Source organism: Prochlorococcus sp. MIT 1304, assembly GCF_047305015.1.
GTDB lineage: Bacteria > Cyanobacteriota > Cyanobacteriia > PCC-6307 > Cyanobiaceae > Prochlorococcus_A > Prochlorococcus_A marinus_E.
On sequence record NZ_CP138974.1, the window covers coordinates 519,045 to 576,715 of the forward strand.

General features: G+C 30.8%; 55 protein-coding genes and 1 tRNA gene (1 of these 56 only partly in view). 27 read left to right on the forward strand and 29 right to left on the reverse strand.

Annotated elements, in window-relative coordinates; translation table 11 throughout:
• The 3 genes in view from dnaJ to rsgA are tightly spaced (each overlapping or abutting the next) and all read left to right on the forward strand, a layout consistent with a single transcriptional unit that may run on beyond the window.
• Positions 1-299, forward strand: the 3' end of a protein-coding gene (gene dnaJ, locus SIB45_RS02825) for a molecular chaperone DnaJ (RefSeq protein ID WP_011862044.1). 826 nt of this gene lie to the left of the window's left edge; 299 of the gene's 1,125 nt are visible here — the last part of the coding sequence; its start codon lies beyond the left edge, outside the window; it ends in the stop codon at positions 297-299.
• Positions 299-529 carry a sulfurtransferase TusA family protein gene (locus SIB45_RS02830; protein WP_011862045.1) on the forward strand — a complete coding sequence of 77 codons (231 nt, stop codon included), beginning with the start codon at positions 299-301 and terminating at the stop codon, positions 527-529. Before dnaJ ends, SIB45_RS02830 begins: the two co-directional genes overlap by 1 nt.
• The gene (gene rsgA / locus SIB45_RS02835) at positions 519-1,436 is read left to right on the forward strand and encodes a ribosome small subunit-dependent GTPase A (protein WP_011862046.1); all 918 of its coding nucleotides are present in this window, start codon (positions 519-521) and stop codon (positions 1,434-1,436) included. Before SIB45_RS02830 ends, rsgA begins: the two co-directional genes overlap by 11 nt.
• Here rsgA and SIB45_RS02840 read toward each other — a convergent pair.
• The 3 genes from SIB45_RS02840 to murC are packed head-to-tail and all read right to left on the reverse strand — an operon-like array spanning position 1,402 to position 4,085.
• Positions 1,402-1,752, reverse strand: a complete 351-nt coding sequence (locus SIB45_RS02840; RefSeq protein WP_011862047.1) for a YbaB/EbfC family nucleoid-associated protein — start codon at positions 1,750-1,752, stop codon at positions 1,402-1,404. The genes rsgA and SIB45_RS02840 overlap by 35 nt on opposite strands.
• A 17-nt stretch (positions 1,753-1,769) precedes the next feature.
• Positions 1,770-2,663: a UDP-N-acetylmuramate dehydrogenase gene (gene murB / locus SIB45_RS02845; RefSeq protein ID WP_011862048.1), complete on the reverse strand. Its 894-nt coding sequence runs from the start codon at positions 2,661-2,663 to the stop codon at positions 1,770-1,772.
• A gap of 15 nt (positions 2,664-2,678) precedes the next feature.
• Positions 2,679-4,085 carry a UDP-N-acetylmuramate--L-alanine ligase gene (gene murC, locus SIB45_RS02850; RefSeq protein WP_041484645.1) on the reverse strand — a complete coding sequence of 469 codons (1,407 nt, stop codon included), beginning with the start codon at positions 4,083-4,085 and terminating at the stop codon, positions 2,679-2,681.
• Between the two features lie 193 nt (positions 4,086-4,278).
• On the opposite strand from murC, the gene gap reads away from it, so the two are divergent.
• Positions 4,279-5,301 carry a type I glyceraldehyde-3-phosphate dehydrogenase gene (gene gap, locus SIB45_RS02855; RefSeq protein ID WP_011862050.1) on the forward strand — a complete coding sequence of 341 codons (1,023 nt, stop codon included), beginning with the start codon at positions 4,279-4,281 and terminating at the stop codon, positions 5,299-5,301.
• On the opposite strand, the gene thiL is transcribed toward gap, so the two are convergent.
• On the reverse strand, positions 5,302-6,288 hold the full coding sequence (thiL, locus tag SIB45_RS02860) for a thiamine-phosphate kinase (RefSeq protein ID WP_011862051.1): 987 nt from the start codon (positions 6,286-6,288) through the stop codon (positions 5,302-5,304).
• The gene (locus tag SIB45_RS02865; protein WP_011862052.1) at positions 6,281-7,372 is read right to left on the reverse strand and encodes a peptidylprolyl isomerase; all 1,092 of its coding nucleotides are present in this window, start codon (positions 7,370-7,372) and stop codon (positions 6,281-6,283) included. Before SIB45_RS02865 ends, thiL begins: the two co-directional genes overlap by 8 nt.
• A gap of 43 nt (positions 7,373-7,415) precedes the next feature.
• Here SIB45_RS02865 and efp point away from each other — a divergent pair, with 43 nt between their 5' ends.
• Together efp and accB are read left to right on the forward strand one after the other, a co-directional pair.
• Positions 7,416-7,976, forward strand: coding sequence for an elongation factor P (gene efp, locus SIB45_RS02870; RefSeq protein WP_011862053.1), 561 nt, complete (start codon positions 7,416-7,418; stop codon positions 7,974-7,976).
• Complete coding sequence (accB, locus tag SIB45_RS02875) at positions 7,976-8,482, forward strand: acetyl-CoA carboxylase biotin carboxyl carrier protein (protein WP_011862054.1); 507 nt, start codon at positions 7,976-7,978, stop codon at positions 8,480-8,482. Before efp ends, accB begins: the two co-directional genes overlap by 1 nt.
• Here accB and pdxA read toward each other — a convergent pair.
• The 5 genes from pdxA to SIB45_RS02900 form a co-directional block, all read right to left on the reverse strand.
• Positions 8,459-9,493, reverse strand: a complete 1,035-nt coding sequence (gene pdxA, locus SIB45_RS02880; RefSeq protein WP_041484646.1) for a 4-hydroxythreonine-4-phosphate dehydrogenase PdxA — start codon at positions 9,491-9,493, stop codon at positions 8,459-8,461. The genes accB and pdxA overlap by 24 nt on opposite strands.
• A gap of 19 nt (positions 9,494-9,512) precedes the next feature.
• Positions 9,513-10,391 carry an NAD-dependent epimerase/dehydratase family protein gene (locus tag SIB45_RS02885; RefSeq protein ID WP_011862056.1) on the reverse strand — a complete coding sequence of 293 codons (879 nt, stop codon included), beginning with the start codon at positions 10,389-10,391 and terminating at the stop codon, positions 9,513-9,515.
• A 263-nt stretch (positions 10,392-10,654) separates the two neighbouring features.
• Entirely contained in the window at positions 10,655-11,056 is a 402-nt protein-coding gene (locus SIB45_RS02890; protein WP_011862058.1) for an HNH endonuclease, read from the reverse strand.
• A gap of 166 nt (positions 11,057-11,222) precedes the next feature.
• On the reverse strand, positions 11,223-11,675 hold the full coding sequence (locus tag SIB45_RS02895; RefSeq protein WP_011862059.1) for a DUF6554 family protein: 453 nt from the start codon (positions 11,673-11,675) through the stop codon (positions 11,223-11,225).
• Between the two features lie 56 nt (positions 11,676-11,731).
• Positions 11,732-12,244, reverse strand: a complete 513-nt coding sequence (locus SIB45_RS02900) for an AbrB family transcriptional regulator (RefSeq protein ID WP_011862060.1) — start codon at positions 12,242-12,244, stop codon at positions 11,732-11,734.
• Between the two features lie 133 nt (positions 12,245-12,377).
• On the opposite strand from SIB45_RS02900, the gene SIB45_RS02905 reads away from it, so the two are divergent.
• Positions 12,378-12,575: a hypothetical protein gene (locus SIB45_RS02905; RefSeq protein WP_011862061.1), complete on the forward strand. Its 198-nt coding sequence runs from the start codon at positions 12,378-12,380 to the stop codon at positions 12,573-12,575.
• A 1-nt stretch (position 12,576) separates the two neighbouring features.
• Here SIB45_RS02905 and SIB45_RS02910 read toward each other — a convergent pair whose 3' ends face one another.
• Positions 12,577-13,713, reverse strand: coding sequence for a pyridoxal-phosphate-dependent aminotransferase family protein (locus SIB45_RS02910; protein ID WP_041484737.1), 1,137 nt, complete (start codon positions 13,711-13,713; stop codon positions 12,577-12,579).
• Positions 13,714-13,800: 87 nt separating this feature from the next.
• On the opposite strand from SIB45_RS02910, the gene cbiD reads away from it, so the two are divergent.
• Together cbiD and guaA are read left to right on the forward strand one after the other, a co-directional pair.
• A complete protein-coding gene (cbiD, locus tag SIB45_RS02915) occupies positions 13,801-14,913 on the forward strand; it encodes a cobalt-precorrin-5B (C(1))-methyltransferase CbiD (protein ID WP_011862063.1) in 1,113 nt (370 codons plus the stop codon).
• A 54-nt stretch (positions 14,914-14,967) separates the two neighbouring features.
• Entirely contained in the window at positions 14,968-16,554 is a 1,587-nt protein-coding gene (guaA, locus tag SIB45_RS02920; protein ID WP_011862064.1) for a glutamine-hydrolyzing GMP synthase, read from the forward strand.
• Between the two features lie 184 nt (positions 16,555-16,738).
• On the opposite strand, the gene SIB45_RS02925 is transcribed toward guaA, so the two are convergent.
• The gene (locus SIB45_RS02925; RefSeq protein ID WP_011862065.1) at positions 16,739-17,056 is read right to left on the reverse strand and encodes a hypothetical protein; all 318 of its coding nucleotides are present in this window, start codon (positions 17,054-17,056) and stop codon (positions 16,739-16,741) included.
• 323 nt (positions 17,057-17,379) lie between these two features.
• Between SIB45_RS02925 and SIB45_RS02930 the strand changes: the two genes are divergently transcribed.
• Positions 17,380-17,562 carry a hypothetical protein gene (locus SIB45_RS02930; protein ID WP_041484647.1) on the forward strand — a complete coding sequence of 61 codons (183 nt, stop codon included), beginning with the start codon at positions 17,380-17,382 and terminating at the stop codon, positions 17,560-17,562.
• 336 nt (positions 17,563-17,898) lie between these two features.
• On the opposite strand, the gene SIB45_RS02935 is transcribed toward SIB45_RS02930, so the two are convergent.
• Together SIB45_RS02935 and SIB45_RS02940 are read right to left on the reverse strand one after the other, a co-directional pair.
• Positions 17,899-19,212 carry a tetratricopeptide repeat protein gene (locus SIB45_RS02935; protein ID WP_011862066.1) on the reverse strand — a complete coding sequence of 438 codons (1,314 nt, stop codon included), beginning with the start codon at positions 19,210-19,212 and terminating at the stop codon, positions 17,899-17,901.
• A 325-nt stretch (positions 19,213-19,537) separates the two neighbouring features.
• On the reverse strand, positions 19,538-21,046 hold the full coding sequence (locus tag SIB45_RS02940; RefSeq protein ID WP_011862067.1) for a tetratricopeptide repeat-containing sulfotransferase family protein: 1,509 nt from the start codon (positions 21,044-21,046) through the stop codon (positions 19,538-19,540).
• A gap of 542 nt (positions 21,047-21,588) precedes the next feature.
• On the opposite strand from SIB45_RS02940, the gene SIB45_RS02945 reads away from it, so the two are divergent.
• The 4 genes from SIB45_RS02945 to mrdA all read left to right on the forward strand — a co-directional run bounded on the left by SIB45_RS02945 (position 21,589) and on the right by mrdA (position 25,044).
• Positions 21,589-22,302 carry a PD-(D/E)XK nuclease family protein gene (locus SIB45_RS02945; protein ID WP_011862068.1) on the forward strand — a complete coding sequence of 238 codons (714 nt, stop codon included), beginning with the start codon at positions 21,589-21,591 and terminating at the stop codon, positions 22,300-22,302.
• A gap of 79 nt (positions 22,303-22,381) precedes the next feature.
• Positions 22,382-22,990, forward strand: coding sequence for a hypothetical protein (locus tag SIB45_RS02950; protein ID WP_011862069.1), 609 nt, complete (start codon positions 22,382-22,384; stop codon positions 22,988-22,990).
• 120 nt (positions 22,991-23,110) lie between these two features.
• Positions 23,111-23,242, forward strand: coding sequence for a hypothetical protein (locus tag SIB45_RS02955; protein ID WP_413682141.1), 132 nt, complete (start codon positions 23,111-23,113; stop codon positions 23,240-23,242).
• A gap of 11 nt (positions 23,243-23,253) precedes the next feature.
• Positions 23,254-25,044, forward strand: a complete 1,791-nt coding sequence (gene mrdA / locus SIB45_RS02960; protein ID WP_071813370.1) for a penicillin-binding protein 2 — start codon at positions 23,254-23,256, stop codon at positions 25,042-25,044.
• Between the two features lie 22 nt (positions 25,045-25,066).
• Here the strand turns inward: mrdA and SIB45_RS02965 are convergent, their stop codons facing one another.
• The 3 genes from SIB45_RS02965 to SIB45_RS02975 are packed head-to-tail and all read right to left on the reverse strand — an operon-like array spanning position 25,067 to position 29,203.
• Positions 25,067-25,591 carry an NAD(P)H-dependent oxidoreductase gene (locus SIB45_RS02965; RefSeq protein WP_011862072.1) on the reverse strand — a complete coding sequence of 175 codons (525 nt, stop codon included), beginning with the start codon at positions 25,589-25,591 and terminating at the stop codon, positions 25,067-25,069.
• Between the two features lie 17 nt (positions 25,592-25,608).
• Positions 25,609-27,411 (reverse strand): diflavin flavoprotein, encoded by a 1,803-nt coding sequence (locus SIB45_RS02970; RefSeq protein ID WP_011862073.1) that lies wholly within the window; start codon positions 27,409-27,411, stop codon positions 25,609-25,611.
• 16 nt (positions 27,412-27,427) lie between these two features.
• On the reverse strand, positions 27,428-29,203 hold the full coding sequence (locus SIB45_RS02975) for a diflavin flavoprotein (RefSeq protein ID WP_011862074.1): 1,776 nt from the start codon (positions 29,201-29,203) through the stop codon (positions 27,428-27,430).
• 119 nt (positions 29,204-29,322) lie between these two features.
• Here SIB45_RS02975 and alaS point away from each other — a divergent pair, with 119 nt between their 5' ends.
• Positions 29,323-31,983 carry an alanine--tRNA ligase gene (gene alaS / locus SIB45_RS02980; protein ID WP_011862075.1) on the forward strand — a complete coding sequence of 887 codons (2,661 nt, stop codon included), beginning with the start codon at positions 29,323-29,325 and terminating at the stop codon, positions 31,981-31,983.
• On the opposite strand, the gene speA is transcribed toward alaS, so the two are convergent.
• Complete coding sequence (gene speA, locus SIB45_RS02985) at positions 31,968-33,914, reverse strand: biosynthetic arginine decarboxylase (RefSeq protein ID WP_011862076.1); 1,947 nt, start codon at positions 33,912-33,914, stop codon at positions 31,968-31,970. The two genes, alaS and speA, sit on opposite strands and share 16 nt — an antisense overlap.
• A 122-nt stretch (positions 33,915-34,036) precedes the next feature.
• Here speA and ndk point away from each other — a divergent pair, with 122 nt between their 5' ends.
• A complete protein-coding gene (gene ndk, locus SIB45_RS02990) occupies positions 34,037-34,495 on the forward strand; it encodes a nucleoside-diphosphate kinase (protein WP_011862077.1) in 459 nt (152 codons plus the stop codon).
• 3 nt (positions 34,496-34,498) lie between these two features.
• Here ndk and thiO read toward each other — a convergent pair whose 3' ends face one another.
• A complete protein-coding gene (gene thiO, locus SIB45_RS02995) occupies positions 34,499-35,608 on the reverse strand; it encodes a glycine oxidase ThiO (RefSeq protein ID WP_011862078.1) in 1,110 nt (369 codons plus the stop codon).
• Between the two features lie 79 nt (positions 35,609-35,687).
• Between thiO and gatB the strand changes: the two genes are divergently transcribed.
• The gene (gene gatB, locus SIB45_RS03000) at positions 35,688-37,160 is read left to right on the forward strand and encodes an Asp-tRNA(Asn)/Glu-tRNA(Gln) amidotransferase subunit GatB (protein WP_041484739.1); all 1,473 of its coding nucleotides are present in this window, start codon (positions 35,688-35,690) and stop codon (positions 37,158-37,160) included.
• Between the two features lie 3 nt (positions 37,161-37,163).
• Here gatB and coaE read toward each other — a convergent pair whose 3' ends face one another.
• Positions 37,164-37,781, reverse strand: a complete 618-nt coding sequence (gene coaE / locus SIB45_RS03005) for a dephospho-CoA kinase (RefSeq protein ID WP_011862080.1) — start codon at positions 37,779-37,781, stop codon at positions 37,164-37,166.
• A gap of 76 nt (positions 37,782-37,857) precedes the next feature.
• On the opposite strand from coaE, the gene argJ reads away from it, so the two are divergent.
• Positions 37,858-39,096, forward strand: coding sequence for a bifunctional glutamate N-acetyltransferase/amino-acid acetyltransferase ArgJ (argJ, locus tag SIB45_RS03010; RefSeq protein ID WP_011862081.1), 1,239 nt, complete (start codon positions 37,858-37,860; stop codon positions 39,094-39,096).
• Positions 39,097-39,419: 323 nt separating this feature from the next.
• Here argJ and SIB45_RS03015 read toward each other — a convergent pair whose 3' ends face one another.
• Genes SIB45_RS03015 through SIB45_RS03025 form a run of 3 tightly spaced genes read right to left on the reverse strand, consistent with a single transcriptional unit; the run spans position 39,420 to position 43,293 of the window.
• A complete protein-coding gene (locus SIB45_RS03015) occupies positions 39,420-42,185 on the reverse strand; it encodes a DEAD/DEAH box helicase (RefSeq protein ID WP_011862082.1) in 2,766 nt (921 codons plus the stop codon).
• Between the two features lie 9 nt (positions 42,186-42,194).
• Positions 42,195-42,941: a tetratricopeptide repeat protein gene (locus tag SIB45_RS03020; RefSeq protein WP_011862083.1), complete on the reverse strand. Its 747-nt coding sequence runs from the start codon at positions 42,939-42,941 to the stop codon at positions 42,195-42,197.
• A complete protein-coding gene (locus SIB45_RS03025; protein WP_144038808.1) occupies positions 42,928-43,293 on the reverse strand; it encodes a hypothetical protein in 366 nt (121 codons plus the stop codon). The genes SIB45_RS03020 and SIB45_RS03025 overlap by 14 nt, the downstream gene beginning before the upstream one ends.
• A 133-nt stretch (positions 43,294-43,426) precedes the next feature.
• On the opposite strand from SIB45_RS03025, the gene SIB45_RS03030 reads away from it, so the two are divergent.
• Both SIB45_RS03030 and SIB45_RS03035 read left to right on the forward strand, forming a co-directional pair.
• A complete protein-coding gene (locus tag SIB45_RS03030) occupies positions 43,427-43,867 on the forward strand; it encodes a hypothetical protein (RefSeq protein WP_011862085.1) in 441 nt (146 codons plus the stop codon).
• 40 nt (positions 43,868-43,907) lie between these two features.
• Positions 43,908-44,063, forward strand: a complete 156-nt coding sequence (locus tag SIB45_RS03035) for a hypothetical protein (RefSeq protein ID WP_011862086.1) — start codon at positions 43,908-43,910, stop codon at positions 44,061-44,063.
• A 344-nt stretch (positions 44,064-44,407) separates the two neighbouring features.
• Here SIB45_RS03035 and SIB45_RS03040 read toward each other — a convergent pair whose 3' ends face one another.
• A complete protein-coding gene (locus SIB45_RS03040; RefSeq protein ID WP_011862087.1) occupies positions 44,408-45,079 on the reverse strand; it encodes an AAA family ATPase in 672 nt (223 codons plus the stop codon).
• Between the two features lie 149 nt (positions 45,080-45,228).
• On the opposite strand from SIB45_RS03040, the gene SIB45_RS03045 reads away from it, so the two are divergent.
• On the forward strand, positions 45,229-46,191 hold the full coding sequence (locus SIB45_RS03045) for an aldo/keto reductase (protein WP_011862088.1): 963 nt from the start codon (positions 45,229-45,231) through the stop codon (positions 46,189-46,191).
• Between the two features lie 624 nt (positions 46,192-46,815).
• On the forward strand, positions 46,816-47,940 hold the full coding sequence (locus tag SIB45_RS03050) for a THUMP domain-containing class I SAM-dependent RNA methyltransferase (RefSeq protein WP_011862090.1): 1,125 nt from the start codon (positions 46,816-46,818) through the stop codon (positions 47,938-47,940).
• A gap of 1 nt (position 47,941) precedes the next feature.
• On the opposite strand, the gene SIB45_RS03055 is transcribed toward SIB45_RS03050, so the two are convergent.
• Positions 47,942-48,328: a phage holin family protein gene (locus tag SIB45_RS03055; protein ID WP_011862091.1), complete on the reverse strand. Its 387-nt coding sequence runs from the start codon at positions 48,326-48,328 to the stop codon at positions 47,942-47,944.
• Between the two features lies 1 nt (position 48,329).
• On the reverse strand, positions 48,330-48,791 hold the full coding sequence (locus tag SIB45_RS03060; protein ID WP_011862092.1) for a DUF883 C-terminal domain-containing protein: 462 nt from the start codon (positions 48,789-48,791) through the stop codon (positions 48,330-48,332).
• A 188-nt stretch (positions 48,792-48,979) separates the two neighbouring features.
• Here SIB45_RS03060 and SIB45_RS03065 point away from each other — a divergent pair, with 188 nt between their 5' ends.
• The 4 genes from SIB45_RS03065 (at position 48,980) to SIB45_RS03080 (ending at position 54,340) form a co-directional block, all read left to right on the forward strand.
• On the forward strand, positions 48,980-49,117 hold the full coding sequence (locus tag SIB45_RS03065) for a hypothetical protein (RefSeq protein ID WP_002806908.1): 138 nt from the start codon (positions 48,980-48,982) through the stop codon (positions 49,115-49,117).
• A gap of 80 nt (positions 49,118-49,197) precedes the next feature.
• On the forward strand, positions 49,198-49,560 hold the full coding sequence (locus tag SIB45_RS03070) for a hypothetical protein (RefSeq protein WP_011862095.1): 363 nt from the start codon (positions 49,198-49,200) through the stop codon (positions 49,558-49,560).
• A gap of 76 nt (positions 49,561-49,636) precedes the next feature.
• The gene (gene smc, locus SIB45_RS03075) at positions 49,637-53,227 is read left to right on the forward strand and encodes a chromosome segregation protein SMC (protein WP_011862096.1); all 3,591 of its coding nucleotides are present in this window, start codon (positions 49,637-49,639) and stop codon (positions 53,225-53,227) included.
• A 45-nt stretch (positions 53,228-53,272) separates the two neighbouring features.
• On the forward strand, positions 53,273-54,340 hold the full coding sequence (locus SIB45_RS03080) for a PRC-barrel domain-containing protein (protein ID WP_011862097.1): 1,068 nt from the start codon (positions 53,273-53,275) through the stop codon (positions 54,338-54,340).
• 3 nt (positions 54,341-54,343) lie between these two features.
• On the opposite strand, the gene SIB45_RS03085 is transcribed toward SIB45_RS03080, so the two are convergent.
• Positions 54,344-55,630: a hypothetical protein gene (locus SIB45_RS03085; protein ID WP_011862098.1), complete on the reverse strand. Its 1,287-nt coding sequence runs from the start codon at positions 55,628-55,630 to the stop codon at positions 54,344-54,346.
• Positions 55,631-55,634: 4 nt separating this feature from the next.
• Positions 55,635-55,716 (reverse strand) — tRNA-Leu (locus tag SIB45_RS03090).
• A 259-nt stretch (positions 55,717-55,975) separates the two neighbouring features.
• Here SIB45_RS03090 and accC point away from each other — a divergent pair.
• Positions 55,976-57,325, forward strand: coding sequence for an acetyl-CoA carboxylase biotin carboxylase subunit (gene accC / locus SIB45_RS03095; RefSeq protein WP_011862099.1), 1,350 nt, complete (start codon positions 55,976-55,978; stop codon positions 57,323-57,325).
• An 18-nt stretch (positions 57,326-57,343) separates the two neighbouring features.
• On the opposite strand, the gene SIB45_RS03100 is transcribed toward accC, so the two are convergent.
• Positions 57,344-57,649, reverse strand: coding sequence for a YggT family protein (locus SIB45_RS03100; protein ID WP_011862100.1), 306 nt, complete (start codon positions 57,647-57,649; stop codon positions 57,344-57,346).
• Positions 57,650-57,671 lie beyond the last annotated feature (22 nt).

The window sequence follows — 57,671 nt, forward strand, 5'->3', positions numbered from 1 at the left end:
ATTTACAGGCCATTTTAGGTGACACTGTTAAAGTTACTACAGTTGATGGAAATGTTAATTTAAAAATTCCGTGTGGCACCCAGCCAAATACAACTCTTTCACTTGAGAATAAAGGGGTACCTAGACTTGGTAATCCGGTTGCTAGAGGAAATCATGAAGTCTTAGTAAAAGTAAAATTGCCAACTCGTGTAACTGACGAAGAACGAAAGCTTTTGGAGGGTTTAGCTTCGCAATATTCAGACAAAAATATTAATTCCAGTAGTGGACTTTTTAGTAAATTATTTGGTAAAGAATCTTAATGACTTCTTTAAAGCATTTGGATCTTAAATCTGTTCCATGTCCTTTAAATGTTGTCAAAATCAAATTGGCTTTGGAAAAGTTATCTAAAAATGAACAACTTATAGTTGAACTAGATAAAGGTGAGCCAGAAGAAATGGTATTAAATAACTTAAAAGAGATGGGATGTTTCTTTAAGCAAATTAAAGAAAGTAAAAAATTTATAAAAATAAAAATATTGAATGAAAACTAATAGTAAAAATTTAGGTTTAGTTACGAAAAAATTTAATGATTTTTTTTTAGTTGACTTAAAAAATCAAGAAAACTCTGAAAATAGCGACAAATTTTTATGTAAGGTGAGGAAGTCTATAAATTTTAAGGATCAATTAATTTATGTTGGTGACGAAGTAATAATTGAAAATATCGATTTAAAAAGTAAACGCGCAATAATAACAAGTCTTATGAAAAGAAAAAATTTATTAATTAGACCCTCAGTCGCAAATATTTCTAACATATACATCACTTTTTCAGTAGAAGAGCCAGAGTTAAATTTATCTCAAGTTAATAGGTTTTTGATATCAGCAGAATCTATGGGTGTTGAAGTGTCATTAGTTTTGACAAAATGTGATTTAATTTCAGATAAAAGAAGATCTTCATTAATTGATAAATTTGAGAAATGGGGTTACCAAGCAATAACTTTAAATTTTGAAAGATCTGATTACTTTAATAATTTATTAGCTGATTTAAAGCAAAAAAAGTGTTCAATTTTTATGGGCCCATCAGGTGTTGGCAAAACTACTTTGCTTAATATGATAATTCCAGGCCTTCAAAATAGTACTGCTCCAGTTTCCAATAAAATTAAGAGAGGTAAAAACACAACTCGAAATATAGAGTTATTTTCAATATCGAATCAAAGTTACATTGTGGATACTCCTGGTTTTAATATGCAACCTCCAGAGATTGATATTAATTTGTTACCAAATCTTTATGCAGAAATATATAAACAGGTAATTGAAGAAGGAATTAAGTGTAAATTTCGTAACTGCTTACATTTAAAAGACGAGGGTTGTAATTTAAATAAATCCTTTGAAAGATATTCTTTTTATAAAGAAATGATTGAGTCTGCTAAGAGTCATTATTATCAAAACCAGGAAGATTAAGATTTAATCCACCAGTCAAATCATTCATCCTTTCTTTCATAGTTGTAGTTGATAATTCATGAGCTTTTTTAATAGCTTGTAAAATGTTTTGCTCTATTTTTTCTTTATCTGCATTTAAAAAATTTTCTTGTACTTCTACCTTTAAAGGAAGTTGATTTCCACTTATCCAGACTTTTATCATTTCATCATCACTTTTTCCTTCAATCTCCATATTTTCAAGTTCATCTTGTAATTTTTGAGCATCTTGCTGAATTTGTTTAGCTTTTTTAAAAGCTTCTGTAAGTTGTCCAAAGTTTGGAAGTCCAAAACCCGCCATTTTGTAAAAAAGTTTCTTTAATTAGGATAGTCAAAACCAATCATTCTTACTTCCGGTTGCAAATAAATTCCTTTGTTTTGTAGTACTTTTTGTTGAATTACTGTTATTAATTCAAAAATATCTTTTGAACTTGCTGAAGAAGTATTAATTATAAAATTTGAATGTATTGTAGAAATTTCAGCACCGCCAATTTTAAATCCTTTTAAACCCATTTCATCAATTAATTTAGCAGCATAATGATTTTCAGGATTTTTAAAAACACTACCAAAGCTTGGTTGATGATATGGTTGTGTTTCTGTTTTTAATTTAAGGTTATTTTTGGTTGTTTGAATTAGTTGTTCTAGATTTCCATTAGGCTCAAAATGTAGTCTTGCACTAATAATTGTTAAATCATTTTTTTGAAAAGAGCTAAATCTATACTCAAAGTTTATATCTTTTTTTTCAATTTCAAGTTGTTCATGAGTTTTATTATTTATAACTTTTACGGAAATAAGATTTTTTGCTAGTGATAAATTTCCTGTGCCTGCATTCATATAAATTGCTCCTCCTAATGTTCCTGGAATTCCGACAGCCCATTCCCCTCCTTGTAATCCATTTTTAGCAAGAGAATTAGATAATGTTGGGAGCATTACACCTGCTTCAGCTTCAACAATTCCTGAATATGGCTCTATCTTTAATGATTTTAATTTTTTTGTACATAAAACTAAGCCTTTTATGAAAATATTATTTATTAAAAGATTTGAACCTGCGCCAATTATTTGACATCTTTGTTTGTTTAAATTGGCCCATTTTATTAGATATGAAAATTCTTCAATGCTTACTGGCTCAGCAAAATATTCAGCTATTCCTCCCACTTTTATAGTCGTATAATTACTTAAATTACAGCTTTCAGAAAGAATTGTTTTTTTCATAAATTATTTATCCATTTAATTATTTTTATTTAAAATTGACCAGAAATTATGACAATCACCAGCTCCCATATTCAAAATTAAATCCCCTTTTTGAGTTAATTCGTAAAAATTCTTCGTAACTTCATAATAATTATTTATGTAACTAACATTTTTATTTTTTTTATAAATCAGATCAGTGATAATTTTCGAAGTTATTCTATCTTCGTTTCCTTCCCCTGCTCCATAAATACTGGTTACATAAATAACATCTGCTTTTGATAATTCTTCAGCGAATTCTTTCGTAAATTGTTTTACTCGAGAGTATCTATGAGGTTGAAATATAGCTATTAATCTACTTTTTTGACATTCTTTATTATGGTTTTGTTGAATCAATAATCTTCCTAATTTAATCGTTTCTTTTATTTCGTTTGGGTGATGTGCATAATCATCATATAAACTTCTTTCATCTAATTGGCCTCTAAATTCAAATCTTTTTTTTGGCAGTTTTAGATATTTTATATTTTTTTTAATTTCTATAAAATCTACTCCTATCATTCTTGAAGCAGCTATTGCTGCGGTGATATTTGATAGATTGTGTAAACCTGGAATTGGGATATTTAAACTACTAATAAAATTTCCATTTTCATAATATTTCCCAATTGTATACTTTGAATTAATCTCAATCGGAATTATTGCATAAGTAACGTTTTTAGCAGTACTGTTTGACCACTTCCAATTAGAATAAAAATTATTTCTTGACGTTTCACAATCAAAATTAAGTAGTAATTTTTTAGAGTTTTTAGCGAAACTTTTAAAAGTAGAGATTACTTCATTTAAATTAGAAAAGTGATCGCAATGATCAAAATCAATGTTATTAATTATTCCGATATCAGACTTATATTTGTTAATTGTTCCATCAGATTCATCAACTTCAGCTACTAAGTATTTTGTATTATCTAAATGACAATTAGAGTTGTAAATAGGAATTATTCCTCCAGTTATTGAAGACGAATTACGTGTACATAACTCAAGTATTGTTGAAAGAAATGTACTGGTTGATGTTTTTCCGTGGCTGCCTGCTACCGCCAATGCAGTGTAAGTGCGCATTAGCATTGCAAGTATCTCTGAACGATGTTTTATTGATAAATTATTTTCTCTGCAGTACGAAAATTCTTCATTTTCTGGCTTGATCGCGGAGCTTACAACAAAATAAATCAATTTGTTGGTAAATTTTGAAATAATAAATTCAATATTTTGTCGTACTTGAGAATTAAAGATTACTGCACCTAATTTCTCTAATTTATTGGTTTCATCATTTTTAACTAAATCAGATCCTGAAACTGAATAACCTTTTTTAAGTAAACCTATTGCTAATGCTGACATCCCAATACCCCCAATCCCAATAAAATGAAAATGACCTTTCAATAGTAATTCTTTATCCAATGTTTATCTTTTACTTAAATCAAAATAACTTCTAGGTATAATTTTGCTATTTTTTATTAAAAAAAAATGTTTTTTTTTCGTGAATTAATACAAAACTAGACTTATTTGCTTAATAAATCAAAAAAACCTTACGTTATTGCACAAAATTCAGTATGATCAGCAACTTAGGTAAATCTTTTAGAAATTATTAGTTATGACTTTGCGTGTTGCAATTAACGGCTTTGGCAGAATTGGTCGAAACTTTATGCGTTGTTGGCTTAGTAGAGGGGCCTATACCAATATTGAAGTAGTTGGAATTAACGTTACCTCAGATCCTAAGACAAATGCTCATCTATTAAAGTATGATTCAGTCCTTGGTCAACTTGATGGTGTTGATATTCAATATACTGATGATACTTTTGTAATTAATAACAAGACAATTAAGTGTTTCTCTGATAGAAACCCATTAAATCTCCCTTGGAAAGACTGGGGTGTAGATTTGGTTATCGAATCTACTGGCGTTTTTAATACAGACGTAGGAGCAAGTAAGCACTTAGAGGTGGGAGCAAAAAAAGTTATCTTAACTGCTCCAGGTAAAGGCGATGGAGTTGGTACTTATGTAGTTGGAGTTAATGCTGATACATATAAGCATACAGATTATGATATTTTGAGTAATGCCAGTTGTACAACGAACTGTTTAGCTCCAGTAGTTAAAGTTTTAGATCAAACTTTTGGAATTAACAAAGGTTTAATGACTACGATTCATAGTTATACAGGGGATCAAAGAATTTTAGATAATAGTCATAGAGATTTAAGAAGGGCTAGAGCCGCTGCTACAAACATCGTTCCTACTTCTACAGGTGCTGCAAAAGCAGTAGCACTTGTATACCCAGAAATGAAAGGCAAATTAACAGGAATTGCAATGAGAGTTCCAACTCCTAACGTTTCAGCGGTAGATTTTGTTTTTGAATCTTCTAAATCTGTCACAACTGAAGAAGTCAATAATGCTCTCAAGGAAGCATCTCTAAGCTCAATGAAAGGCATTATTAAGTATGGAGATGAACCATTAGTGTCGAGTGATTATGCAGGTACCAATGAATCATCAATTGTAGATAGTGACCTTACTATGTGTATCGGAGATAACCTTGTTAAGGTCCTTGCATGGTATGACAATGAGTGGGGTTATAGTCAGAGAGTTGTAGATTTAGCAGAGATTGTTGCTAAGAATTGGGAGTAACTAAAAGTGTTTGAAAGTCGTATTATTTAATATTTTGTTTTTTTTATTATCATTAAATTCTATTGATGGTTTACCATCAGTAAAAAAACCAATCTCGTTAATATTTTTATCAAGTTTAGATAAATTCTTTGCCCATTTTTTTGGCAATGAGAACACTAATTCATAATCTTCACCCCCAAAAAAATAATATTCATCCCATTTATCTCCATTAGGCCAATCTTTATCTTTAGGTATTTTTTCATAATCTATTATCGCTTTGCAGCTGCTAGCCATTGCTAGATCTTGTAATGCTTGAAATAAACCATCACTGCTATCAGTGCATCCTATTCTCTTAATTTTTTTATTGGAGCGAGTTTTGAGGAGATTATTTAGAAAATTTGGGTAAACTCTAGGTCGACAAAAATGTTCAATGGACTTAATAATTAATCTTTCATTAAGAGAAAATTGATTATCGAAATTAATTTTATTTTGCATCAAAAATCCTAGTTTGCTAAGACCATGAATTCCTGTAGTTAAAATTATCTCTCCTGGTTTGCATGCGTTTCTTCTTAATTCAAGTTCACCTTGTATTCCAAAGGCTGTAATTGAAATGACTTTGTCATCCCCCTTTGAGCAATCTCCCCCTAGAATCATCCCGCCATATTCTTTTAATGCTTTATTAATTCCTTTGTATAATTCTTCAACCCAAATCCACTCAGTTCTAGGAGGTAGAACTAGGCTTATTGTAATTCCAATAGTTTTCTTACTGCCACTAGATAATAAGTCTGAGATGTTGCTTACAACTGCTTTCCACCCAAGGTCCATAGGACAAATATTAATGTCATTGAAATGAACATTTTCTACCAAACAATCAGTATTAACAAGTAAATTTTCATTTTTAGTTTTGATTAAAGCGCAATCATCTGAAATTTGGTTTTTAGGCATAAATTTTCCTAGCCTATTGATTAATTCTTTTTCTCCTATATCTTCTAATGTTTTTTTATGCATTTAATTTGAGGTTTTCAATCCCATCTAAAACATCAATTGAAATGATTGTGTCATCTTTAGTAAGCTCTTCTAATACATCAAATCCATCAACAACGTAACCAAAGGCAGCATTTCTCCCGTCAATTAAATTGCGACCTGCTGGATTTAATTCTGCTTCATATAAAAAGAAGAAAAATTGTGATGAGCCATCATCAACTGCGGTATTTGAATGAGACCATCCTAGCGTTCCAAGTGTGGCAAAAGGTAATGTTGGCGTCTCTGTGTAAAGACCTAAATCTTCAAAAGTTTGATTATAAAAAGTATCTTTTTCGTTAGGAATTCTAATTTCTAAGGGAACGTGACGTTCTACGTTTGTTTCAGGATCTACATAGCCAATTTCTTCACCGATTGGATCACCTGTTTGCAGTACAAAAAATTCTTCTGCTCTATTTATAGGTAAATTTTTGTAGAAGTTTTTTGAAGATAAATCAATAAATGCTCCTGCTGTAAGTGGCGCGTTAAATCCATCTACAATAGCTTGCATATCTCCTTTGGAAGTTTTTATATTGACTTTTGCCCTGCCAAGTAATCTTGGTAAATTATCAAATTCCTGAGGAATAGAGTATGGAAATTCAGTTGGTAGAAAATATTCTTCTAATCCACCTATTTTATCTAAGGCGTCTCTTCGGGTCGCTATAAATGAGTATTTATCCTTTGATTTAGAATAGTCTTGAAGACTATCAAAATTTTCTTTGAGTTCTAAAAATGTTTTTTCAGCAATTTCCTTTTTATCATTTGGTAATTCTTGAATAATTTTACTCTGGTATTTTTTTAGTAAAGATTGACATTTTGTAACAGTTTTTGAAAGGGCGGGCCATCTTCCTCCTCTTACAAGATCACTAGTTTCTTCCAGTTTATGTTGAATTTCTTGCAACTCGACTTGCTTGATAGGAAGTGCATTTCTGAGGATTGCACTAGGGTCTTTTACTGCATTTCCAGTAGGTAAATCAGCTAGTACTTGAATCGGTTTCAAGAGGAAAACCTGTAAAATTACAATTGATATGATTAAGAAAAGTTTGTTCTGATTTGATAAGAATTTTTGCATAGCACTCTTGCAGGTTTATGATCCTTGGGGATGTAATACAGGAATGATTTCCAGTAACGATTTTCGCACAGGTACTACCATCGAATTGGATGGACAAGTTTGGCGTGTTGTAGAATTTCTACATGTCAAGCCTGGTAAGGGTTCTGCTTTCGTGCGAACAAAATTAAAATCAGTTCAAAACGGCAACGTGGTTGAAAAAACTTTTCGAGCCGGAGAATCAGTACAGCAGGCTATCCTTGAGAAGTCTAACCTGCAGCACACTTATGTGGAGTCTGGTGATTATGTTTTTATGGATATGACAAGTTTTGAAGAGACAAGACTTTCCTCTGAACAAATCGGTAAAGGCGCAAAGTATTTGAAAGAAGGAATGGAGGTTAATGTAATTTTCCATAATGGTAAAGTTTTAGAAGTAGAACTTCCAATATCTATCACTTTGAAAGTTACAGAGACTGATCCTGGAGTTAAAGGTGATACTGCTAGTGGGGGCACGAAACCAGCTATTCTAGAAACAGGTGCTCAAGTTATGGTTCCTTTATTTATTTCTGTGGGAGAAATGATTAGAGTTGATACTCGTAATGACAGTTATCTTGGACGTGAAAATTAATGGCTATGAAATTAGATCATGAAGACTTAAATCACTTAATAGATAAGATTTCTACAAGTGACATACAAGAGTTCTCGCTAGAGGGAGAAGATTTTAAACTCGAAATAAAAAGGAATTTACTTGATCACAACCAAGTTTTTAATAATTTAGTTTCTAATACTTCAATTGATAAGCAAACAATTGCTAATCAAAAACCCATCAACGACGCTATTCCTCTAGTTAATGAGCCTGAAGCGCCTCAGGTAGCACCTCCAGGGCGTTCTGACCTAACTGAAATTACATCTCCTATGGTTGGCACATTTTATAGGGCTGCAGCGCCTGGTGAGGAGCCATTCGTCGAAGTAGGAAATAACGTTAAAGTTGGTCAAACTATTTGTATTTTGGAAGCAATGAAATTAATGAATGAAATTGAATCTGAATTTAATGCTGAAATAGTAGAGATTCTCGTTGAAAATGGGACACCAGTAGAATTTGGCCAAGTTTTAATGCGTGTAAAGCAGTCTTGAATTGTTAGTAATTTCTACAGCGGCCTTTATCGCCTCAATCATGCTCTGAGATTGAGCAACTCCTTTGCCAGCAATATCAAATCCTGTTCCATGATCTGGAGATGTTCTTATAAAAGGTAAACCGATTGTGGTGTTTACTGAGTAATTAAGGGCTATCACTTTCATTGGTATTAAACCTTGATCATGATACATAGCAAGAATGCCATCATGTTTTTCAGCATTTTTGTCACTCCAGGCTTTTACGGAAGAATTCCAGCAACTATCTGGTGATAAAGGGCCTAATAATTTAATGTTTCTATTTTTTTTTGACCATGTAATTAATGCATCATTGAGCCAATCTTTTTCTTCATGTCCTAAAATACCTTCCTCGCCGGCATGAGGGTTTAATCCTGCTACTTTTAAAGTCGGTTTATCATTATAGGTATTACAAAAATCTTTAAAAAGATCTAATTTAGAGTGGATTAATTCTGTATTTAATTTTTTGGAAACTTCACAAAGTGCTATGTGGGTTGTTGCTAGTAGAGTATTAAATCTCCAACCTGTAATTGGTGATTTTGCTGTGAATAACATTCCAACGTTTTTTACCCCACATGATTTTGCTAGTACTTCAGTTTGACCCGTGAAGTCATGACCTGCTAAGGACCATGATTTCTTGCAAATTGGTCCAGTTACAAGTGCTGAATCGGGATATTGTTTTACAATTTCTATTGCTTTTTTTAAATATTGGAAACTTGAATCACCGTAACTTGATTTAGAGTTATTATTTGTTGAAGAAACTTCGAGATCATGTATCTTTAAATTTTTGGGATTTGCAAGGCTTTCCAATCCTAAGGATCTAAGGTGTTCATATGTATCATGTAGGTTTTTTTCTGATCCAACTAATTTAAATTCAATATTTTTTGGTATCTCATTTGAACAAAGTGCTTTTAAGATTATTTCGGGTCCAATACCTGACTCATCTCCCACGCTTATTACTACCTTCAATGGTTTATTTGTATTTTGTAAATTCATAAAAATTTAAATTTATTTTTTAACTATTCAGATAGCAATTTTTTAAGCCTACTTTATAGTTTTTATAAATTAGTTTATATCCAAGTGTTTCGCATAAAAGTTTATTCGAAACTCTTCTATTTTCCATCCAAAAAGATTTAGCTATAGGTGATAATTCCTCTTTTGCATCTTCAAATAATATTGGCTTTGGCATTGTTAAGCCAAGTAAATCGTAGCAAAATTGAATTACCTCTATTTGAGAACAGGGTTCATCATCTGCAATATTTATAATTTGGTAAAACTTTAAGGAATTTTTGTTTTGTAATAAGTAGATAATTGCATTTGCAATATCAGCAACATGAATTCTCGAAAATACCTGGTTTTTTTTTGATATCACGCGAATTTTTTTATTTTTTATTGCCTCAAAAGTCGATCTTCCAGGTCCGTAAATACCCGGTAACCTGAAAATTTGTACAGGTAAACCAGATTCAATCCATTCTTTTTCACAATTTAACCTCTTATAACTTCGTTTTTGAAAGGGGTTTGGTTCATTAATTTCAGAAACCCAATCACCTTTGGTATTCCCGTAAACTCCTGTAGTAGATAAATAGCCAACCCATTCAAGGGACATACTTTTTAGTTTATTTTTAAGACTTTTTAATACTGGATCATTCCCATTTTTGTCGGGAGGTATGCAACTAAGAATATGAGTTACTCCATCAAAAATTTTTGCATCAGGAACCACACCGTTTTCGCTGTTGAAAACAAAACTATTTGGATCACCGCTTATAGATCTTGAGCTTGTTAAAACAGTGCAACCGAATTTTTTAATAGTTTTTGCAAAATAACTACCGCTGTAACCACATCCTAAGATTAAAAATTTATTTTTATTTCCAATTAAACTTGCAGTCTTCATCATGCCGGGTTAAAGTAGTACATATGTATTAATTAATGATGAAGACAGCTCTTAAGCCCGATTTAAAATCAAAAACTTTCTTTGTTAGCAAAAGTTATCCTCGTCTTATAGAGAAAGAAGTTAGATTAGTTAATTTTAAATTCTACCAAAAATTATTTGTCTTTCTTCTCGCATTTTCGACAATTTTAATATTTCCAGAATCCCCAAAAGAATTGGAAAGTATATGTGAGAGTTATAACTCTATAAAAATATGTAATGTTTGGTAGTCAAGCTGCTTTATATTCTGATTCATCTTTTTCGTAATCTTTATTTTTTACCTTAAAATTAGGATTAGCCCATTGTAGTAATCTAATAGCTAATCTTAAATCCCCCTCTAACCAAGCTCTTATAGCCATTGCTCTTCGAGGATCATAAAATTTTTGCCTTCTATACCAATACAAAGCATTTTCATCTGATTTATCCCCATTACAGGAAAGACAAGCAGGGACACAGTTTTCTGTTGTGCTTAAGCCTCCTTGGCATCTTGGTATTACATGGTCAATAGATTCAGATGGTCTTCCGCAATATATACAACTTTTTCCTGTAAACCTATGAATAGATTTTCGCCATTGTCTCAATCTGAATTTAGGACATAAATCCTCTAAAAATACCGCATCATTAATATGCATTCAGAATATTTAGTTAAATAAATAATGGCTTGAATATAATAAAAGTCAATAATTACTTACTCTTTTTTAGAGTAAATTTTCTAGTAAAAATATGTTTTAGTGTGTTTAGATACAAAATAGTATTTAGTAAATTTTGAAAAAAATTATTATCTTTTTAAAAACTTAACTAATAACTATATCTATCAAGTGTTTCATCAGAAATTTCTTTATTAGTTTCTTCTAATTCTTTTTCTAATTTCATTCTTTTGTTTTCTCTATCTTGTGCTTCTTTTTCTTTTCTTTTTTCTTCTTTTTCTAAATCTCGTATTAGTTTTCTATTTGGATGAAGATTATCTAAATATTCTACGCAATAAGTAAATTGTTCTTTTTCTCTTATAACTGTTTCAGTAATTTGTGCTGCTGCATTTTTAGGAGAAACTTTGAAAAATCCTCCCTTTTGTTTTTTTATATATGAATAAGCTGCATCCCAACTACTTTCATGATCATTTCCGCCTTCACGCATAGTACAAAAAATTTCTGCCCCAAATGAGCTCGCATTAACTTTTGTATTAGTAAGGATTAGAGGAGTGAAAACTCCCAACGCTAATAATATTAGTTTTTTCTCCTTAAATCTTTGCATTAGTCATTTATCTTCTATTTAAAAATATCTTTTATTGTCAATATGTCTATAGAAATTTAAGATTTAATTACTCCAAATATATTCAAGCATTTCACAACTAAAGGAAGAATTAGAAGTACAGTAATCAACCTTACTGCGTGCAGGGTAGCTACTGCAGCTCCCACCCCATACTCTGACCCTACAAGACTCATACCGCTAATACCTCCTGGTGCGGCACCAAGAATTGTTGTTATCACGTCTATATTAAGTAATCTGCTTGTCCATAATCCAATTGCTAATCCTGTAATAACTAAAGTAAAAGTTATTAAAATAGCTGGCCTCCACAAGGTTTGAAGATCCATTAATGAGTCTTTGGTTAATGATGTACCAATAACTGTTCCAATGCCGATTTCTAAAATTGTTCTCGTGCCGATTGGCCACTCTGCTATATCAACTTTACCGCTGATGCTAAGTATGCTTGCGCCTATCAAAGCACCTGCAAGAGGAGCAGCAGGAATACCCGTTTTTAGGGCTAAAGCTCCAAAAATACTACCTGCAATTAGATAATAAATTAGATTTATGTTTGGCATAATTTTGTAAGATGTTTGAACATAATATTAAAAAAAAAATTTTTTTTTTAGGTTTAAAGTCAAATAATATTTTTTCTTTCCTCTCGTAATGTCCCCTTTTGTTGGCATAATGTTATCTAAAGCATGAATTTTTATGTCTTCACAAATTTCATACAAAGATAATAAAAACCGCATAAGGAAAAAATTATCTTTTTTTGAGGGTGGCCATCAGCTAGAAAAATTAGAGTTTGCTCTAGCAATAGCACAAACCAACGGTGATGAAAAAAAGTCGATTGTTCTTAGAAAAAAGATTTTTGAACTAGGCGGAAATGTTGAAGAGCCTGGAACTTAAATTATTTTTCCTCAAGATATTTAGATACTACAACTAATGCTTCACCAACTTGTTGGGCTGAAATTTTTCGCATTTTGAGAAGTGTATTTCCAATAGCAGAAACCACTGTAATAATATCTCTATCATTAACATAACCTAAATGTCCGACTCTAAATATTTTCCCTTTCAAATGGTCTTGACCACCAGCAAGTAAAATATCAAAATTATTTTTTATTGTTTTTCTAAATTCTTCAGCATCCATCCCTTCGGTTTTTATTGCAGTAATTGAAGGGCTTAAATATTTTTCATCAGCAAATAATTTTAGATTTAAAGCCTTTACGGCATTGCTCATAGCTAGTTTATGTTTATTGTGTCTCCTAAAAATGTTATCTAAGCCTTCTTCTCGCATCATTTTTAAAGCTTCATCTAAAGCAAAAACCAAATTAACTGCTGGAGTATATGGATTACTGTTACTTTGAAGACTTTTTTTGTAGGATTTTAAATTTAAGTAAAATTTTGGTAAATTAGATTTTTCTGCAGCTTCCCATGCTTTTTGGCTCATAGATATAAAACTAAGACCTGGAGGTATCATATATCCCTTTTGTGAACCTGAAGCAACTATATCTAATTTCCATTCATCTACTGGTACATTGCAAGCACCAAGACTTGTAACGCAGTCAACAATTGATAAAGCTGTGTTGTGTTTACGAATATATGAACTTATAGTTTCTAGATCATTAATGACACCTGTTGAGGTTTCAGAATGAGTCAAAATAACTGCCTTTATTTCTTTGTGTTTATCTTCCTCTAATACTTTTCTAAATTCTTCTGGGTCAAGCGGAATTCCCCATTCCGAATCAATTTTTATTACTTCTAGACCAAATTCTTTAGCAACTTTTACCCATCTTTCGCCAAATTTTCCATTTTCTCCACAAATTACTTTATCTCCTCTACTTAAGGTATTTATTATTCCAGCCTCCATTGCGGCTGTCCCACTACCAGTAATTGTTAGAACATCATTTTGAGTTTGATGAAGCCACTGTAAATTTTTAGTAGTACTCTGTACGAGGTCTTGGAATTCTTTGCTGCGATGGCCTATTGGATGCTTACTCAATGCTTGTAAAACTTTTTCTGGAACTGGTGTGGGTCCAGGAATCATCAATGATAATTTTTGTTGTATGGCCACTTTTTGTTATATAGGTCATTCTTAGATTAGTTCTCATTATATATTTTTCAATTACTTGATTTGAAAAAAGGATTTTCTTTACCTTTATGGGTTGCTGGAGCTGCTAGGTCAGCATTAAAAAAACTGGTAGGTTTATCATTTGAAAATTATGAACTAATAAAAATTCCTAATGAAAAAAAAGAAATAAAAATCGAGATTCATTCTGTTGGTTTACTTAAAGATGACTCGCATGCGTTAGGAATTACCTTTGCAAAGTCAGGCTTAGATCTTGACATAACGCAAAACTTAGAAATATGGACAATAGCTTCTTTAGAAAAAATTTCTTTCAATAATCCTGTTCCAACAATTCCGATAAATATTATTGCAGGATCTGGTGTAGGTATAAAAGAAGATACGTCGGAGATATGTATTTCTAATTTTGCAAAAGAAGTGTTACATCAAAATTTATTAGATATCATTCCTGAGGGCTTTAATTTGAAATTAGAAATTATTTTCCCAAAGGGGGCTTTTTTAGCGGAAAGAACTAGTAATAAGTCATTTGGTATCGTTGATGGACTATCTATTATTGGTACTTCGGCTGAGACTTATTCGAGTGCTTCACCTGATCAGTTAGAAAAGGCTAAAGTTAATCTGGCAAAGTTAATTAAAAATGATTTTAAAGGGGAAGTCGTTTTTGTTATTGGTGAAAATGGGTTAAATTTGGCAAAAACTTATAATATTAATTTACCAATTATCAAAATTGGAAATTGGATAGGACCATTATTAGTTGAAGCTGCCATAAATAAAGTTAAAACTGTAATTCTTTTTGGTTATCACGGAAAATTAATTAAATTAGCAGGTGGTATTTTTCATACACATAATCATTTAGCTGATGCAAGAATTGAGATTCTTGTTTATTTAGCTGTTCAAGAAAAGGTACCTCCTGAAAAATTATTTGAATTATCTCAGTTAAATAATCTAGAGGATGCATTACTACTACTTGAAAGATTTAATCAATCTTTAGCTGATAAATTATTCCAGAATTTATCCAATATGATTGAAAAGCGCTCTTTTACTTATGTAAATAGGTATGTAAAAACTGATATGGAAATTGCATCAATCATTTTTGATAGAAAAAGGAAAATTAGATGGGCTGGAATTTACGGTAATAAGTATATTTCTTATTTTCAATAAGATTATTTTGTGATTCATTATGCTTTTGTAAATAAATTGAGCTAACTTTTATACATGAGTCAAAAATCTTTCAAAAAAGAACGAGATCCTTCAATATTAATTTTAGATTTCGGATCTCAATATTCTGAATTGATTGCAAGACGAATTAGAGAAACTAATGTTTTTTCTCTTGTAGTTAGTAATTGTATTTCAATTGAAGACATCAATGATATAAATCCTAAAGGGATTATTTTAAGTGGAGGCCCGAACTCTGTATATGAACAAAATGCTCCGAAATGTGATAAAAAAATTTTTAATTTAGGAATTCCTATTCTTGGCATTTGCTATGGAATGCAATTAATGGTCAAAGAACTTGGAGGGTCAGTTATTTCAGCAACTAAAAAAGCTGAATATGGAAGAGCACCAATAAATATAGATCAAGAATCTGACCTCCTTCGTGATGTAGAAGATAAATCTATAATGTGGATGAGTCATGGCGATTCAATTAATTGTTTGCCTGATGGATTTAATAAAATTGCTCATACTGAGAACACACTCCATGCAGCAATTTCAAATGATATAAAGAAATTATTTGGCGTACAATTTCATCCTGAAGTTGTACATTCAGAGTTTGGGATGAAGATAATTAAAAATTTTGTTTATAACATTTCTTGTTGTGAGGCTGATTGGACAACTGAAACCTACATAGAGGAAACTATTCCTAGGATAAGAGAGCAAGTTGGCAATAAAAAAGTTTTGCTTGCCTTGTCAGGAGGAGTTGATTCCTCGACCCTTGCTTTTCTTCTTAATAAAGCAATTGGAAATCAGCTTACATGCATGTTTATTGACCAAGGTTTCATGAGAAAAGGCGAACCAGAATTTTTAATGAATTTTTTTGATAAGAAATTTCACATTAAAGTTGAATATATTAACGCAAGGGAAAGGTTTATTGCCAAATTAAAAGGGATTACTGATCCAGAACAAAAAAGGAAAATTATTGGTGAAGAATTTATTAGAGTATTTGAAGAAGAAAGTAATAGATTGGGACCTTTTCAGTACTTAGCTCAAGGTACTCTTTATCCTGATGTTATTGAAAGTGCTGGTACTAATATTGATCCCAAGACTGGTGAAAGAATAGCTGTAAAAATAAAGAGTCATCATAACGTGGGTGGATTGCCAAAAGATTTACAATTTAAATTAGTTGAGCCATTAAGAAAACTTTTTAAGGATGAAGTCAGAAAAGTCGGCGGTGCCTTAGGTTTACCGGATGAGATTATAAAAAGGCATCCATTCCCAGGCCCGGGATTAGCTATAAGAATTTTGGGCGAGGTGAATAATGAAAAGCTTGATTGTTTAAGAGATGCAGACTGGATAGTAAGAGATGAAATTAAAAAAGCTGGTCTTTACAACGATATTTGGCAAGCTTTTGCAGTATTGCTACCGGTTAAAACTGTAGGAGTTATGGGAGATAAAAGGACTTATGCATGGCCAATAGTTTTACGTTGCGTATCTAGTGAAGATGGCATGACAGCAGATTGGTCAAAAATTCCTTTTAAGATTTTGGAGAGGATTGCAAATAGAATCGTAAATGAAGTAATTTCAGTAAATAGAGTTGTATATGATATCACGAGCAAACCTCCTGGAACTATTGAATGGGAATGAAAAGTAGGGTATAAACCATGTCATAGTCTAGAAAAATTGGTTTCACACGAGTTTCACATGAGAATCTTTTAACCTATTGGCAAGGGATCTCGATATGGAGGTTTCACATAGGTTTCACATGGAGGTAAAAATCTATCTCTATAGAGAAATCGTAGAGTTTGAAATTTCTCTACACCTTAAATAATTAATTGTTTATTTTTTTAATTTTTTCTAAATTCCATTTATCAAATATTAATTTCATTTCTCTTTCGTAGTGTCTTACTTTCTTCGAGAAAGGTAATGTTTGAATAATTATCCCAAAGGGAAATTTAAAAAAAGAAAAAACATAAACAATATAAAACTCGACAAATGAAGGTTTTGGTGGAAGAGGTAAATTTTTTATATATGCCCAATCAATGCATGCTTTTAGTTGCTTATCACTTGCAGCAATATTTTTTCTACATCTCCAGTAAGAGAATAGGTAAATTCCTATAAAAATCGGTAGTGGAAGAAGTCGCAACATTAAATATCAAGGATAATTTTTCTCCTCATTAATTCATATTAAAGTGATAGTTTATTTTTTATGAAAATTCCTGATAATACCCCAAAGCAATATCTTTCCTTCTTGAAAATAAAATAAGAGGGCATTTGTTTGCCCTCTTCGAGTCTTATGCACCTCACTGTCCACAAAGTCGATGAAGTATTTTTGACTCCTGAATTATTTCTACTCCTATTGAATAGAAAAAGATAGTCGTACAAACCACAAAGCACTTCTACCCGGGTAATAATACTCTATGAATTTCAAGTAAATAGGAGGACAATATAGATATAGATCTAGGAGGTCTTATGAAACTATTCAATCAATTTAATGTCCTTCCAAGATACCTAACTGCATTCAATTATGCAGGGTTAAACTTGAATGAGACTCCACAAGAATTACAAAAATGTACCCCTGAGTTTCAAAACTTTTGGGAGAAAGAATGTAGAGAACATCCAACTAATCAAAATTGTTTAATTTACTGTGACTGAGTAATTAATTTTTAGTTTTTATTAAATAATCTCGATCTAAAAAGTGGTTTCACACGGGTTTCACACGAAATAATATTTAAAATTATGCCTTGAGATGTATTGATATGACTGACTTTTTTTCTTGCTTAAATTTATGGACTATAGAGTGGGAATAAAGTGAATTTGATAACCGAGTTATAACTACAACTTTTAACTCTCAAACAAAAATAATTCAAATATTAGATTATCTGATGCTAATTGTTTTAAAAATCAAGTTTTACTTGAGTTCTACAAAACACTTTTAGTTAACTTTAAGAGAAATCGTATTAAGTTTGTTTGTTCTTCTTTATTTTATATTTATATTTTGTAAAAATTTACTCCAATAATAATTCTATCTTTTTCGCCTTTATAAAATACAGAGTGTTTTCTTTGTGCTGGGAAAATAATTATCAAACCATTAGAAGGAAGAATTTCCTGATTTGGGTTTTCTAATTTTAAAATTCCTGGCTCATCGCAAGTTTGATCACCAACTGATAGATAATAGACAAGAGAAAACTTTTTTTTAGCAATATCTAATCCTTCTATTCTGTCTATTTTATTTAAATGATCGTGACTTACTAAACCACCCCCCGAACGAAATATAGTAAAAAAAGAATCGCTTATAAAGATATTTGACTTCAAACTATTTTTTGCAATTACTATTAATTGTTTTTTAAAACTATCTATACTTACCTCACTCCTCTCGAATAACTTGTAATCTGAACCTATAGCATCGCCGAAAGTTGGGAATTGATATATTTCTTGGTTTCTGGCTTTTATCTTGTATAAGCATTCAACGAGTTTCTTGTCTACTGGCAGATTTAAAGTAATGAGATTTGAATTTGAGTTAGATTTCGTGAAAGAGCTCACCGAACTATTTTTTTCAGAGTCTTTATTATTAACAGTTAGTTCTTGTTGAAAAATACTTAATAATAATTTGTTAGTTCTATTTTTCTTATCAAAGTAATTTGCTTTAACTATACATTTGACAGCTGAATTTATATCTTTTAAAAGATATAAACATATTCCTAAATCCCTGTGAGCCTCAAAAAAATTTGGTTTAAGTTTTATTGCTTTTTTTAGTGATATTGCTGCTTCAGATAACTTCTTTAAGTCTCTTAAAATATTTCCTAAATTATAATATGCATTTGCGTATTCAGGATTAAGTTCTATAGCTTTACGAGTAGATAATTCTGCTTCCTTCAATTTTCCAAGAGAATTTAATATTCCTCCAAGATTCGAATGTAATTCTGCTTCTTTAGGATTAAGTTCAATAGCTTTACGAATAAATAATTCTGCTTCCTTCAATTTTCCAAGAGAGTTTAATATGCCTCCAAGATTTGAATATCCCAATGCATAGTGGGGATTAAGTTCTATAGCTTTACGAGTAGATAATTCTGCTTCCTTCAATTTTCCAAGTCCCTTTAGTATTAATCCATAATTAGAAAAAACCCTATGATCTTCCACACCTTGAATTATTAGATATTGATAATATTTTGCTGCTTCTGCAATATTTCCTTGTGAATGAAATTGAAATGCTTTACCTAATACTTGTTCTTTAGAACGGTTAATTTTTTTGTTGTTTCTATTTAGTTTTTTATGAAATTGATCCTCATTTTCAAAAACTTTCATTCTCTAGTAATAATGTTCAATTAAGTTTTGATTATAATTGTATAATTTTTTAGCAACTATCGAATATTGTTTTTTAAATGTCAAAATTTTGATTTCACTAACTAATTTTCTACAGTTAATTCAAAAACTTAGTTGTATTTACATAATGTTGGAATAAGTCGTTTTGTCATAGGTTTGTCACGCAAAAACCCATCTCTGCTGTAATGTGGGATTAGATTAATGGAACTATTGAGTGGGAGTAGTTCCAAAACAATTTGTAAGTCAGAGTCTAGGTTTAGTCGTTTTTTAGCATATGCCTTCTTTATATGCAAAAATTATTTCTTGATTAGTATTTAAGGTCTTTATATTTTTTCTTTTTAGTAATGATTTCCATCGCAGGTTTAAGCATCTCTTTGTAGTTTTTCCATCCTCCTAATGATTTTGTGTTAATTGGTGAACGAACCTGAACATTACTTCTTGTTGAGACTCTTCGTTTATTTAAATGTGGCGATAAATATAAATCATTCCAGTTCCAACCTAACCAATGAATCAACGATTTTATTTCATCTAAGGGATGAGTCACTAACTTATCGTAATTTAATGAATATATATGATTTTTAAATTCTTTCTTATATGTTCTCATAATCTCATCTTGATCAGAATAGACTTCGGCAGAATCAACCAAACTCGAAGAGAAATTATTCCCTGTTGCGAAATGTGCTCTATAAGTTGACAGAATGTTATCTAAAGGATTTCTATAACAATGTATTATTTTTGCATTAGGAATTGCTTTGGCAATTATGCCTGCATATTGATAATTAAATAACCATTTGTTTGTTGTGATTGTTTTACTATCATTTATTTCTAATTTTTTCCAATATATCTCGCTTAGACTTTTTTGTTTTTTAGATTGTTTATATTCTCTATATGATTCTTCAAAGATATTAATTTCTCCAAGATCTTTTACTTTAGTATTTAAACTTATTATTGATTCGACAAGGGTAGAACCACATCTAGGCAAACCTACTATAAAAATGGACATTGAATAATTTTCAAATTTTTGATTATTGCTTTTATAGTTATCTGAGGAAATTTTTAATTTTTTAGTTTTATCAATTAATAAATCTACCTCGGATTTATGCATACTTAGTTTCATATTATTTGCATTAACAAGATTTTCAGCACTTTCTTTATATTGTCCTTTTCTATGAAAAATATTTGATCTTGCGAAAAAAATATTCACTAACTCTCTATTGTTTTTATTTCTTAAAATGTTTTCAGAAAAAAGTTGATTGTGCCATTTTTGAGGTGTTTTACTTGTTTGTATAGTTGATAGTGATAAATATGCATCAGTTAATTGAGGATCAACTTCAAGTGCTTTTTGAGTATATGACTCTGCCTCTTTTAATCTGCCTTGATCTTTTAATATGAAACCAAGATTATAGTGAGCAATAGCAAAGTCTGATTTAAGTTTAATTGCTTTTTTGAGTTCTAATTCTGCTTTTTCCAAATTCCCTTGACCTATGAATAAAACTGCAAGATTGTAGTAAGCATTTGCATATTCAGGATTTAGAGAAATTGCCTTTTTAAGTTTTGATTCTGATTCTTTATGTTTTCCGATCTCGTTAAGGAATATTCCATAATTAGAAAAAACTCGACAGTCTTTTATTCCTTGTTTAATAAGATATTCATAGTATTTTGCTGCTTCTGACTTCCTTCCTTGTGCCTGAAGATAGAATGCTTTTTGTATCAATTGATCGTTATTTAATTTCTGTTTATTTTTTGAAATTTTTTCTTTCTTTGATTGGTTCTTTTCGCCAAAACCTTTCATTTTTAATAAAGATAATTTCTTCATAGCTAGTATAGTCTTTACAAAAATTTTTTTTATATTTTTCTTAGTTAAATAAAGATTTAATTTAGTTGCAATTTCTAACGAATTCTCCAGAAATTAATAAAAAATTATCTTGATTTATATAGTTTGAGGGATCAGTATGTTTGTTATGTCTTTGTCATGCAAAATTCAACCCTAATGAGCGCGGGATTAGAAAAATAGTTCTGCTTGTGTTATCGATAATTTATTTAAGCGAAGAGTAAGTTACATAATTAAGTATATATTTGTGATTTTGTTTAGTAATGCATCCTTAAAATCTTTAAGTCATCTCTTCGAGATAGATTAAATTTTATAGAAATTACTCATAGTTAAAATGATTATTCCATAAGATATTCGTTATACGTCAAAAGTCCTGTGATAGCATAAACTCGTCACTAAAATATTTGTAATCACTTCAAGGGTCAAAAACTACTTGCAAATCTAATTATTTACTAGATGTTGTTTATCAAATTTTTAAAAATTTAAACTTTTTAAGCAAAAAAGCTTTGAAATGAGATTTAAATAAAATGAGCGAGATTATCAAATTAAGTCGATCTACTGTTGAGAAATATATTAGTTGTCCAAGATGTTGTGTACTCGACAAAAAATATCAAATAAAACCACCATCATTACCATTTACTTTAAATATTGCTGTAGACAATTTATGTAAAAATGAATTTGATTACTACAGAAAAATTCAGGAGCCTCATCCTTTATTTACTAAACATGGTATTGATGCTAAGCCTTTTAAACACAAAGATTTAGAACGTTGGAGAAGTAATTTTCAAGGGATAAGATATAAGTCAATTGAACATAATTATGATTTTGGTGGAGCAGTGGATGATATTTGGCAGAAAAAAAATGGTGATCTTATTATTGTTGATGTAAAAGCAACATCTAGAAATAATTTTGATTGGTCTGAGACTTTTAATAAGTACGAATATGCAAAAGCTTACAAGAGACAATTAGAAATGTATCAGTGGTTATTTAAAAAAAACGGTTTTCAAGTAGCTAAAGAAGCTTATCTTTTATATTTCAATGGAAAGAAAAATGAAGAGTCATTTAATAACCAATTAAATTTTGATGTACATCTAATTAAATTAGATTGTTCTACGTCATGGGTAGAACAAAAGATAATTGATACTGTAAATTTATTACGTTCGGATAATTTCCCCAAACCTTCCTTAAATTGCGAATACTGTAATTATTTAAAGAAGCGTTGGAAGTTATCGATAACTTAATATTTACAGGATAATTTTCATATTTCTGGAAAAGTAGTAAATAAAAGATAATCTTTAATTAGATTATTAATTTAGACTTTTGATAAAATCGAACAATTCTGAAAGAAAGATAACTAATCATCTTCAACAAGATGTAGTCAAAGTATCTGGTAAAACAATTTTTATAAATCCTTTTTTATATTGGCGTAGATTTGACGAAAATACTAATAGATGGCTCAGAGAACCTGGTCAAATGTCAGAGGATCAAATTTCACCAAACAGAAACCGATTTTATCCTGAAATAGAGTGGGCTGATTTAAGTCATGAGCAAAAGCTTATAAAAGATGCAACTGTTGAGATGTTTTTAAAGACTCTTGAATTGATAAGTACATTTCATCCTTATCTTAGTTCCGGACAATTATTAGAAGTGGAGAGAAAAATGGCGATTATAAAAAAGATTCCTTTTGAAAAGTGGGTAACAAAATCCTTCGCTAAGAAAGCGAGATTATTAGAGAATGAAAAAAGAAAATTTCAAAGAGAACGATTTATTAGTAGCTGGAGGGAATGGTTTAGTCTTGGAAATACTCAACAAGCCATTTTGCCTTTAATAGTGACAATATTTATTTCTTCATTTATTGGATGGTCTTTAGGGATATCAAAGAATAGTTGTAATCCTTATTTTCAACAAAATATAGATCAACTAGATTAATTTCTTATTGATATTTTTTAAATATATAAGATAATATAATTTTGAAAAAATAAATTTCTTATTTAAGATTATATTAAATGGAATAATTACTAAAAAAGTATAAGTTTTATGATTGAAAATTTGAATTCAAATAATATTGAAAATGATGAATGTAATCTGAATACTAAAGATAGTGATTACGAAGATTTAATTACTAAACTTAAGGAGATAAAATCAACCATTGCTTTACTGGAAAAAACAATTTTTAAATAATTTTTATATTTTTGATAAAAACAAGTCCTAATAAAAAACTTATTTCATTAAAAAGACAACCTTTAGTCTTACTTATTTTTTCTTCTATTTCATTTTTATTGATTCTATTTAGGTTAATTTTTTTACAACTTTTAAGTTATGAATCTTTTAAGGAGATGTCTGATGAGAATAGGATTAGACTTATTGCTTCACAGCCAATACGCGGAAGGATATTAGATAAAAATGGTTATGTTTTAGCAGATAGTAGAGTTAAATATTCTTTGATAATAAAGCCTCAATCTGTTATTAAAAGTAATTGGGAAAAACATAAATCAAGCCTTTCTAATTTGTTAAATATTGATAGTAATGAAATTCAAAAAATATATTCTGATGGTCTAAAAAATCAAAAACTTTCAGCAACTATTCTTGATGATTTAAATGTAGATCAATTAATAAAATTCAAGGAAAATCAGGATAATTTAATTAGTTTTGAAATAGCTTCAAAATTAATTAGAAATTATCCTTATAAATCCCTTGCTGCTCATGTAATTGGTTATACTCAGCCAATCACTGAATCAGAATATAAATTCTTATCTAAAAAGGGTTATAAATTAAATGACTTAATCGGTAGAACTGGAATTGAATATGTTTACGAAGATTTTATAAGAGGTGAATGGGGAGGAGAAATGGTTGAAGTAAATTCATTAGGAAAATTTCAAAGATCATTGGGTATTAGACCTCCAGTACAAGGTAATGATATTCAACTAACAATCGACCTTAATTTGCAATTAGTTGCTGAGGAAGTTCTTAAAGATAAAAAAGCTGGAGCCGTAATAGTAATGGATCCAAGAGATGGAGCAATAAGAGCAATGACAAGTAAACCTACATTTGATTTAAATTTTTTCTCAAAGGATTTTAAGCCTGAGAAAGAATATAATAAACTTTTTAATTCTCCAGAAAAACCTTTATTTAATAGAGCATTAAATGCCTACGATCCAGGAAGCGTTTGGAAAATTGTAACGGCTTTAGCTGGCTTGGAGAGTGGAAAATTCCCTAGAGAAACCATGTTAGATACGAAAGCATGTATAACTTATGGGAGCCAATGTTTTAGAGAGCATAATGATTTAGGCTTTGGTTTAATAGGTTATGAAGATGCTTTAAGAGTTTCAAGTAATACATTTTTTTATCAGGTAGGTTATGGAGTAGGAGTTGATGAAATTCATAAGATCGCACGAAAGCTTGGTTTTAATTCTTTATCCGGAATTGAAATTTCTGAACAAGAAAATATAGGATTAGTAGCTAGTAGTGAATGGGCTAAAGAAGGGAGAGGATGGGGGCAACCAGGAAGAACCCCTTGGGTTCCAGAAGATATTGCGAGTATGTCTATTGGACAATTTGTTGTACAAGTTACTCCTATTCAGATAGCGAGAGCATATGCTGCAATTGCAAATGGAGGTTATTTAGTTACTCCCTATTTAGTTAAAAAAGATGATGTAAATCTATCAGATAAAAAACTTACTAAAATCGATATTGATTCAAATAATATTCAGTTGATAAAAAGTGGTCTTAGGAAAGTAGTAGAGTCCGGCACAGGAGTATCAATTAATTATGGAGTTTCAAATTTGCCTCCAGTTTCAGGCAAAACTGGAACTGCTGAAGATGGTGAGGGTGGATTAGATCACGCTTGGTTTGTTTGCTTTACGCCCTCTGAAAAAAGCGAATTACTTGTAGTTGCTTTTGCTCAAAATACTCCTGGTGGAGGATCTGTTCATGCACTGCCTATGGCTAGAGAAATTTTGAAAGTTTGGAATGAAAAAGAATGAAATTTTATTAGGTTTTAAATATTTATGTTTTTAATTTTTTCATTTGTAAAAGTCTTTGAATAATATCTTCAATAGTTTTTGTATCTATAGGTTTACTATATGAAGACAAAAGTTGTCTCCCTAATACTTGACTTCCTAAATGCACTAATTGAATGCGTAATGAGGTCAGCAGTTCCAACCCTATGCCACCAGAAAATGTTGCAATTGCGATCGGTTGACCATTAAATAAATTCCTAAAGTCATCTCCCGAAATAGAAAGCCATGCTATGAAGTTGGATAAAATGGGAGGTATAGACCCATTATATTCAGGCGCACAAATCACCCATCTTTCAATTTTGAAAAGCTTTTTCTTTAAATCTTTTATTTCATTCGGAATATTTTCTTTGCTGTGAATTCTTGGATTAAATAATGGAATATCAAGAGTTGTAAGATCTAAAATTTCAGAACTTAGTTTAAGTTCATTACTTTTTTCAAGAAATTTTTTTGAAAGTTCTAGATTTTTACCACAACTAGCCGTTATGATTATTAGATCTTTTGTTTCAGTCATAAATTAGATAAATAAATTTAATAGTTAGCACCTGTTTTACGGTGATGAACTGCTGTTAGACAATCGGATTTTAGTATATTACCGTGTAGTACTTCAGCGTATATTACCCAATGATCTCCACATTCCATTCGTTCTTTTACAGCCGCTTCTAACCATGCTAGAGAGTTAGGAATTATTATCTGTTCATTTGGGGTTAATTCAATATTTATACCTTCAAATCTATCTTCACCAGGTGAAAAAGGTTTTGTGAATCTTTTCAAAGGTTCTTTAAAATCTTTTTCACTTAAAATATTCAATGCGAATGAATCTCCTATTTGTAGAAGAGACTCTACCGATCTATCTTTTGCTACTGCAATACTTAACCCCGGAGGCGAAAAACTTGCTTGACTAACCCAAGATGCAAGCATAGCTCCTTTAATATTATTCTCATCTTTGCCTTTGGAGGCTGTTAGGACACAAAGCGAACCAATTACTCTTCCAAGAGCTTGCAACTTTGGATCTGTTTTACTTGTAATCATTCCAGTATCTGATTTTCTAGGTTTTTTCTTAGCTTTCTTTATAATTTTTCTCCCAAAGTGAGTTCCTATTTCTTCTAGCTCCTTAATTTTTGGTTTATTTGGACTGAATTTAATTCTTATAGGATCAAAACTAAACTGAAAACCGCCGTCTTTCAATTTTGATTCAAGTAAATCTATCGCCTCGCCGCTCCACCCAAAACTACCAAAAATCCCAACTGGCTTATCTCTATTACCCTCTGCTAACAATGTTCCTAGTGCACTTACTATAGGAGTTGGGGCGTGTCCACCAAGAGTGGGAGATCCTATTAAATATCCATCAGCATTGTGGATGGATTTTATAAGTACATCATTTGATGTAAATTCACAATTAATACTTTCTACTTCAACAGAAGTTCTATTTATCCCTTTGGCCAATGCATCTCCAATTGAGGCTGTATTTCCATATGCACTTGCATAAATAAGAGCGATCTTAGGATTATTTGTGGAGAGATTCTCTCCCCATCGAATATAGTCATTGAAAAAGCTTTTTAAGCTATATTCGATAGCTGGCCCATGTAATGGTGCAATAGTTTTAATGTCATAGTCTGCAATTTTTTCAGTTATTGATACAACTTGATTAGACATTGGTGCCATCAAACAATCATAAAAGTGTTTTCTATCAATTTCTGTACTAATTCGATTCGTCTCAGACCAATATTCAGATGCAATGTGTGCAGAGAAAATTTTTTCACTTAGAAGTATTTCTTGATTACGTTCATAAATGATTAGACCTCCAGGCCAACGCGCAGTTGGAATAGGAATTAACTCTAATGAAATATTACTTAATTCTAAATTAAGTTCCTTTTTGACTATGTTTATTTTGGGTAATTGAATTTCAAAAAATTCTTCTAAGTTAGGATTTCTTTGATTCCAAAGTTCACTAATAAGTTTGAAGCCAGGATTTGAGCAAGTTATAGTTAAGTCTTGAAATCGCTTACTAACGTTTTTTATGGTTTCTATGATTTGAGGATTGATATGTCCAGATATGAAGTTAATTTTTTTTAATTTATATTGATTAAAAAAGTTAGATATTATCTCAATAAATGAATTTAAATATTGCTTTTCAGGTGGATGAATAATAAGAAGTTCTTCATTATTTCTTATGAAAAAAGTGTTAAAAGAGGTTCCTTTTTCGAGATTAAACTCAAGTTCAAATCTTTCTTTTTGACGATCTAGAAATCTGATGCAAGTAAAATTATCAGCAATTTCAAATTTTGATAAGTTTTGATTTTCTGAAAGTAAGCTTATATTAATCTCGGACATTTTAAATATTTATTTTCTAATAGTGATTAGCAACTTTTCTGTGATGAACTGCTGTCTTGCATGATAAGTCAGAGACATTACCATTTTCAACAATTCCGTAAATTATCCAATGGTCTGGAGTTTCCAGTCTGGAACTAACTTTACAATCTAAAAAAGCGAGTGAATCTGAGAGGACTGGTCCTCCATCTGCGATGTTGCTAATTATATCTACATCTGCAAATCTATCAGCTCCAGGAGCAAATCTTTTTAAAAAATGTCTGAACATTTTTTGATAATTATCTTCTCTCAAGACATTCACAACAAAACCTTTGCCAACTTGCATATATGATTCAATAGCTCTATCTTTTGCTACTGCAACTGTAATGCCTGGTGGAGAAAAACTTGCTTGACTAACCCAACTTGCTACCATCGCACTTTGTCTAAATGTCGAACCTTCTCCCTGGCTTGCTGTAACTACATATAATCCTCCACTTAACCTACCTAAAGCTTTATCTAAATTTGAATCAAGGCTCTTCATAGAGGCAATATTTTTCTTTTTATTGATCAATTGTCCTAAGTCAGTTCCAGCTTCTTCGAATTGTTGATAAACAATGGGATCTGGAATGTTTTTTACTCTTAAAGGAGAGAAAGCTTCTTTTTGACCAAGTTCTCTTAATTTATTTGCTAAGGAATCTATTGGTTCATCATTTCCACCAAATGCATCATAGACAGCTGTAAATTGTTTTGATTTTAGTGCTGCAAATAAAGTACCAAGAGATTCTTTTAATTCATTATCTGAATCTACTGGCCATGTGGGGATGACTACTGCTTTTGACTCTGAAATTAAACTTGTTAATTCTTGGGGGTCAGAAGATCTTAAATCAATTAATTGAACCTGTGCATCTGCTTTACTTATTCCATGAGATATCGCTTGACTTAGTCGATCACAATAACCATAGTCGCTGATATAGCAAACTGATACAAAATCATTACCTTTGCTTTTATTGCTACTCCATTCTTGATATTTCCCTTTCCAAAAATTAACTTGATTATGAAGCAAAGGCCCATGACCTACAGCTATTGTTTTTAATTCAGGTAGTTTATCTATTCTTTTAATTGCTTGGAGAACGCTTCTAGCGTTTGGACCCATTAGGCAATCGTAATAAAAACGAAAATCATCATATATTTCTTTTTGATCAGTGTCATAAAATTCATCAGAACAATAATGGAGTCCAAATGCATCGCATGTGTAGAGAACATGAGTGCTGTGGTCATATGAAAAAATTGTATCGGGCCAATGTAAATTTGGTGCGCTTATAAATTCAATATTATGTTCTAAGCCACTATTAGGATTAGTTCCAAGATTTAAAAACTCTCCACTTTTAACTTCTAGTCGCTTAAAGGGAACATGTATTTGGTCTTCAATAAACTTAAGGGCTAATTTTGATCCTACTACTGTGATATTTTTGTTTAATTGTAAAAGATTACCTATTAAACCAGAATGATCAGGTTCTGTATGGCTTGTAATTAGATAATCCACTTCTTGTGGATTTACCTCTTTAAGTAATTCTTCAAACCATAATTCTTCGAATTTTGCGTGACTAGTATCAATTATTGCTAGTTTTTCGCCTTTAATAATAAAACTATTGTAGGTAGTGCCATTTCTTAAGCCAAATTCAATATCAAATCTACTGCGATCCCAATCCAGTGATCTTATGGCACAAGAATCATCAGCAAAGTTTTGAGATTGAACTGTCAACTTGTTATTTATTTGTGCCAATTTGGAATTACTTGTCTGGGCAGAGGCTAGCATAGGACAAATCGCGATATAGAATAACTTTAGTTATGTAGAATATAAATCCGCGTGATTATTTTTGCGAAATAACCGAAATTACGCTTTTCTTTAATTTTTAATCTTCTCATTCTGGATAAATGACATCTCAACTAATTAAAAAAATAGTTACTGGAGATGAGATAAGAAATGCATTTTTAAAATTTTACAGTGAAAAATTACATAAAATCATTCCAAGTGCATCTTTGATTCCAGATGACCCTACGGTTATGCTCACAATTGCTGGAATGCTACCTTTTAAACCAGTTTTTTTAGGTTTAAAAGAAAGACCATCAAAAAGGGCTACATCTAGCCAAAAGTGCATTAGAACTAATGATATAGAAAATGTTGGAGTTACAGCTAGACATCACACCTTTTTTGAAATGCTTGGTAATTTCTCTTTTGGAGATTATTTTAAACGAGAGGCTATTCAATGGGCTTGGGAATTAGTTACTAATATTTATCAACTTTCTGTTGAAAATATAATTGTGAGTGTTTTTCACGAAGACGAAGAGTCTGCAAAAATTTGGATAGATGAAATTGGTATTCATCCAGATAGGATCGTGAAACTAGGAGAGGAAGATAATTTTTGGTCATCTGGCAAAACAGGCCCATGTGGACCTTGTTCAGAACTTTATTATGATTTTCATCCTGAAAAGGGTCTGCAGAATATTGATTTAGAAGATGGAGATCGTTTTATTGAATTTTATAATCTTGTTTTTATGCAATATAATCGTGATCAAAATGGAAAATTGACAGATTTAAAATTTAAAAATATTGATACAGGAATGGGTCTTGAAAGGATGGCTCAAATACTACAAAAAAAACAAAATAATTATGAAACAGATTTAATTTTTCCAATTATTCAAAAAATTTGTGAGATTGCAAATATTGATTATTTTTCTTCAGATGATAAAAACAAAATTTCTTTAAAAATTATTGGTGATCATACAAGAGCTGTTATTCATTTAATTTCTGATGGGGTAGCAGCAAGTAATCTTGGCAGAGGATATATATTAAGAAGGCTTATTAGAAGAATGGTCAGACATGGGAGATTATTAGGAATAACAAATGAATTTTTACCCCATATTGCTTCTGTCGGAATCAATTTAATGCAAAATAATTATCCTGATTTAAAAAATAATAATGATTTAATTCTGAATGAGATAAAAATTGAAGAAATAAGATTTAGGGAAACTCTCGAAAGAGGAGAGAAATTGCTAGATGAGTTAATTTCTTCAGGGCAGAAATTAATTTCTGGTTTTAAAGCTTTTGAACTTTATGATACTTATGGATTTCCTCTAGAACTTACTGTAGAAATTGCTGAAGAAAATAGTATCAGTGTAGATGTAAAGGGTTTTGAAGAAGAAATGAATGCGCAAAAAGAGAGAGCTAAAGCTGCTTCAAGTAATATTGATTTGACATTAGAGGGATCATTAGAGCGAGAAATAGATCTTTTTAACAAAACTGTTTTTAATGGTTATAATTCACTCCTTTCGGAAGCTGAAATAAAGGGTATATTCTTAGATTCAACATTAGTTAAGCAAGCAAGTGAAGGTCAGAAAGTTTTAATTGTTCTTGATCAGACAACTTTTTACGGAGAATCAGGCGGGCAAGTTGGTGATATTGGGACGATATTTTCAAAAGATGTAGAGGTCTTGGTTGATAATGTTATGCGAAAGAAAAATGTTTTTTTACATCATGGAACGATCAAAAAAGGAATATTAACTATTGGACAAAAAGTTAAGACTAATGTTAGCTCTTCTAATAGAGCTAAGGCTGCTGCAAATCATACAGCTACTCATTTATTACAATCTGCACTTAAATTAATTGTTAATGAAAGTGTTGGACAAAAAGGTTCATTAGTAGCCTTTAATAAATTACGATTTGACTTTAATTCCTCTAATCCTATTTCAAAAGATCAAATTTCTAAGATTGAGACTTTAGTTAACTCTTGGATTATGGAAAATCATGCCCTAGAAATAAAAAATATGTCTAAGAGTGAGGCTCTTGAAAAGGGCGCAGTCGCCATGTTTGGAGAAAAATACGATGATGAAGTGCGCGTTGTTAATGTACCAGGAGTTTCAATGGAACTTTGTGGTGGCACACATGTTAAAACTACATCCGAATTAGGTTCTTTCAAAATAATTAGTGAGGAAGGAATCTCAGCCGGAGTAAGAAGGATCGAAGCATTATCAGGTCAATCAGCATTAGACTATTTCAGCGATAGAAATGCTTTAGTAAATCAACTAAGTGATTTGTTAAAAGCAAATCCTAATCAACTTTTTGAAAGGGTTAATAATTTGCAATCAGAACTTATTAATAAAAATAAAGAGATACAAAAAATGAAAGATGAAATTGCATATTTTAAATACTCATCTATAAAATCATCCGCAGAAATAGTAAATTCTTTTTCAATTTTGGTAAATCAGATAGATGGCTTAGATGGGAATTCTTTGCAATCTGCAGCACTTAATTTAACTTCTCATTTGGGAAATAAAGCAATAGTGATTCTTGGGGGAATACCAAATCCAGAAAATAGAAAGTTGTTATTTGTAGTTTCTTTAGGTGATGATGCAGTAAAAATAGGCTTGCATGCAGGGAAATTAATTAATGAGATTGCAAGAATTTGTTCGGGAGGAGGAGGAGGAAAGCCTAACTTTGCTCAAGCAGGAGCTAAAGATATTGATAAGTTAAGTGATGCTATAGATTATGCTAAAAATTATTTGCAAAAAACATTAGATAGTCATTCTGATAAATAACTACTTTTTCTGAGACTAATTTCGATTTGATCCATTAATTTTCTTGCTTCTTCAATAGTTAATTTTTTTTGATCAATTGCTGATTCAGTATTAATTCTTATAGATTCAACCAAAGAAGCTGAACTGTAATCTAATAATTGCAAAATTTCTGATTTACTGTCCTCTTTAATAATATTTTTGACCTTATATGAATCATCTTGATTTATGTCTATATGAACAACGTTTGTACTGCCAAATAAATTGTGCAAGTTTCCTAATGCTTCTTGATAAGCTCCAGTCATAAAAATTCCAATTAGATAATCTTTATCTTTCTCTGGCTCATGTAAATTTAGTAATGATTTAATTTTTCCATCATCAATAAAATTATTTAGTTTCCCATCTGAATCACAAGTTAAATCTGCAAAGTTGCCTTTGCAGAAAGGCTCTTCTAAGTGCCTATGTATTGGTACTATTGGAAAAATCTGATTTATTGCCCAGCTATCGGGAATAGATTTAAAGATAGATAAATTTGCATAATAAGTTGATGCAAGAGTTTCTGTAATTTCAGATAAATCAGGGTGATTGATTTCATCATTATTCAGGTTATTAGAAATTTCTTTTGCGCAAGCCCAAGCAAGTTCCTCGGCATAAGCTCTTTCTGCTAAACTTAAAAATCCTAATCTAAAAGCGACTAAGCAATCTTCTTTAAACTTTTTTGCATCATTCCATAGTTCAATTATTTGAGATAAATTTATTTTTTTATTTTTAAGTTTTTTTAATTCATAGTAAGTTTCAAGTAAATTTGAAATTATTAATTGTTGATTTTTTTTATCAAAAATTTGTAGTTTGGAACTAACATGGCTTGTTCCTAAGACATTAAAAATTAATACTGAACAATGACTAATGATTGCTCTTCCACTTTCTGAGATTATTGTTGGATGCTTGATATTATTTAATTCACATGAATCTTTAATAGTTGCAATAACATCGTTAGCATAATTTTGAAGAGAATAATTAGTAGAGGTGTTGGAGGAGGTTTTAGTTCCATCAAAATCTATTCCTAATCCTCCTCCAACGTCGATATATTGCATTGGGGCTCCTAGTTTGCATAGTTCAACATATATTTGACTCGCTTCTTGTAAAGCGTCTTTGATCACAGCAATATCACTTATTTGACTGCCTATATGAAAATGGAGCAATTTCATTTCGTTGATAAGATTTGCTTCTTTCAATTCTTTTATTGTCAACATAATTTCTGGGATTGATAATCCAAATTTGGAATTATCTCCAATAGATTTACCCCACCTACCACTACTTTTACTTGATAACTTTGCTCTAATTCCTATCAATGGAGTCGCGTTAAGTTCTTGAACTGCTTGAATAATTCTTTTTACCTCATCTCGTTGTTCAATAACTATTATTGGATTTTTGCCGAGTTTTCTGGCCAAAGTAGCAATCTCAATATATTTTTTATCTTTATATCCGTTGCATATTAATAATGAATTATGGTTTTCAAGAAGTGCAAGGCCAATTAATAGTTCTGATTTACTTCCTACTTCTAAACCAAAATTCCATTGGCTACCAAAATCTATTATCTTTTCTAGGACATTTTTCTGTTGATTACATTTGACAGGAAAAACGCCTTGATAAATGTTCTTATATTTATAGGTTTTGATCGCTTTAAAAAAAGAGTCATGTAGTGCATTTATGCGATCTTTCAAGATATCATTAAATCTTATGATTAATGGAGGATTTATTTCTCTACTCTTAAGTTCTTTGACAAGCTTAAAAAGATCAATCTTATTTTCAGATTTTATATCTTTAGTTACTGATATATTGCCTTTGGAATTTATAGAAAAATATTTATCTCCCCATTTGTCTATGTTATAAGTCGAAATACTATCTTCAATAGTCCAAACATTCTTTAGTTTTTTCGGCTCAAAATTGGTCAATTTATGTCTTAGTGATTAATAAATGTTTTTGAAAATAACTTAAAACAATATCTCTTATTTTAATGATTACTTGCCAAGTTACCACCCAAAAGTTGAATATACATAGAGTGATTATTAACTAAATGACCAAAGAGAGAACCTTTATTGCAATTAAACCAGATGGAGTTCAAAGAGGATATGTTTCTGAGATTATTGGCAGATTTGAAAAAAAAGGATTTAAATTGGTTGGTTTAAAGCAATTAATACCTTCAAAAGAACTTGCTCAAAATCATTATGGAGTACATAGAGAAAGACCCTTTTTTGGGGATTTAGTAGACTTTATTTCAAGTGGGCCTGTTGTAGCAATGGTGTGGGAAGGCGAAGGAGTTATTTTGAGTGCTAGAAAATTAATAGGTTCAACAAAACCTCTGGAAGCAGAGCCTGGAACAATTAGAGGTGATTTAGCTATTGATATTGGAAGGAATATTATTCATGGTTCTGATGGAGAAGATACAGCAAAATTTGAAATTGATCTATGGTTTAACGAAGAGGAATTATGTGAGTGGGAAACTTCTGATTTGAAATGGCGATCTGAAAATTAAAATTTAAATCTCAAATCTATCTATACTAAATTTTTCTAAAAAGCTTTTTTCAATTTTTTTTAGATTTTTATTTTGAATTATTTTCAAAAGAAGATCACTTGTTATTGCAGAAAATAAAACTCCATTTCTGTAATGTCCTGTAGCTATAAAAAGATTTTTAATTTTTGATTTTCCAATTATTGGTTTTAGATCTGGTGTGCAAGGTCTAAATCCCCACCAATGCTCCATTTGCGGCCAATTTATAGCTTCTGGCAATAAGGAGCGAATGCCTTCTTGCAGTTGTTTTATTCCATTAGGAGTATTACCCTGATTAAATTTTGAATCTTTTTCAACTGTCGCTCCAACTATAATGAGTCCATCATCACGGGGAACTAGATAAGTTTTTGGACCAAAAATAACTCTCTTTAAAAAATTTGTTGGACCTTGTATTGATAGCATTTGTCCCTTTACAGGAAAGACTGGAATCTTATTAAAAATTTTTTTACTCCAAGCACCGCTACATATAATTGCTTTTTCGCAGTTAATTTTTTTTATTTCCCCAGTGGCACATACAACTGTTGCACCTGTAATTTTGTTTTTTTCGAATGTCAAATTCTCTACTTCTGATCCCTCTTGAAATTCGACTCCATGCAAGGAGCATGCTCTCTCAAGAGCACGCATCAGTTGTCTTCGGTTATCTATTTGACCATCTTGTTCAAAAAGTAAACCATGTTTCCAAATTGAATTCATTCCATTAATTTCTGTTTGAAGATCTTTGTGATTTAAATATTTTCCATATTCATAAGTGGGAAACTCTTCAAGATCTTCTTTGTTTTTAAAAGGAACTACTATGCCACATTTTTTTAAACCGCATTTAATATTACTATCTTGTTCAATATTTTTTATCCATTTTGGAATTAGATTTTGACTTTCTTGGCCAAATTTTAGTAATTCATCTTCGAGCCCTTCGGCATGAGTAGCTAACATTCCTGCAGCAACAAATCCAGCTGATTCATTTCTGTTTTTGCTTAAAACTAAAACTTTGAAGTTATTTCTAGAAAATTCATAAGCAAGAGATAAACCTAAAAGTCCACCGCCAATGATTAGTATTGAATTTTTGGTTTCTTGTGCCATTTAAAAATTAATATTTTTATTTGTGTTTTGGTCCTCTTTTCATTTATATCCAATAATATTAATAAAGAGACTTTTGATAATGAACAATTTGGAATCTTGGGAAGCTGTGATTGGTTTGGAAACTCATGTACAGCTTAATACTAAAAGTAAAATATTCACATCTGCGTCAACAGCTTTTGGTGATGCACCTAATACGCATATAGATCCTGTAGTTTGTGGGTTACCAGGAACACTTCCAGTTTTGAATGAGACTGTTCTTGAGTATGCTGTAAAAACTTCGTTAGCATTAAATTTAAACGTTGCTGAATATTGTAAATTTGATAGAAAACAATATTTTTATCCTGATCTACCTAAAAATTATCAAATTTCACAATTTGATGAGCCACTAGCTGAAAATGGCTGGTTAGAGGTTGAAATAATTGAAAAGGACAAAGAACCTTATATCAAAAAAATTGGTATAGAAAGGTTACATATGGAAGAAGACGCCGGAAAACTAGTTCATTCAGGAAGTGATAGATTAGCTGGCTCTAAGTATTCTTTAGTAGATTACAATCGTGCCGGAATAGCACTTTGTGAGATTGTAAGTAAACCGGATATTAGATCAGGTAAAGAGGCATCTGAATATGCTTCAGAGATCAGAAGAACAGTTAGATATCTAGGAGTATCAGACGGAAATATGCAAGAGGGTTCATTACGCTGTGATGTCAATATTTCAGTTAGAAAAGGACCTAATGCTCCTTTCGGCACCAAAGTGGAAATAAAAAATATGAATTCATTTTCTGCAATTCAAAAGGCTTGTGATTATGAAATAGCTAGACAAATAGAAGTTTATGAAAATGGAGGAAAAATTTTCCAAGAAACAAGGTTATGGGACGAATCTAAGCAATTAACGAAAAGTATGAGATTAAAAGAAGGTAGCAGTGATTATAGATATTTTCCTGATCCTGACTTAGGTCCAATTGAAATAACAAAAGCCCAACAAGAAATATGGTTTAAAGAACTACCAGAATTACCTTCAAAGAAAAGAAATAAATATGTAAGTCAATTTGGGTTGTCTGCATATGATGCAAGGGTAATTTCTGATGAAATAAGTATGGCAAATTTTTTTGAAGAAACAGTAGCAAATGGCGCTGAGGCCAAACTAGCTTCAAATTGGGTAACAAGTGATATTGTGGGCTATTTAAAATCAAACAAACTAAGTTTTAGTGAATTAAAGCTTAGTCCTGAAAATCTTGCTGAAATGATTAGCATGATTTCAAAAAATATAATTAGTGGAAAAATTGCAAAAGAAATTTTACCTGAACTTATTCAAAAAAATATTTCTCCGAAAAAATTAGTTGAAGAAAAAGGGTTGGCAATGATATCTGATTCTTCAAGTATATTACCAATAATTGATGAACTTTTAAATGAACATCCAAATGAAGTTCAAGCATTTAAAAATGGCAAAACTAAGTTACTTGGTTTTTTTGTTGGTCAACTTATGAAAAGAACAAAAGGTAAAGCTGACCCTAAACTTGCAAATAAACTTCTTATGGAAAAATTAAATAATTAAAGTTTAAAGAAGCTCCTTTATCGTATTGACCCATTTATTTTGATCATCCGAATTATCTAAAATAATATCTGAAAATTTTCTTTTTTCTTCAAAACTTAATTGAAAATTTATCAATTCATATGCTTCTTTTTCACTAATTTTATCTCTTGTGATGAGTCTGTTTTTTTGTAGTTCTTTAGAACATTTAACTAACCATATTTCAGTGCAAATATCTTCAAATTTTGCTTCAAACAATAATGGAATAACCAATACTATAGTTTGATTATTTCTGTATTGACTGCATTCTTCTATCATTCTTTCTTTAATCAAGGGGTGAAGTAGTTTTTCAATCCATTCCTTGCTTGCTGAGTGTTTAAAAATAATGTTCCTTAAAAGTTTTCTGTTTATTTCTCTTTCTGAATTGCTCTTATTATCAATAATTTTATTTCCAAAATAATCTAAAATTTTCTTATATCCATATGTGTTTGGTTTAATTAATTCTCTTGAAAAATGATCTGCATCTAATATTGGTATGTTTTTATGTTTTTTAATGTAATTGGTTATGGTTGTCTTTCCACTTGCAATACCTCCTGTTAAACCAATCCTTCTTTGGTTGTTTTTTGATTTTTGAAGAATATCCATATAATTAATAATAATCTAATTACTTAGTTTCTTTAGTATTAAAGAGTAGTTAGTATGAATTAAAATACCAAAAAATTTGAGCCAGTTAGATTCCAATTGGTCGTTTGTTGATGACAATAAGGTAACACCCAAGGGGTTTCTTTTTGCTGGGATATCTGCTGGTTTAAAAGCTTCTAAGAAAAAAGATTTAGCACTAATATTCGCTCCAGAAGGAAGTGTTTTTACTGGGATGTTTACTCAATCAATAGTTCGCGCCTCTTGTGTGGATATTTGTGAGGAAAGGATTAAAACAACTTCAGGTTTTGTAAGAGCAATACTAATTAATTCTGGTCAAGCAAATGCATGTACAGGAAATCTTGGCATTCAACATTTTCAAATTGCTACAGGAAAGATTGCGGAACTTTTAGGAATAAAAGAAGAAGAAGTTTTAATGTGCTCCACTGGTGTAATTGGTGTTCCAATACAAATAAATGATTTAGTAAAAAATTTACCAAATTTAGTTAGTGATTTAAAGGGTAATAATATTCAAAATGCAGCAGAAGCAATTTTAACTACTGATTTGACTTTGAAAAAAGTGTCAATAGAGACGATTATTCAAGGTAGAAAAATAAAAATCTCAGGATTTGCAAAAGGTTCAGGAATGATTTACCCAAACATGGCTACAATGCTTGCTTTTCTAACCTGTGATGCGGGTATTAAAAAAGAAGAATGGGACAAAATGATTGCTATTGCAGTTAAAAAATCTTTTAATGCAATATCAGTTGATGGAGAGACAAGCACAAATGATTCTTTTATTGGAATAAATGCAGGAGAGAAAATTGAAAAAAGGTTTTTTCCAATTATCCAACAAGGGATTGATATTGTATGTCAGAATTTGGCAAAAAATATTGCAAGGGACGGAGAGGGAGCAAATTGTTTATTAGAAGTTTTGGTTCAAGGAGCAAAAAATATAGATGATGCAATTAAGCTCGCGAAATCTATTTGTAATTCTGCCTTGGTAAAAACTGCGATACATGGTTGTGATCCGAATTGGGGACGAATCATTTCTGCTGCAGGTAATTCTGGAGTTAAATTCAATTTAAATCACGTTGACTTGTATATAGGAAACGCTCAGATTTTGGAAAACGGCAAGTTAAATAAATATGATCCACAAAAAGTCACAGACTATATTAAGTCCAGAATGAACGGTAGATATTTAGTAGATGATATTGTAAAAATTATGATAAATCTAAAGTCTGGCGAATATAAAGGCACAGCTTGGGGATGCGATCTTTCTAAAAAGTATGTTGAAATAAATAGCGAATATACTACTTGATCCCAGATCCATTCTGGCGCAACGAAAGTGGGGGTTTAAAATTCCTTATAACATAAATATAACACTTGATTTCCACATAAGAAATAATATTTGCATTAGTCATATTGGGGATTTTGCTTCTTTCCAAGTCTATTCAGATATTGTCTCAATGATATAGAGACGTATTTTGTAATCCAGAAACGGAATATAGATGTATAAAAAATCATTACTTGTACGCACAAAAATGTACGTTCTGGAAAAGTACAATTATCATTTGAATCGCAATATATGAGGTTTAATAATCTTTCTACAAAAATTAATAATAGAGTTAAAGTGGTTGTATATTAATAATCTTGAAATTTGCTCCACTCACTGTCGAGTTTATTTAGTAAATCTAATTTTTCTTTTGAGAGTTTTCCGTTTTTATAAGCAATTTTTTGATATTGAATCCAACCTCTGACTTGTTCATTTTTTTGTTTAGCATTCTTAAGACTACCAAATTTTTCTATATATTTTTCAGTGTTTTTTAGTTTATTTAACCAAATATCTTCTTTTGACCAAGTGAAGTTTGCTTCTTCTAACAAATTTAATCTCCATTGAGTAATTCCTCCTTTCTTCTTATTTCGTTTTATTTGAGTACTTCTCCACTCACTTAAAATCTTATCCGTAGAATCCGTTGGTTCTTTCTTATTTTTGCGTTTGAAATCTAAATACTTTTTATAAACTTGAAGCCATTCTTCATCTTTTTTTCGTTTGGTATCAAAAACAAAGTCTAAGTCTTTTAATTGTTGAATTTTTTCTTTAGTTAATCTTTTATTTTCAAACCTTTTTCTGATTGTGCCAAACCACTTATATAACTGATAATATTTTGAACCTTTACCGTAACTAGGAATATTTTGAGTCCCCCCATATATTTTTCTTAATTCCTTGAATTCGTCAATTCTTTTATTCCATGTTTTATCTGATGCATCCCAAGAGAATCCAATTTGATCCAGAAGATCTATTTTTTCCTTAGCGAGTTTATTTTTTTTATATAACCTTCTCTGAATCTCCACCCATCTTCCAATATCTGGTTCATTTCTATGAACTAATGTATTACCGTGTTTTTCTTTAAATTCAAGAAGTTTTCCATATATTTCATACCATGATTCTGATGTATTTTTGACCAAAAGTACATTGATCGAATCTACAAACTCTTTACTTAAATTAGCAACTGGCAAATCAAAATGAACCTTTTGAATCCCCTTATAACCCTCTCTTCTTACTCTTCTTTTACCGAATGAAATTCTTAGATTATCAATACTTTCTTTAAGAACATCATCATGACACTTTAGTGCTCGTATCACTCGCCATACATCACTAAATCTTCCTGCTAAAACTTCATTATCTACATTATTTAAATCTTTGAGATAGACAGGAATCAATATAGTTCCTTTTTTATTATTACCTTTTCTTAAAACTCTGCCGACTGCTTGAACAATATCAATCTCACTACTTTTTGGATCTACAAAAGTAATGCCATCTAATGATGGAACATCAACTCCTTCAGATAAACATCTTGCATTTCCAAGTATTTTAATTTCACCATTTTCTAAATTTTCAAGGTCTTGAATTTTGGAGTTACGATCCTCCGTACTCATTTTACCTTCAACATAATCGCAACTAATTTTACCTATTGGTTTATCTTTCTCAGGGATTAAATTAATAACTTTTTTAAATGTATCTTTAAATAATTTTGCTCCTGAAATACGAGTATGGAAATTAATAATTCTACTCAAATTATTTTGTTTGATTCCTTTTGCAAGAGCAATTTGTAGAGCAAGAGTTTCTGCATCTAATATATTTTCTTCTGAGGTTTTAATAAAATCCCTATTTTTAATTTGTTCTGTAACCATTTGATCATCTACTCCAACAACAATTAATTCATAATCAGAGAGAATTTTTTGTTCGATGGCATCTGAAAACTTAAAAGTATGAATTACTTCTCCAAATAATTTTTCGTCATCCATAGATGCGACTTCTATTTCACTTTTTGTTGCTTGTTTTTTAATTTGATTAGTTAAAACTTTTGGAGTTGCTGTAAAGAATAACCTCTTCGAGGTTCTAATTTTTGCTTCGTCTAATACGGCACTAAATTCACTTGATACTTTACCTGCGCATTTGTGTGCTTCATCAGCAAAGACCATATCAAAATTAGGAATATTGATGTTTTTTTGCGCTTCAACTACTAACAGTGATGATTGATAAGTAGAAAATAAAACTTTGGATTTTTCCTTAAGGAGGAAATTTTGAATTTCTTCGACGTTACTTGTTACAGGTATCCCTAATTCAGAGGGATCATTTATCCACTCATCTTCTCCATTATTTTTCTTATGAACTGTGTGATCAGAGCAAACACATAACCAATCAAAATTGAATTTGGCATTATTTCTCCATGATGATAAAGTTTGACTCAGGAGATTTAAAGAGGGAAGTAAGACTAAAGTTTGTTTCAATTTTAACTCTTCCTTAATCCACAAAGAAGTTAATGTTTTTCCTGTTCCGCATGCCATTATTATCTGGCCTCTACTAATGTTGTCGATTTTATTTAAAACATCATTTATTGCTTTTCTTTGATGAAGTTTTGGCGTAAAAGGATCTTTCTTTTTCCCAGAAGATAAATTTTTAATAGAAGATGGGAATTTAATATTTGCTTTTCGAAAATCTTTTAATAGAAATTTGATAACTTTATTTTCTTTTAGTGTTATTTCTGCATTTGATCCAATACGATTGGTGCTTGCAATTAAAAGTCTCCTGTGAAATTTTGTAGTTGGAGAAGCAGATATAAAACTATCAATTGATTCTTTTGTAATTGATGTTTGAGGTGAATAACCTTTTGATTGAACTGCCCATTTATTACCTTCTTTATCTTTAAAAATTAAATCTACACCTAGATCTTTTTTATCTGTTTTAAGAAATTGATCAACAATAGAACTCCAAATAGGATCATTGAGTAGAAACCATTTGACAAATATTTGTTCAAAAGGGCGACCTTTCTCTGTTTTATTGTGTTTTATATTGCCTTCTTCATCTAAATCTAAAGATGAAAAGAATTCATCAAAGGTTGCCATCTTGCGGGATCAAAAGACAAAGCACATCGGATTAGTAATAATCATAAGAGTTAATTTGTCCCTAAAGTTATTTGCTTTATAACCGTTTATTTTTGCTTGTTCGTAATAATTACATGCTTCTTTGATTTCACCATCAAAGTATTTTCTTCTTGCATTGGCCATAAAAACTTTTGTATTTACTTTCTTTTGAAATTCTTCAGAAATATTTGGTAAACAGTACTTTTGCACCCATGAAGTTGCTTTTTCATTATTATTTTCGCTTGCTTTTTGCCAATCAAAGCATGCTCCTTGAATATCTCCAATATTTGATTTAAGGATCCCTCTTGAAGCATATGCATTTTTCAACTCAATATTCTTATTAATTGCTTTTGAATAATCTCTTATTGAACTAAATTTGTGCCCAAGTTTGGCATTCACAATTGCACGATTATATAAAGCAACGCCAATATTAGGATCAATTTCTAATACTCTGTTGAGGTCATCCCAAGCGCCTGCAATATCTTGAATCTTGTTTCTTGAATATGCTCTGCTAAAAAAAGCGTAAAAATTATTTGGATTTAGTCTGATTGCTTCAGTAAAGTATTCAATTGCTAATTGATGATTATCAAAGTCACTTTGTATATAACCATCTAATAGGAGTTCTCTTGATCTTTCTAAATCCAGGACATTCTTACCATTTAATGCAAATATTTCATAAGGTACCGAAAGTAAAAATATTAAGGAAGATAGAAGAAAAATTGGTCTAATTTTTTTCATGAATTCTTATTTTTTTAGTAGATCGATTATTTATTATTAGATCGATTAATCTTTGGGATTCAAGTTTAACCTCAGGGAAAATAGTCTTTTTAAATAATTTATGCATTTTTTCGGATAAATATCCAAAAGCGATCACTACATGATCTGTATTGTGCTTTTGAATGATTTGTCTGGATATTTTCATACCATGTTTGCTTAAATACTTCTTTATAAAATAAAAATTATTTTCAGAATCAAATTTAAGAAGCATTAGTTCCTTAAACATTTCTTCTTTGTTTAGTTTGGAAATTTTAAGTTCGAATTTTTTTAATTCAAGTTCTATTTCAGTTGGCATTGCAGTTTTTCGATCCATAATATAAAAATTGACTTGTTTAGATTTAACCGATTTAACAACTTTTTTCTTCGTATCCAGGCATATCAAAATATTTACTGTTCTAAAAAATTAATTTTATTACTTTTAAAAAATAAATATTGAATATTTTTTAATGTTGGTTCATCCTTTACAAAGAAAAGAATTTGAGACCTGGATCGGTAATTCTTCTATCAAAGAACCTGAAAGAAAAAACTTTTTTAATTGGATAGTAAATAGTCCAGTACAGATTTATATTCCAAGAATACCTCCAGTAGGATGCTCTATATCAGCAGGTTGGTGTATAGGTGATTACAACGGATATGTCTTTGACATAACCGTTTCTATCGATCATTTTGATTGGATGAGTTATATCAACAAAGAGTACAAATATATTTCTATTGATTCAGAGGTAATCAATTACTTAAATTGGATTGGAGATATTCCAACTAGTCGTTTTTCTATAGATCAGCGAACTGGATATTTTGATAAAAAAGCACATAAAAAAATAAGTGTTTATTTAATTAAAGAGGATGAAAAATTTTACGAGATAGAGGCAGAAAAAAAAGCAAGTTAACTAATTGATGTTATTTATTAATTAAGCAAGCCTATTCATAATGAAAAAGTATTTAATCTCTGGCTTAGTTGATACTTATAGAATCAAATTAAATTTATTTGCTCTATCTCCAAATAGTGCAATAAGTATTTTTAAACAAAAGTATCCAAGTGCTGAAGATGTTTATGTAATACAAGATTTATTTAAGAGAAAATAATATTTAAATTAATTCCCTTGTAGCACTTTTATAACACTAGTTCAGTGATACCAATTGGTTTGACCCTGTGAAAAAAGGTTTGTAACACCTATATAACACTAATTTTGTGGGTAAGAACTCAGTGATACCAATGGATTTGGGATTATATATGTATCAATAGTGAATATACTACTTAAGTTTTAGTAAATCTAATGGTAGATATTCATTCATATAAAGAAACAGTATTGTTAAAGTTCCAATTACAGAGCCTATAAAACCTCCAAAAAAATTAACTAATAATCCAGATTGTTTAATTACTGCTTCTTCTTTTTTTTCATCTTCAAAATTAGGAGAATCAACTACTTTTAAGCGCTGATTAGTTTTTGGTTGTGTAAGTTGTTGGTGTCGGATGAGGGCTTCGAAATCAGGCATGGAATTTGTGAGGCAATTGAACAATAAGCAGACCAGCCCGTCATTCGACGTGGATCTGATCTGCCTAAATCGTCTACAGCTTCAAATACAGCATTGCCCGAGGCTTCTGCTTTATCAAATGCTGAAAGTAAAGGTATAAATGTATCAAAAACATACAAACCAAAATTTTCTAGAGCTGCTTTGGCTTGTTGAGCTGCTTTTTGCTGTCTAAAGTCAACTTTTACTATTACTACTGCATGATTAACTTTTAAGTTGCTTAATAAATTAGCTAGTTCAACAGTTAATTCTACTGATCTTGCTTTTGCAGTTGTAGGTAAGATAACTAAATCTGAACCATACGCTAAGTGTTTAAGTTCCTCTTGATCACTGCTAGCCTGGCCATCAGTTATTACAATTTCTGATGATCTTGATGCTTTAGCAGCTGAACTGACGGGGAAAACTGGGAATTCAAGATTGCCTCTTGATGCGTATGCCAAAGCAGATCTATTCTTGTCGGCATCGACTATGCAAACTTTTTTACCTTCAGAATGCCAAACACTAGCAAGGTGAATACTTGTGCAGGTCTTGGCTACACCCCCTTTTTGTCCGCAAACGGTAATGAACAATTTTTTATTTTTATTTCTCTTACTTTGGAGAATAATTTCTTAATGTCAAGAGAAATTGATTTTTAATGCTTTAAAACTTATTTTTTGAAATATTTTAAAGAAGCTAATATTTTAGATAACCTTATAAAGTTCCTTAATTAAATTGTCTAGTGAAGAAAAGAATTGGATTAGGTACTTGGTCGTGGGGGAATAAGCTTTTTTGGAATTACCAATCTACAAATGACGATGATTTACGTGAGACATATAATGAAGCGTTACAAAGAGGTTTCGATCTAATAGATACTGCAGATTCTTACGGTACTGGGAATCTTCAGGGTAGAAGTGAATTGTTGATAGGCAAATTTTTACTAAATACTCCTTCAGAAAAGAAAAAAAGAATTCAAATAGCAACCAAACTTGCACCTTATCCCTGGAGAATAGGTAACAGAGGTTTTAATAAACCTTTTTTGAAGAGTTTAGAGAGACTTAATAACAAATTAGATATAGTGCAATTACATTGGTCAACTGCAAAATATAATCCTTGGCAGGAATTAGGACTGTTGAATAATCTTTGTGATTTAAAAGATGAAGGCTTTGATTTTCAAATCGGTTTATCAAACATAGGCCCAAAAAGATTGGCGAAATTAATTAATTTCTTAGCAACAAGAAATCAGAGCCTAAAAAGTGTTCAGATACAATTTTCTTTGCTTGCTCCCGATTTAGGAAAAAAATATCAGGTAAAAAAAATTTGTGAAGAAAATAATATTGATTTCTTTGCTTATAGTCCTTTGTCTTTTGGGATACTTTGTATTGATCCAGACAAAGAAGACAATAAAGAAAAAAGTTTTATTCGTAATGCGTTATTTAAAAACTATAAAAAACCAACATATGAATTACGGAGGTGCCTAAAAAGAATTGCTGATCAAAGGTCAGTTTCCCAAGCACAAGTAGCAATTAATTGGTGTTGTTATCAAGGAACTATCCCACTCGTTGGAATGAGAAAAAAATCTCAAGTTGTAGATATATCGAATGTATTTAATTGGAATTTAGATAAAAATGAATTTAAAGTACTCCAAGAAGTTTCACAAAAATGTTTAAAAAAAATGCCGAAAAATCCTTTTTCGAGTAATTAATCAAATTTTTAGCTAGATATTTTTTTATTTTTTTTTATTTGACAACCACTATTCCATAGTTCATTGGGAAATTTTTCACCAGTGAATCTAATAACTTTTGGTTTGAGATTTATTATCAAGTCATTTAGTTTTTTATTAGATCCCATTTTGCAAGATTGGATTTTTTAATAAGATAAATTAATTTAAAATTTATCTTCTCAGTATTTATACTTATAGAATTGAAAAAATTCTTTTTAATACAAGCAAGTGCAGCAATATTTACACAATAATAAATTATCTACTACAACTTCTTTATTGAAAAAAGTGGAGTCCTTCCAGACTCCTCGTATCATTTGGTTGATAAGGCTGATATAACCCCATCTCCTTTAGGATCAAGCAGCAACTGGTGCTGTTTGACGGGAGAAACTAACGATTTTGTTAGCATTTGTGTTTTTGCTCTAACCGAGCCGGCTTCAGTCACCTTCCTTATGCCCCGTCGAAACCATTACAACCCCAAATAGTGGAGTTGAGCGGAATCGAACCGCTGTCCGAAACATCGGTTGAGATCACCTAGTCCAATTGGACATTTATATTCTGACAGGCAAAATGGTTATTGAATAGTTTTTTTATTAAGTTTTATAGTATATGAATGTAGTGGCATCAGCTCCGGAGGGACTAGAGAAAACTTTAGCTGAAGAAATTTTAAATTTAGGCGGCTCTAATATTAATACTTACAAAAGATTTATTAATTTTGAATGTGATTTTGAAACTTTTTATAGAGTTCATTTTTATTCCAGATTAGCTTTTCGTTTTTATAGAGAAATTGCAAGTTTTAATTGCTATGACAAGCAATCTTTATATGAAGGGGTTAGAGATTCATTTGATTGGTTAAATTGGTTGCACTTTGATAAAACGTTTAATGTTCAAGTGACTGGGAGAACATCTTCTTTAAGTCATACTCATTTCACTGCTCTTGAAGTAAAAAATTCTATAACTGATTTGCAAGAGGCAGTTTGGAACAAAAGATCAAATATTTCTCTAGATAATCCTGATTTTATAATTCATCTGCATTTAAATAATAATAAAGCAATTCTCAGTCTTCAAAGCAGCGTAGAAAGCTTACACAAAAGAGGCTATAGACCCGCAATTGGAAATGCTCCATTAAAAGAAAATTTAGCTTCTGGATTGATAAATATGACTCAATGGAATGGTAAAGTTCCCTTAATAGATTTAATGTGTGGCTCAGGAACTTTTTTAATTGAGGCAGTCAACCAATTCCTTGGAGTTCCCATAAATATTGATCAAGTATATCTTTTTGAGAATTGGTTGGACTTTAGGAAAGATATTTATCTTAATGAAAAAAATAAGGCAAAAAATAAAATTATAAATTATGAAAAATTACCAACAATAATAGGGTGCGAAATTAATAAAAAAGTTTTTCAGCAGGCGAATGTAAACATATCATTAGCTGGACTCCAAAATTATATTGAGCTTATAAATAATAATTTTTTAGCACTGCAATTAAATTGCACACCTGGGATAATCATATGTAATCCTCCATACGGCAAAAAATTAGGCGATGAAAATGAATTAATTTGTTTATATGAACAAATGGGAATCTTCCTAAAGAATAATTTTTCAGGTTGGGAATTTTGGTTGCTTAGTGGAAATCCAAAACTAACAAAATATTTGAAAATGAAATCCTCATTGAAAATTCCTGTTAGTAATGGAGGGATAGATTGTAGATGGATAAAGTATTTAGTTAGGTAATTTATTTTTTGCCTAAAACGGCTTTTGTCGTCTTGCCTAAACCCTCTAGTGTTTGAGGAAGATATGGTCCTTTGGCTAATTTTCCTCCAAGCTTCAAACTTATACCTGCAAGAAATAAATCGATAAATATTATTAGCAATAAATTATATTCAATATTCCAGTTATTATAATTTTTTAGAAATAGATAAAAAATAATATGGATGCAAATTAGTACTAATAATAGTAATGTGCTTCCAACTGCCAGAAATATTCCACCACTAATTAATCTTCTTTTTTCTCTATCTACTTCTTGTAGAGCTATTCTGACGTGCAAATCCATTACTGAACTTGCGATAGCCGAAATTCTAGAAGCTGTGTTTGCAAAGTTTTTGTTATTGGGTTTTTCCATATTATTTCCTTCCACTGTTTAGGAGAGTTCCTATTAATAAACCAATACCAGCTGCAATAGCAATAGATAATAGTGGTTTTTTCCTTATTGGACTTTCTATTTTTGGTCTAAGAGTATTGTTAAGTTCCTCTAATAACTCTTCTAATTGACTTTCGATAGGTTCAATTTTTTCTGATATTTCCCAATTGTTTTCTTTTATTGAATCAATGATTTCAAATAGTTGGCGTTTTATTCCAATTGCTGATGTTCCACTATGGCTAGCTATCACTTCAACTAAATCATCAATACTCCCTTTAGTGGCTTCAAGGGTTTGCTGAGCAATGTTAGGCCATTTTTCTTTTATTAAAGGTATTAAACTGTCAATTTTTTCAAAAAACCATTTTTCCGAGATAACTTCTTTTTCAGGAAGTTCAGGGTTATCTTCTTTTTCTTCTACTTCTTTGGGAGGATGGTAGGTCTCCATTATTTAGTCTTATTTATTTTAAGATTAGACCCTATTTTCTTAATTTGGAACCCTTATCTAAAGATTTGTGCGATTTATATAAAATAAAAACATATAAAAGTTTATTTACATTTTATTTATCTACTCAGTTCTGTAAGAAGGTTTTGTTAAGCTATTACTGAATTTATTAAATGAGTTTAAATTTCATCATGGATATTACATTTGCATCATTAATTTTTGCATCTCGCACAATCCCTACAGATTTTGGATTAGTAGCTGCAGCTATTGCTGGAGCCGGCAGTTTGCTATTCATTGCTTTAAGATTTGTTCCTGATGCAAGTAATTAAATTACAGGAATAATCTTTAAGAAAATATATTTTAACTCAACTTTTTTGAAAATAGATTCGATTTATTTATCAACTAGATAATGAATAAATGGGTTTTGCTTGAACATAAAGTTTATTCTGCTAACTCTTTTGATATTCATTATGATTTTCTTGTCGAAAATGGCATAGATTGTTTAACTTGGAAATTTTTAAAATTACCTTTATTAAATAAAGCTTCTATAGAAATTTCTAAGCAGCCAAATCATAGACTGGTATGGCTATCCCGGATAGAACATGAACTTTCTGATAATAGAGGGTTTGTAAAAAGAATTGATCATGGAATATTTAAAAATGTTTCTGATAAGTTCGACCCTGAATTTTATCGATTCATTTTGGATGGTGAACTTCTTTGTGGTTTGTTTGAAATTTCGGGTAATTCTTGTAGATTGAGTAAAAATTATTAATATTCATTTATAAATAAACGTAATATTTCTATTGAGAATCTTTGCAAATTAGTTATTCTTATTTAGTTATTGAGACTTGAGATTGGTACATATCAATCAGGTCGAGTTTGAAAATTTTAAATCTTTTGGGGGAAATGTAAAAATTCCTCTTGAAGAAGGTTTTACGGTGGTTACGGGTCCTAACGGTTCTGGAAAAAGTAATATTTTAGATGGAATTTTATTCTGTTTAGGTTTATCCAATAGTAGAGGGATGAGGGCTGAAAGATTACCAGATCTAATAAATAACTCCAAAGTTAAAGAGGGTAAGTCATCAGAAACATCTGTATCGGTAAAATTTAATATTCAAGATTGGTTTCCCAGAGAAGATCTTCCGCCTTTGGAACTAGAAGAAGAAGAAATTGGCCTTAATAAAGGTCAAAAAGAATGGGTAGTTTCTAGAAAATTAAGGCTTATGCCAGGGGGTTCTTATGCTTCTACTTATACGTCTGATGGAAAACAATGTACCTTGCAACAAATACAGAGAATATTAAGAGATATTAGTGTTGATCCTGAGGGCAGCAATGTTGTTATGCAGGGTGATGTAACAAGAATAGTATCAATGAATAATAAGGAGCGGAGAAATCTTATTGATGAATTAGCAGGAGTCGCACTTTTTGATACAAGAATAGAACAAACTAATGCAAAATTAAATGACGTTTTTGAAAGACAAGAAAGATGTGAAATTTTAGAAAATGAATTGCAATCTAGTAAGAATAAGCTTGAAAAAGAATGTGAAAAAGCAAAGCGATATAAAGAGTTAAAGGCAAAACTACAACAAATAATGGAATTAGAGAAAGTTCTTATTTTTGAAAAACAAGTTAAGCATGTTGAATCTATAGAAAAAAAAGAAAGTGAAATTGAAAAAAATAAAATCTTATTTAATAAACAAAAAGCATCTATTAGTAATGAAATATCAGTTTTAGAAGATGCTTTGAAAATACTAGTTGATGAGCTGAAGGAGAAAGGAGAGGATACTTTAATAAAAGTTAATTCTGATATTGGAAGTATTAACTCTAACTTGAGAGAACTTGATAGGATATCAATTCTGAATAAAGAAGAAGGTATTAAATTACAAAAACAGAGAGATGAAATTTCAATTTCTAAGAGGAATATTGAGTCAGAAAAGATTAGACAAGAAAATTTCGATGATAATTTTTTAAATCAATTGAACTTGCAAATTGATGATCTCACTTTAAAACACAAATTATCCAGAAAAAAACTTTCTGATGCGGCTGGAGAATCTGGAGAATTCTCAAAACAAAGTATCAAATTAAATGCTGAGCTTGAAAGTATAAAAAATCAAATTAATCCTTTGGAAATAAAAAAAAGGAAAATTGAAGAAGAGACTATTCAAAATAATATTCAAAAGGATGAGATATTGTCACAGATCGAATCCTTAGACTTAGAAGAGCAGAAAATTTTTAAGGGAAATCAAAGAAAAAAAGAGACATCCGATACAAAGAATAAAAATTTAGCAAGTAATAGCGCAGAAATTAATTCTTTAAAAAATGAAATCGATTTATTAATTAAAACTAAATCAAGGCTAAATAACGAGCAATTAAGGCTTGAAAAAGATTTATCTAGATTCGAAAGCAGGAAAGAAGCTTTAAACGAATCTAGAGGTTCATATGCTCTCAGAATTCTTTTAGAGGCAGGGTTAGAAGGTATACATGGTTATGTAGCTCAACTTGGAGAGGTCAGTGAGAAAAATAGATATGCATTAGAAATTGCTGCTGGAAATAGGTTAGGACAAATTGTTGTTGATAATGATCATATTGCTGCAAAAGCAATTGAAATTCTTAAAAAGAAGAAAGCGGGAAGATTAACTTTTTTACCTTTAAATAGAATTAAAAGTCAAAAAAAGAATTATGTAATTTCAAGATTTGAAAATCATAGGGAGAATGGATTTATTGATAAAGCTATTAATCTAATTACTTTTGATGAAGTTTATTCAGATGTTTTTCGATATGTTTTTGGAGATACTTTGGTTTTTTCAGACTTATCCTCAGCTAGGTTATCTACACAAAAAAATAGGTTGGTTACCTTAAGTGGTGAATTATTAGAAGCAAGTGGTGCTATTACAGGAGGCAGTAAGTTAAATAAAGATTTGGCTTATAGGTTTGGAACTAATAATGAAATTGATGATTCCAGTCCTATAAAAGAAAGATTATTAGTTATCGAAGAAGCTTTAAAAGAGTCAAATAATGATTTGATACTAAAAAATAATAGACTTAATACATTAAATTCTAACCGCAGTCAAATAATTGAGGATTGTGCCTCATTTAATAAAGAAATTGAAGTAAATCAAGATTCACTTAAAGCTGTCTCGCAAAGAATTGAGGATTGTAAATCGAGATTAAAAAAACTTGATATTGCTAATAATTTATTAGTTAACGAGTTAGGGCATTTAAAAAATCAATTGAAGCCTTATTACGATAAGTTTGATCAACTACAAACCATTCAAAAGGCAAATTATGAAAAAAATCAAAAATCATCATTAATAGCTTTTAATGACGATTTTAATAATCTTGATAAAAAACTTGAATTACTTATTAAAGAGAGAAATACATTACTAGATAAAAAGAATCAATTTGCTTTAAATAAAGAGCGTATCAATAATTCATTAAAAATTACTCTACTACAAGAAAAAAACTTGCAGGAATCTATTAAACAACTCGCAACTGCTCATAGTGAATGGCTAGAAAAAAGAGATCAATTTAAAAAAGAACTTTCAGATCTTGATAATCAAAAAAATTCTCTAGAGAAGAATTTAGGTTTATTGAGAAGGAAAAGAGATGAATTAAACTCTTCAATTTCAAATAAAAGGCAAGAATATAATAACTATCTGTTAAAGCTTGAATATCTTGAAAGGGATATGCATACCCTTAAAGAAGAGATGAGGAGCGAGAAAATAAAATTAGAAAATTATAAAAGAGATCTACCTAATCCTTCCCCGGAGTTTGGAGAATATGAAGGGAAGAGTCTTGAATCTTTGCAATCAGAAATTTCGATTATAAATGCAAAATTAGAAAGCTTAGAACCTGTCAATATGTTGGCTCTTGATGAATTAGAAGAATTAATTGAGAGATTAAATGGTTTGCGAGAAAAATTAGAAATTCTATCTAATGAAAGATCTGAATTATTGTTGAGAATAGAAACTGTATCTACGATGCGTCAAGAAGCTTTTATGCAAGCATTTACAGAAGTTGATAGACATTTTAGAGAAATTTTTGCAAATTTATCTGATGGAGATGGATTTCTTCAACTTGAAAATCCTAATTCTCCTTTAGAAGGAGGATTAACTTTAGTGGCTCATCCCAAGGGAAAAAATGTCAGAAGATTAGCGTCAATGTCTGGTGGTGAAAAATCGTTAACTGCTTTAAGTTTTTTATTTGCTTTGCAAAAGTATAAGCCTTCACCTTTTTATGCATTAGACGAGGTTGATAGTTTTTTAGATGGTATTAATGTTGAAAGGTTGTCAAAATTAATATCAAATCAGTCCTCAAATGCTCAATTTATAGTCGTAAGTCATAGAAGGCCTATGATTAGTGCATCTGAACGAACAATTGGGGTTGCGCAAGCAAGAGGTGCTAATACTCAAGTTCTTGGGTTACCAAATGCTGCATAAACACACTTTTTTAAATTTATACGTCAGAATGATAAAAAGAAATTTATGAGCTTGTCTAACACATCTGCTAATAAGAATCTCCCTAACTCGGTTCCTAGTGAACGTTTATGGTTAAGGTCAGAATTAATGGGAACACAAGTGATAACTACTGATACTGGAAGGCGGCTAGGCGTAGTTGGCGAAGTTGTTGTTGATATTGATAGAAGAGAGGTTGTCGCTTTGGGACTAAGAGATAATCCACTTACAAGATTTTTACCAGGTTTGCCAAAATGGATGCCTTTAGAAAGTATAAAGCAAGTTGGAGATGTCATATTAGTTAACTCCCTAGATTCTTTGAGTGAAAGTTTTTCTCCAGAAAGGTATGGGAAGGTAATTAATTGTCAAGTGATTACAGAATCTGGACAACTTCTGGGAAGAGTTCTTGGCTTTTCTTTTGATATTGAGACTGGGGATTTGATATCTCTTGTTATGGGTGCTGTTGGTGTTCCGCTTTTAGGAGAAGGAGTTTTAAGTACTTGGGAAATACCTGTTGAGGAAATTGTAAGTAGTGGTACCGATAGGATTATTGTTTATGAAGGTGCGGAAGAGAAATTGAAGCAACTAAGTAGTGGACTACTTGAGAAACTTGGAGTCGGGGGTTCTTCATGGGATGAAAGGGAAGTAAATGGATACTCAGCAAATCTTGTACCTGTTGAGAATCAGTTACTTTCAGGTTCTGAATCAGAACAGCAAAACAATTTGGTCGAGGAATATGAAGAAGTTGTTGAACAAGATGATTATGCAGATGATTATGAAGATGATTATGAAGATGATTATGAAGATGAACTTGAATATGTTGAAATAAAGGGTTCTGAAGAAGAAATAAATTATAGAAAAAAGCTATACATGGAAAATGATGATTCTGATCAGATCCAGAATCAAAATAGTGTTAATCAAATAAATGAAAAAAACAATATTGATTTAAAGCAAAAACAAAAATCAACTACTAATTTAGCTTCGAAAAGACCAATTCAAAATGCAACTGAAACTTTAGATATTGAACCAATGAACGAACAAAATTTAGTTCAAGATAATAAAAAATCAGAAAAGTTTGAAATTGATGATCCCTGGTAATTGTTAAAGTTTTTTTATTGAATCAACAATTATAGAAGCAAGCTTTTTTGCAGCACCTTTATTGCCTCTTTCTTTATTTAGATTATCCCTAATACTTTTTAATTGATCTCTGTTTTTAATAAGAAATAATACTTCTCTTGCAATTTTTATTGTCGAAATATTACCTATCCTTTCAGGGACAATCATTTTCTTAGCTTTAATATTTGGCCAAGCAAAAAACTTCTTTTTTTTAAAATAGAAATTTTTAATTATAAAAGTTAGGAATCTATTTATGAATGAAATTTTTCCAACTACTCCAAAAATACCATCCCAAGCGTTCATCATATTTAAATGTTGAGTTGGCAGAACAACTAACATTGGAAGACTAATTGCTGCTAATTCTGCAGTATTTGCTCCTACAGTTGTAATTGCAAGATCACATTCTTTTAATATTTCATAGCAAGGATGTTTTTTGATTAGATAAATCTTTGTTTTTTTTGATGTTTCAATTACATAATCAAAACTAGAGTCTTTGAAGTTTTTAATTGTTTTGATTTTTGATGAGTAATATTTAGCAATTGGATTTTTGTTGCTTTGAAAAAATAAATATTCACTTTTATCAGTGGTTGGTGCAATGGGGATTATAAAATTTATATTTTGATTTTCTTTAGCGATATGATCTGCAACTTCTAAGAAGAAAGGAATTCCAATAGAAAGCTTTGCTTTCTTAGAACCAGGCAATAATGCAATGTAGTGTTTTTCTTTATTTCTTAGTGATATTTTGCTATTAAGTTTGATATCTGCCATCAAATCGCCAATTACTTTGCATTTATATTTATATCTTTTAGGTATTAACTCTTTTACTTTTTCATTCATAGCAGCAATTTCATTGGTCCAATTAGGCCATCTAGAAACCCATTCAGCATATGTGATATTTAAATAACCTAATCTTTTAGCTAATAAAATGCTCCAAAATTGATCCCCACCAAGGAAAATAACTATCCCTTTTTTTGGCCAATCAGCAAAAGAATTTGGCTTTATTAATAATTTCCAAAAACTTTTGGATTTTGTAATTAATTCGAATTTATTCCATGAATTTGCAACTAAAAATTCTTTACCAGTGGCATTTGGGCAAGGAACAAGGACTAACCTAAGAGTGAAATCTTGTTTATCTTCATCACTTAGTGATTTATTTATTTTGTTTAGCTCATCCACTACAGGATTTACCCATGTAGTTAATTCACCAGGACCATTGGAAATTATAACTACTGCAACTGATTCTTTTTTCATTGCAGTTAAGCCAGAATACATTAAATGCGGACGGCGAGACTTGAACTCGCAAGGCCGAAGCCACACGCTCCTTAGACGTGCGCGTCTACCAATTCCGCCACGTCCGCAAAGGGTTTTTAGCAGCCGGGGGATGCTGAAACCTTAAAAATATCATACATTATTGGCTGAATTAAGGATTTAGTTCGAAAAGAGTTTTTTGAATATGATGAATAATTTTTCTATTGCATAAAACAAATATTTATACATATATAACGTTTTAGGTTGTATTGTAAAAAATGTCCTCTGATCACTAAAAAATTTTGTTGAATACTTTGGCAAATAATTTTTTATTTTAAGTCATTTCATTTCTTCAATTTAATTTTCATAATGGTTGAAAAAGTTTTAATTGCTAATCGTGGAGAAATAGCTTTACGAATTGTCAGAAGTTGTAGAGAACTAGGTATTGCAACCGTTGCAGTTTTTAGCACTGTAGATAAAAAAGCATTGCATGTTCAGCTTGCTGATGAGGCGGTTTGCGTAGGAGATTCATTAAGTAATAAGAGTTATTTAAATATTCCAAATATACTTGCTGCTGCTACATCGAGAGGAGTTGATGCTATTCATCCTGGTTATGGATTTCTTGCGGAAAATGATAAATTTGCTGAGATGTGTAATGATCACGGCATAGTTTTTATTGGCCCATCTCCTAAAGCTATTAGATCTATGGGAGATAAATCTACAGCTAAAGAAACTATGGAGGCAGTTGGAGTTCCAACAGTACCTGGTAGTAAAGGCTTGTTATCAAATGTTGATGAGGCTTATAAATTGGCAGATGATATTGGCTATCCGGTAATTATTAAAGCCACTGCTGGAGGAGGTGGAAGAGGTATGCGGCTGGTTGAAAACTCTGATAATCTAGAAAAAATGTTTAAAGCAGCTCAAGGCGAAGCTGAAGCAGCTTTTGGTAATGATGGTTTATATATGGAGAAATTTATAAAGAAGCCAAGACATGTAGAAATTCAAATTTTGGCCGACAGGTCGGGTAATGTTGTTCATTTAGGAGAGCGAGATTGTTCAGTTCAAAGAAGACATCAGAAGTTACTAGAGGAGTCTCCTAGTCCTGCAATTAATACTGAGCTAAGAAAAAAAATGGGAAACGCAGCGATTGCTGCTGCAAAAAGTATTGGCTACGAAGGGGCGGGGACAGTTGAATTTTTAGTAGATGATGATGATAATTTTTATTTTATGGAGATGAATACTAGGATTCAAGTTGAACATCCTGTTACTGAAATGGTTACAGGAGTTGATTTAATAGCTGAGCAAATTAAAATCGCAAGCGGAGCAAACTTGGAATTTAATCAGGATGATATTCATTTAAACGGTCATGCCATTGAATGTAGAATCAATGCTGAAGATCCTTCTCACAATTTTCGACCATCACCCGGAAAAATAACTGGGTGGCTTCCTCCTGGTGGCCCTGGTGTAAGGGTGGATAGTCATGTCTATACAGGCTATGAAATCCCTCCTTTCTATGACTCATTAATTGGTAAATTAATAGTATGGGGAAAGGATCGTAATACTGCAATTAAACGTATGAATAGGGCTTTAAATGAATGTGCAGTAACTGGTATTCCTACAACAATTAACTTTCATCTAACCTTACTGAATAAGTCTAAATTTAAGCAAGGTAAGATTCATACTAAATATGTAGAAGAAGAATTATTGCCGAATTACTGAGAAAAAATTAAAAGATTTTTATGAAATATTTGTATGCAATGCAAGTTTTATAAGCCCTTGCTGACCGACTAATATTTCTCTTAAAAAGCTTATAATTCCGATCCAAATTACGGGTCCAACATCAACGCCTCCAATAGGAGGAATTAGTTTTCTTGTTAAATTAAGAATAGAGCTTGATGGTATTGAAATTAATAACCATAAACCTTTACTTAATTCAATTTTTGGGTACCAAGTAAGTATTAATCTTATTAGAAAAACTATAGTTAGATATGAAAGAGAAATTCCTAAACTAATATCTAAAATTTGAAGAGAGTTTACAAGCAAGGAAATCACAATTATTTAACTC

Bases quoted from the DNA above. Each gene is read 5' to 3' on its own strand.
- SIB45_RS02830 (WP_011862045.1), top strand. From the start codon at position 299: ATGACTTCTTTAAAGCATTTGGATCTTAAATCTGTTCCATGTCCTTTA.
- rsgA (WP_011862046.1), top strand. From the start codon at position 519: ATGAAAACTAATAGTAAAAATTTAGGTTTAGTTACGAAAAAATTTAAT.
- SIB45_RS02840 (WP_011862047.1), bottom strand. From the start codon at position 1,752: ATGGCGGGTTTTGGACTTCCAAACTTTGGACAACTTACAGAAGCTTTT.
- murB (WP_011862048.1), bottom strand. From the start codon at position 2,663: ATGAAAAAAACAATTCTTTCTGAAAGCTGTAATTTAAGTAATTATACG.
- gap (WP_011862050.1), top strand. From the start codon at position 4,279: ATGACTTTGCGTGTTGCAATTAACGGCTTTGGCAGAATTGGTCGAAAC.
- thiL (WP_011862051.1), bottom strand. From the start codon at position 6,288: ATGCATAAAAAAACATTAGAAGATATAGGAGAAAAAGAATTAATCAAT.
- SIB45_RS02865 (WP_011862052.1), bottom strand. From the start codon at position 7,372: ATGCAAAAATTCTTATCAAATCAGAACAAACTTTTCTTAATCATATCA.
- efp (WP_011862053.1), top strand. From the start codon at position 7,416: ATGATTTCCAGTAACGATTTTCGCACAGGTACTACCATCGAATTGGAT.
- accB (WP_011862054.1), top strand. From the start codon at position 7,976: ATGGCTATGAAATTAGATCATGAAGACTTAAATCACTTAATAGATAAG.
- pdxA (WP_041484646.1), bottom strand. From the start codon at position 9,493: ATGAATTTACAAAATACAAATAAACCATTGAAGGTAGTAATAAGCGTG.
- SIB45_RS02885 (WP_011862056.1), bottom strand. From the start codon at position 10,391: ATGATGAAGACTGCAAGTTTAATTGGAAATAAAAATAAATTTTTAATC.
- SIB45_RS02890 (WP_011862058.1), bottom strand. From the start codon at position 11,056: ATGCATATTAATGATGCGGTATTTTTAGAGGATTTATGTCCTAAATTC.
- SIB45_RS02895 (WP_011862059.1), bottom strand. From the start codon at position 11,675: ATGCAAAGATTTAAGGAGAAAAAACTAATATTATTAGCGTTGGGAGTT.
- SIB45_RS02900 (WP_011862060.1), bottom strand. From the start codon at position 12,244: ATGCCAAACATAAATCTAATTTATTATCTAATTGCAGGTAGTATTTTT.
- SIB45_RS02905 (WP_011862061.1), top strand. From the start codon at position 12,378: ATGTCTTCACAAATTTCATACAAAGATAATAAAAACCGCATAAGGAAA.
- SIB45_RS02910 (WP_041484737.1), bottom strand. From the start codon at position 13,713: ATGATTCCTGGACCCACACCAGTTCCAGAAAAAGTTTTACAAGCATTG.
- guaA (WP_011862064.1), top strand. From the start codon at position 14,968: ATGAGTCAAAAATCTTTCAAAAAAGAACGAGATCCTTCAATATTAATT.
- SIB45_RS02925 (WP_011862065.1), bottom strand. From the start codon at position 17,056: ATGTTGCGACTTCTTCCACTACCGATTTTTATAGGAATTTACCTATTC.
- SIB45_RS02930 (WP_041484647.1), top strand. From the start codon at position 17,380: ATGAAACTATTCAATCAATTTAATGTCCTTCCAAGATACCTAACTGCA.
- SIB45_RS02935 (WP_011862066.1), bottom strand. From the start codon at position 19,212: ATGAAAGTTTTTGAAAATGAGGATCAATTTCATAAAAAACTAAATAGA.
- SIB45_RS02940 (WP_011862067.1), bottom strand. From the start codon at position 21,046: ATGAAGAAATTATCTTTATTAAAAATGAAAGGTTTTGGCGAAAAGAAC.
- SIB45_RS02945 (WP_011862068.1), top strand. From the start codon at position 21,589: ATGAGCGAGATTATCAAATTAAGTCGATCTACTGTTGAGAAATATATT.
- SIB45_RS02965 (WP_011862072.1), bottom strand. From the start codon at position 25,591: ATGACTGAAACAAAAGATCTAATAATCATAACGGCTAGTTGTGGTAAA.
- SIB45_RS02970 (WP_011862073.1), bottom strand. From the start codon at position 27,411: ATGTCCGAGATTAATATAAGCTTACTTTCAGAAAATCAAAACTTATCA.
- SIB45_RS02975 (WP_011862074.1), bottom strand. From the start codon at position 29,203: ATGCTAGCCTCTGCCCAGACAAGTAATTCCAAATTGGCACAAATAAAT.
- alaS (WP_011862075.1), top strand. From the start codon at position 29,323: ATGACATCTCAACTAATTAAAAAAATAGTTACTGGAGATGAGATAAGA.
- ndk (WP_011862077.1), top strand. From the start codon at position 34,037: ATGACCAAAGAGAGAACCTTTATTGCAATTAAACCAGATGGAGTTCAA.
- thiO (WP_011862078.1), bottom strand. From the start codon at position 35,608: ATGGCACAAGAAACCAAAAATTCAATACTAATCATTGGCGGTGGACTT.
- gatB (WP_041484739.1), top strand. From the start codon at position 35,688: ATGAACAATTTGGAATCTTGGGAAGCTGTGATTGGTTTGGAAACTCAT.
- coaE (WP_011862080.1), bottom strand. From the start codon at position 37,781: ATGGATATTCTTCAAAAATCAAAAAACAACCAAAGAAGGATTGGTTTA.
- SIB45_RS03015 (WP_011862082.1), bottom strand. From the start codon at position 42,185: ATGGCAACCTTTGATGAATTCTTTTCATCTTTAGATTTAGATGAAGAA.
- SIB45_RS03020 (WP_011862083.1), bottom strand. From the start codon at position 42,941: ATGAAAAAAATTAGACCAATTTTTCTTCTATCTTCCTTAATATTTTTA.
- SIB45_RS03025 (WP_144038808.1), bottom strand. From the start codon at position 43,293: ATGGATCGAAAAACTGCAATGCCAACTGAAATAGAACTTGAATTAAAA.
- SIB45_RS03030 (WP_011862085.1), top strand. From the start codon at position 43,427: ATGTTGGTTCATCCTTTACAAAGAAAAGAATTTGAGACCTGGATCGGT.
- SIB45_RS03035 (WP_011862086.1), top strand. From the start codon at position 43,908: ATGAAAAAGTATTTAATCTCTGGCTTAGTTGATACTTATAGAATCAAA.
- SIB45_RS03050 (WP_011862090.1), top strand. From the start codon at position 46,816: ATGAATGTAGTGGCATCAGCTCCGGAGGGACTAGAGAAAACTTTAGCT.
- SIB45_RS03055 (WP_011862091.1), bottom strand. From the start codon at position 48,328: ATGGAAAAACCCAATAACAAAAACTTTGCAAACACAGCTTCTAGAATT.
- SIB45_RS03060 (WP_011862092.1), bottom strand. From the start codon at position 48,791: ATGGAGACCTACCATCCTCCCAAAGAAGTAGAAGAAAAAGAAGATAAC.
- SIB45_RS03065 (WP_002806908.1), top strand. From the start codon at position 48,980: ATGGATATTACATTTGCATCATTAATTTTTGCATCTCGCACAATCCCT.
- SIB45_RS03070 (WP_011862095.1), top strand. From the start codon at position 49,198: ATGAATAAATGGGTTTTGCTTGAACATAAAGTTTATTCTGCTAACTCT.
- SIB45_RS03080 (WP_011862097.1), top strand. From the start codon at position 53,273: ATGAGCTTGTCTAACACATCTGCTAATAAGAATCTCCCTAACTCGGTT.
- SIB45_RS03085 (WP_011862098.1), bottom strand. From the start codon at position 55,630: ATGTATTCTGGCTTAACTGCAATGAAAAAAGAATCAGTTGCAGTAGTT.
- accC (WP_011862099.1), top strand. From the start codon at position 55,976: ATGGTTGAAAAAGTTTTAATTGCTAATCGTGGAGAAATAGCTTTACGA.